Origin of the sequence: Superficieibacter sp. BNK-5 (genome assembly GCF_047456055.1) — a bacterium.
Lineage (GTDB): Bacteria > Pseudomonadota > Gammaproteobacteria > Enterobacterales > Enterobacteriaceae > Superficieibacter.
The window spans coordinates 1-57,671 of record NZ_CP179893.1 but is presented as its reverse complement, the minus strand read 5'-3'; the positions used below and the strand labels follow the sequence as shown (position 1 = coordinate 57,671).

Genomic DNA, 57,671 nt, shown 5'->3' with positions numbered 1-57,671 from the left:
CTGTACCACCGAAGTAATGTCTGGCTGGCTGGGCTTGTCAGGTCTGGGATGCCCCGCCATCGGCGAACAGTTCAATGCCGTTCACATATCCCGATTCATCACCCGCTAAAAATGCCACAGCAGCGGCAATCTCTTCAGGCTCGCCAATACGACCCAGTGGGCTTTTTGCGGTAAGAAAGGCAAGTCCTTCCTCCGCTTTATCGCCAAAAGCGATTCGCAAAGACGAAGTGTTGGTCGGACCCGGGCTGACAATATTGAGGCGAATACCCGAGCCATGCAGTTCGGCCACCCAGCTCCTGACCATGTTGCGCACTGCGGCCTTGGTCGCGCCGTAAATACTCATTGCCGGGCCGGGATCAATCGAAGCGGTAGAACCGATAATGACCACACTGGAACCGTTTTGAAGCAAAGGCAGAGCTTGTTGAACAGTCAGCACCACACCTTTCACATTGGTCGCAAACTGCTCATCAATTTGCTGTTCTGTTATCTGACCGAGAGGCGCATGAACACCGCCACCAGCATTTGCCACCAGGATATCGATATGCCCGGTTTCTGTTTTGATCTGTTGGTAAAGCTCATCAAGACTTGCCTTGTGACTGACATCTGTCTCTATTCCACTCGCGTTTTCGCCCAGCGCTATCACTGCCTGACTGAGCTTTTCTGCGTTTCTGCCAGTGATCACTACCTTCGCACCGTCATTAATCAAGCGTTTTGCTATAGCCAGGCCGATACCGCTACTGCCGCCAGTAACCACAGCAACTTTGCCCTCGAGACGCTTATTCATGTACATACCCTCTGTTTTTTTGTAGTGATCACTATAAACAGAAGTAAGTGGCTTGTCATGAACAAATTGTAGCGATCACTACATTCATGCTGTAAAATAACCATCAGTTTTTAATGACAAGGTAGGGTGATTAGCATATGAGTGAGGCACTACATAAAGTCAGAACACGCCGGCAGACCTTTGATCGTGAGGCAGGAGTCGAGACGGCTCAGGCCCTTTTTCATCAGCGGGGTTATGATGCAGTAGGACTTTCTGAACTCACTAAGGCAATGAATATCAATCCACCCAGTTTTTATGCCGCCTATGGCAGCAAAGCAGGGCTGTTTGATCGATGCCTCGCCCGATATGTTGAGGAAGGTAACCTGCCAGCTGATAAAATCCTTAAACCTGGACGCCCCCTTACCGAAGCGATTGAGGAATTATTTATCACGGCAGCACGGCTGTACGTGAAATCATCCCTGCGGCGCGGCTGCCTGGCCGCCGAGGGGATGCGCGCAAGTGATAACCAGGCGCGGGAACTGGCAAATCAGTACGCAAAACCAGGAATGCAGTTTATAGAGGATTACATTCGTCAGTCAGAACCTGAAAGAGCGAAAGAACTGGGCGATTTCGTCGTCACAACCTTACGCGGGTTTTCAGCTGCGGCTGTAACGGGCTTAACGCGTTCCCGTTTGTTGAAAGTGGCGCGTATGAACGGGCAGGCTTTTGCTGCATTACTGAGTCTGAACTCTGACACATAACGGGAGCTTTTATGTCTGTCATCGACCATCTTGAAATTTCAGTGAAAAATGCGCCGTTATCGCTGCGCTTCTATCAGCAGGCACTTGAGCCATTAGGCTTCAGACTGGTTATTACTCAGGAGCCAGCCAAAACACGTACCGGCGGTTTTCGTTATGGACTTGGGCCGCAGGGCTATCCCCGTCTGTGGCTGCATGACAATGAGGAAACCGGTGCGCCGTTGCATCTGGCTTTTTCTGCTGATGAGCGCAGCATAGTGGATGAATTCTGGAAACGGGCCATTCAGGCGGGTGGAAAAGATAACGGAGCACCGGGAGTTCGTAAGCAATATCATTCACAATACTATGCTGCGTATGTTTTTGATCCTGATGGCAACAATCTGGAAGTCGTCTGTCAGCGAAGCATGTAAGATAATCAGATATGCGTATTGTCTTAAGCAGACGCTTAATTTCAGCGTGAATTACAATCGTAAATTTTTATCTGGATTAGCAGGCTTAGTGGTTAGGCATTTCCGTTGCTTAACGCCACGATGTTCCGCTTTTCGCTCACAGCGGACCTTCAATCCAGTAAGTATGTCCGCTTCGTGCTGTGAGTCCAGCGATTATTGCAAGAATCGAAATACGCTAACCAACTGGGATCGGGGTACGTCGGCAATCGAAGCTGCAGGCAGGTAGCTCCTGCAGCCAGTATTGTTAACATTTTAACAGCAGCACTCTGCTTCTTTTTCACTACATTCTTCACAAATTCTGCAAGAGCAGAAGTCCTCAAGGTTATTGCACTGGCTACATTTTTTGCAGGTACAGTCCGACTCTTTCTCGTCACAGTTCTCACAAGTTCCACAAGTACATGCACTCATCATGTGTGCACACTTATCACAAATTTTACCCATAGCTTCTCTCAACCGTTAAATAAACAATCTCAACATAACACGTGATTATTTTATCATTTCTATATGGTCAACTAAAACTGGCCATTGCGCTCATTATTCGGAAGTGCCTGGACTAATTGGTGGAAATAAAAAGGAAAAAAATAAGCCCTGGCTGCCTCTGGCAGCCAGGTATGTTGTTATGGATGGAAAGCACAACAGTCACTCGTTCGTGCAGTCTGCTAATGTTGGCAGTGCCTTCGTAGCGTTTGTCAGGTCAACGCTGAAGGTCCCTGCTTTGCGGTCATTGACGTAGACTTCGAACTGCTTGGCCTTGCGGATATCCATGATGAAACTAAACCAGGCATTATCCCCGTTACGCCAGCCAAGGGTTGAGGGAATGGCATATTGCTTATGGTCCATCACCACTGTGATGTCGGTACTGTCATCATGCGAGCTGATCGTTTTATCCCCTGCGAGGGTCAGAAAAACCGAGTGCTGGTAAATACCGTTCTGGTCCGGATTTTCCGTACAGTTGATGGTAAAAATTTTCCCACTTGCATCCGTCACGCTGTATTCCGCATTGCCCTGACCATAACCCTGCTGCCATAGTCCGGGAACCGCTGAGGCATTAAAGCTGGTAAGCAGCACGCCTGAGAGCACATACCGGCTTAGTGAACGTACTTTCATTTCCGTCTCCTTTGTCTTTGTATTTATTCCCGGTTATCAGGATTTGAGGGGATCAGCAGCCGTCCCATCAGTTTGCCGTCATGGGAATATTCAAGGAAACGCTCCCGGGTGCGCGGGTCAGTTTTCTCGTGGTATTGCAGGCTGATGTTGTCGGCAATACACAGCGCATTCATCAGCGGCTGGACGGTTTTCTCCTCCATATCCACCAGATAGTAGTAACTGCCACCCTCGCAACCATCGGGCGACTGGCGGGTGCGTAAGACCTGCAGAGTGGGGCCAGAAAGAGCAATCTGCGACCATTCTTCCCTGACATCATCCTGACGGCTGACCACATCGCTGAAGCGCGGAGGCGTGAGGTCCTTAAATTTACTGATAGCTTTGAGGTCATCACTCCTGTCATCGCAGGCGCTCAGAAACAGAGAGGTGGCAACCAGCGCCAGCAGAGGTAGTGTTTTACGCTTCATTATTTTTTCCCTGAAATCAGACGAACCACTTTGGCAAAGACATAAATTCCCACAAAAATACCCACCGGCACGCCGACGAACGGCGTCAGCGCGACACTGGCAGCACCGGCTGCGCCACCTCCCGTCAGTAGTGCGGCAACGGTTGCAAGTGTCAGGGCCGTGAGGCTGTCGGACACTCCGGTTTTGTTCAGAATGATGACGATGATAACAATGGCGATAATGGCAATAACGGGCATTGGGCTCCTCCCTGTTGCCGGGTTGATAACAACGCCTGCGCTATTCCGGTGGGCTGTCAGCCGGAACAAACGTAAGCAGTGAATGCTGGATAAAGCGAAAATGGGGTAAGGCCTGAATGAAGACCGGGTCTTCAACCAGGCGACACAGACTGTCATTGCGGCGAAAAGTCTCCTGCAAAGGCTGAATCAGATGGATTTCATCAAGTGTGAATACGGCGATATGCCCTTCGTGTTCAGCCACCAGATACCAGGTCTGCTGGTGGATGAGTAACCGGCAGGGAGCCAGGCGCTCACAGCGTCGCCCCTCCGCAATCAGCGTCACCCGCCTGCGCCCGGTAATGGCCTGAATCAGTCTCCAGAAAGACAATGCTACTGAAGGCGAAGGAACCGGATTGGCTAGTGCTATCACGCAGGGAGACTCATCGCACATCAGCAGTGCATTCACCAGACGGCGGTCAAGGCCGGGAAAAAGCCCAGCCAGCCCGCTGCGGTGGGCAAAGATAAGCACGTCGGGCACCATCTGCATCTCACTGCCAGCAGTGCGTAAGCGGCAGTATCCGGACTGATACTCCAGGTCCAGATACATCAGTCGTTCACGAAAATCTCGCCGCAGCGTGCGCACTGACACGCCAAACTCAGCCGCCAGTTTGCGCACGCTCAACGTTTCACCCGCAACCAGACGGCTGATTATCAGTGACAGCCTGACAGCCAGCCGGTCATGGCGGCGTTCTGCCTGTGTCATGAGAGGTTCTCCAGGAAAGTTAACTGACTGAAAATGATGTGATTACTTTAAAGAGGGGGGCGGACAGGGTATGGACAACGCAGAAACTATTTTTTATTTCTGCAAAAGCCAGATGTAACGGGGGTTAAAAGCTATAACCGGGGGATTGAGGCACACGAGCACATAGCGATGCGGACAGGTGGTGTCCGATATTAACAACGTGGCAACATGAAACGTCTACTGCAGTTGCGTGAGCAGTGTTTCTGCCATCACCCACAGCGCACGGTTAAGCTTCACGTCCCCGTCAATGCCACGTACGGCACGGGTATGCATTCGTCCGCCTTTAGCATTACGCCCGCTGAGTCCGCCCTTAATCAGGTTTTCCTGAATCCGCTGATAGGTGGTCCAAAGGTCATTGCTCTCATCCTGCCAGCGGCGCGGGGAGAGTATCTGTGATTCAGTAACCGGCTGGTGATCCTCACCAAAGCGATACGTTAGCGCAGCTTTTGCCAGTGCCTGCTGCGCAGGTGGAGGCAACAGCAATGACTGCATGGCATCCCGCTTTTCTTCCACACGGTCAAAAATCCCCAGCACTTCATACGCCCCCTCAATAACCTGACTCACCACGTCCCCCTTGTGTGGCACCCGTACCTCGCCAAACGACTCACCACAGACGAGGCCGTTCTGACACACAGCTCTGAACAAGCCCGGTAACATCTGGTACGAGCTGGTGCCATCATGGGAGTTGAGCAGGATAATTTCCGGCACCTGCTTACCGGTAATCTGCCCCTCCCTACGCAGACGCAGCATATGCTTCGTATGTTCACGACGGCCAGGATCACGTACCCGGGTCTGACAGGCAAAGAATGGCTGGAAGCCTTCGCGCTGCAGGCTGTCCAGTAGGGATATGGTGGGTATATAGGTATAACGCTCACTACGGGACTCGTGTTTGTCCTCGCTGAACACACTGGGCACCACGCGAAACAGCTCCTCACGGGTTAACGGGCGGTCGCGACGGATAAGATTTGCTGCGCCAAAGCGCGAAGCCAGACGGGTCATAAGCAGACTCCTCATAACGGGAAAACAAATAAAAGGGATCCCCGTCGCATCGGCGACAGGATCAGGGAAATAACAGGGATGGGTTAAATACTTAGAAGAAGAAATCCCAGACGGCGCGGGCCACTGACACCACGGTGGTGCGCACGGCCTGAATGACGGCTCGCACCGGGGCGGGTATCAGGGGAAAGGCACTGATGCTATCGATTACAGCACCGACGGTTGCACCAAAATCGCTACGAGCCTGCTCCCGGACTACCGTCGTACGAAAGGAAGACTGGAGTTGCGACACCACCGGGCTGGTGGCCTCACGTGGCAGGCACTTAATCATTCGCTCGGCCATAACCCGCAGTCCCCACTGAAGACGGACCGACACGGCACACACCGGATGTACGGGCTGGAACAGCTCATGCAGCAGACAGATTTTACGGCTGATATTCTGCTTCTGCGCCGTGGACAAAGGTCCCCCACCGCTGGTGGGTTCGGCCTTATCCGACTGACTGATAACAAACAGCACCTTATGCCGGTATTCCTCTCCAATCACCTGATGATAAAAATGTTCATCCACCGCCAGCGCCCGGTCATCGGCTTTAATCAGCCACAGCACCAGGTCGAGGCGAGGAAGCTGTTCGCGGTACAGCGCAGCATACTCGGTATCGCGAGCGCCACTTTCTCCTACGCCGGGCAAATCCACCAGCGTCATAAAGCGCTCGCCCACCTGCAGACGAAATCGTAAAGGTTCACGGGTGCAGGCCGCGACATCGCTGACCGGCGATACTTCGCCGACAAACAGAGCATTGCAAAGGCTACTCTTTCCCGCCCCGGTTTTCCCCATAATGCCGATCACTGGCTCGTAATGAGTTAACTGATTTATCTGCTGCAATATACGTTCAGATACCCACTGAGGTAGATTGGAAAGTATGTTCTGCAGCGGCTGAAGATCTTCAGATTTTCTCATGGCTACTCCTCTGAAAAATATAATAAAAAACGGCAGAACCGCTAGACTCTGCCGTTAATTGGATATGCTCAGTTGAATGATATATATCTGAAGTTTTTTACAATGCTGACCCAATCACTAATCTTTAGCCATAGAAACTTTTATTATGCAACACTGCTGTACTAATCAATGAGGAGCAAGTAACCTCCCCTAACGAAGGATTCATCATTATATATCTCTTAATTTTTGGCAAGTTAAGTGAAATCACTCAACACCTGACTTCTTTGTTCCAGAAATGAGCATTTATAACATGTTACTATTTTAAGAAATGAGCCATAAATTATTAATAAAACATGGATAATCACTTAAACTTGTTACCCGCTACAAATGGAGTAACATAACTAAAATACTCAGATTGAGCAGTTCGATTGATATTCCAACGTCTGGCGTTAGCAGGACGTTCTCGCTGATCGGCATGTGTGAGAATCAACCGTCTTTTCGCTCGTGAAACACCGACGAAAAAAGCGCAACGATTCTCATCCTGATCGCCAAAGAAAATCTCGTTTTCTACTGCCATGATAATGACAGAGTCGAATTCCAACCCTTTACTTTTATGAATGGTCAGAATGCGTACAGCCTGATCATCCGCAAAACGTCCCAACGCTTTTGGCAAATCTGGTTCTGATTTATGCAATTCTTTAATCCGGGCAAAAGTTTCACGGATAACATCATTTAAACGCGAACGAGTTTCATAGTCAGGTGATAAAGCAACCAAAATTTTGGAGCCGATATACTTCAGAAACTCTATTGCTAATTGTACCCAATCCGAAAAAGGTGAGTCTGTATGCCTAGCATCAGATATTTTTTTACGTTGTTTTTTAATTAATTGATCAAGATCCTTTCTCGCACTTGACTGTATTTCTTCATCGGCAAAAGGAATCAATTGATTCATCAATCTAATCCAAGCCTTAGGTTCACGCTTACCGTAGAGACATGATAAATAATCTACGATCAAACGTGCTGCAGGTTCTATAGTGATATCCTGCAATTGTTGTTCGTTACGATATGGAATACCGCGTGCTTCCAACTCGGTCATAAGGAGGTCAGCATAAAGTTCCAACTGTTTAGAAACCAAGACTGCAATTTCTGCAGGTGGTAATTGTTCTGTATTTATCCAACCATTTATTAGATCAGCCAAATAGACGGCTTCTTTACAACTGTCTTCAAAACGCCAGGTATAAACCTCACCTCCATCGCCACCCAATTGTTCATCTGGCATGACAGAGTCAGGATCAAGCGTACGAATAATTTCGTTCTGAACCCGCAGCAATTGTGGTTTAGAACGGAAATTGCGATACATGTTAAGTGGTACGGCATTAAAATCATTGGCAAAGGTTTGGAAAATACCGTCCAGCGCTCCAGCCCAAGCCATAATTTTTTGTTTAGTATCACCTACTGCCGTAAGGCGAAGACTAGTCCCTTGGAAAGCAAGCTTAACTAAGTCATATTGTAAATTCGTGCAATCCTGGAACTCATCCAAGAAAATATCGCTGTAAGTTTGCCGAATTGCATGACGGGCAATTTTTGAGGTTTTCAATATCTGGATTGCCAAAGGGACCAGATCGCCGAATTCAATTTGAGTACGAGAGGGGCCATTTTTCTTGTCTACAATTGTATAACCCGCATCCAGGGCATCTTTCCCCGAGAGCACCGGCCTGAAACGATCGATGATACGTTTGGCAAATGCATGGAAGGTATAGCTATCAAAACGCGAGGCAAGATCGGTCCCGCACCGCCGTTGGACACGCTCTTTTAGGTTTCGGCTGGCATCAACCTTGAAGGAGATCGCTAGAATCCGCTTAGGGTACCGACATGTTCCTGTACGCAAAAGGAAGTCTGCTCGTTGCGCAAGCATTTCCGTTTTACCCGCACCTGGTCCGGCGGTGAGTGCCAAGCAGCGTTTACGCGCTTTTGCTGCTCGTTTTGCATTTGGTTCTAAAGTCAGTCCATCGGCAGGTTGCCATGCTTCAGCAGCAATCATTCTGGCAGCTCTTCGAGTTTGGCAATAATTGCATCTGCCAGCCTGTTTAGCGACTCAGGCATGTTGTCAAGTAATTCAGTATCCCTTAGCTGAGTTAACGCCTCAATGTGTGCTGCTGGTTTGCTGCCAAGCTTAAAGCGCTGATGATAGGTGCTGAACAACATTAATTCGTCTTCACTGTATTGAGATGAATCGTGATGGCTTTTCCCGAGGACAGCCTTGATAGTTGACTCATCAGGTTTTTCTTTATCAACATCATAAGCTTCGGGATAAGCCAGTAACATTGAAAAGTCCAAATCCATTGGGGAAGAAAAAAAACGCCACGTTCTTCGAGAAGTTCGAAATAATTATCAAAGTCCCGAACTTTTTGAGCTTTATCTTTCCAACTTGGAATTCCGTGATCTTTGGGGAGTTTCTTATACGGCTCATATGCAGAAAACTGATCATTAACATACTTGATTCGTCCCCATCCTGCCGCATAGCGAGCTACATCAAGATCAAGCAATGTCAGATAGGGAATCTGCAACGCTGAAAGCAACCGCCAAAAATGATTGACATGCCTACCGCCTAACGGCGCAATCGTGATTGCTGACTCATCAACTGACGCGCCTTTGGCCTGAAGTAGACGTGGCAACACAATCTCTTCACTATCACCTTCACCTAGCACGACGAGACGTGAGAAATAAATCTCAGGAAATGCTTGGACGGCTTCACGGACAAACTTGTGTGCATCATCAGCTTTCTCTGGCAATTTGATACAGGTGACCCGTGTTTTTCGAGCCTCAGTTAACCGTAGATAACGTATTAACTCAGGAGCAACGCGACGTAACATTGTAGGGGCATGAGTAGCAATGAGAGCTTGTGCATCCACATTTTTCGTCATGGTATACAAAGCACTGACGATACGTCCCAGGTAATGTGGAGAAAGACTATTTTCTGGCTCCTCCAAGGCGACCAGCGTAAAGACCGGTGGACGTAACTTATCGGGATCAAAAGATACATCTTCCTCGGCGAGCACAGCTCTCCCAATCGCTTGAGATGATAATACTAGGGAAAGATAAAGCATTGACTTTTGGCCATCACTCAACCGCGAGAAATCGACAAGTGAACCGTCGTGCCCGGGGGTAAAAGAAACCGACAAATGTCGCAACAGTGCTTCAATCTCCGAAGCCACAAATGTGATTTTTGGATCAGCGAAAAATTTGCCCTTGTGTAGAGTGGCCCAGGTTGTTTTCAAACTCTTACTAAATGCTTTCACTGAAGGGTTGGCTGCAAGGCTGTCGCTTATTTGATCGGTCAGACCTTTGATCGTATCGCGCTCAGCATCCCAACGTACGGCACGGAGCAAACGGCCTAGTAATGCATTCGCACCGTAAGTAATGTGATCAGCAGGGTCACGTCTGGCTGGTAAATAATGAACCTGGATGTGATTACGCTCTGCTCGTGGTACTTGAGCTGTGTTTTGAGGTGAACCATCAGCATTGACATCCAGTACATACACTAAGTTTTCGTCGATATCACCATCCAGTCCCATAGTAGCCGTGAGGCGAAAACGCACACGTGGGAGGCCTCCCGGATCATCAAGTCGCATATGACTAAAATGAGGTGCTACGGTACTGTTATCATCTTCCTCATCAAGTTCAGGAAATAAAAAGTCAGCTTCTATCCACAATTGGCGCTCTTCCGGAACTTCTTCTTCATCATAAGGGACATGGAAATCAGAACGATGAATCCGACGCAATGCAGGATCAAAGGCAAATAGTTTGCATAAAGCCTGAAGTGCCGCGGTTTTACCCGAGCCATTAGGACCGATTAAGTAAGTGATATTTTCAAGGCTTACCTCTGTCGGTTCTGGGCCAAAAGATTGGAAACCAGATACCCGAATTACTTCAAGCTTCATGTTGATTACGCCCCCAGCTCACTTTACCCATTGAATAAATTAGCTAATAGTTTTCATGCCACTAATGAGTCCATGACTTTTAAATTCTCGCACATTAAGCTCAAAAATATTTGATCTCGTTATCGATTCAAAGACTTAAATACTACAATTCCTCTGGAAGGTAAGCGAACAGCCAGAACCGTATTGACGAACGACGGCTATTCGGAAGACAGTGCTATGCGCCATGGTAGCAGTTCTGCAGCACCGCCAGTTGCGCCGACGTTAGGAACACTTTGCCATCATGGGCCGACGGTTAGCCGAAGCAGCCACGCTCTAGCCGTTTTGTCAGCAGAAACAGTCCGTCGCCGGTGGACCACAGCACTCCTGAGCGCCAAGAGCATATGTTGCTAAAACCATTCTGTACTTACCAATGGTGGGACAGGTCAGGGGAATTACGGGGGAATACCACTACATTTTTCCGAGCCCCTCATGGTATTTTGGTAGCATTGGTTGATATCTAGTATCTCGGCAAGAATGCGGCGAACAAGGAATATTAAAGATTACTATTCAGAAACATGTCCGCTGGCTATAAATAAAAAAACCGCTAGAAACTCCTTCTAGCGGCTCTAAGCATGAGCAGTTTTCCTGTTCACACCAGACGGAGCGAGGCCCTTGATAGTGAGGATCCGCCATTGCCACCGCTGATTGCCGCCACACCGTAAAGTAGACTGCTCAGTTCATCAACAGGCACGTTAAGCGCATCACTCAGTTGAGTCAGATGAATGCCGTTACCTGCTAAAGCGGCCATCATTTTTTCAATAATGAGCGATCTTTCACGCTCAATTCCTCCCGGCTCACCGGTTCGATATCCCTTTGCCGTCGCATCGCGCATCAGGCTGTTATATTGCCATTCCGTCAGCACGTTCAGATTGCGCATTCTGACAATCAGAGCCATCGCCGAAACTTTCCAGAGCGACTTCAGTTGCACGATTTTGTCAAACGTCGGGAATGCCATCTTAACGGCCATCACGTTTTCCGGGGGCATCAGAAATGCTGACGCAAAAGCATCCGCTTCACGCTCAGCATCCTGCCCCTTGACATCTCCATGACGGTGAAGTACCAGATGAGCCAGCTCATGTGCTGCATCGAAACGGCTGCGTTCACCTGACTTACGTGTGTTGAGGAAAATGTAAGGAACATCATCTTTCCAGAAGGAAAAAGCGTCGATACTCGCCGTTTCCTCTGAGAGCCAGAACACCTTAACGCCGTGCTTCTCCAGAAGATGAACAACGTTGGTGATACTCTTCTTACCTATTCCCCAAGCTTCGCGCACCGCCTGAGCGGCGACCTCAGACTCACTTCCACGAAGATTCGGCAGTTCAGGCTGAGGCAAAGTGAAGCGCGTACTGAAATACTCGCTCAGCATAACCCCCAACCCACCAGCTCCAATTGCCGCATGCTGGTCGACGGCTTTTGTCGTACGCAAAGAACGAAATGAAACCGTCAGTGGATCGATTGCTTCAACGTCATCCCCAAAGAAAAAGGACTCTGGATATTTTAGAGCGCTGGCGTACGCCTGGACTGTCTCTGGCGTGGGTTCATACAAGCAATAGGGTTTTTCGTACTCAATTACAATACGACTAGATAGCCCCATTTTCTCTGCTAATTCCTTCAGGGTCAGTTTGCGTCTAATCCGCGCCAGCTTGAGCCGGGACGGATTAAAAAGGCGTTTGCCGTCATCAACAGGGTTACTCATTTGCTTTCAACAGTAATAGATATGTCATCATCAAAATCCTCATCAGGGAAAATATCAGCACCTTCAAACGGCAGAGGACCCAAGATGATACGCTCACTCCATGCGCTTACACGGGCAAATCCGTCCTGATTCACCATTCCTACCGGATATGACACCTCGCAGCGAACCTCTTTGTTAGCCGCATCATAATAATACAGGACGATATAAGTACGGGTGCTGTCTATCGGCGTGATCTCAGATTTGCCTGAATACAACGCATCCGTCTGGAACATATCAGCTGTGCCGGGATTGTTGTGAACAATCGAGCGCGTTGCCTCGCCCTTGGCATTTTTGGTTTTCGGCAATCCATCAGGACGTCCGGTGTGCCTATCGCCCGAGGTGATAATCAGATTAACCCCTTTGGCTGAGTTAACGACCATTTCCATTCGCTTGACCACTTCAGGAGACCAGCCGTTACCCTTACCAATCAGCACACGGCGGGTCGCGGCGACCATCTCACTCCAGAAACGGAACCCTGCATCTACTGCGGGGTGAAGCTTGCTAGATTTGCGGCGCTCGTACAAAGCAGACGTCAAAGCGGCATGAATATCGTTTTCTGAAAAACCCAGTTCGTTAAGTACAAGATCTGAATCAGCTTCGGTATGTAGGATACAATAAGGCATGGTCATGAAAGCATCTCCGTGAGGTTCACTTCATAATTTCAACATAATTATTATGATAAAATCAAGAAGTGATTACCGGAAAGTCGTTACAGGTCCTCACTTAGTTCGTCACACTCCCCCTTCCCATCTGTCCCTTCCTTCTATCAGGATTCTTAAAAATTTTATTAAATTTCATAATGTTAAATATAACTTTATGCTGTAACTTTATAGTTTAAAAAGTGAGGAAGCGGTACATTCCCTGCGTATGGCCTGCAGCCAGTTCACTGACATACCGCGATGCTTATAAAGCCTTACTGGTTGCTTTTATATAACTATGAAAAAATGGCGTTTCGAGTTTCAGGTTAACAGAGGGGTGTTTATGTCGGTTTTTCATAACTGGCTGCTTGAGATCGCTGGCGGAAATTATCTTGTCTATATCAAACGCCTTTCCGCCAACGATACAGGCGCAACAGGTGGTCATCAGGTCGGACTTTATATCCCTTCCGGCATCGTAGAAAAGCTGTTTCCGTCCATTAACCATACCCGCGAGATGAATCCTTCAGTCTTTCTCACTGCGCATGTGTCATCACATGATTGTCCCGACAGCGAAGCCCGGGCTATTTATTATAACAGCCGTCATTTTGGTAAAACCCGGAATGAAAAAAGGATCACGCGCTGGGGAAGAGGCAGCCCACTTCAGGATCCTGAAAATACAGGTGCTCTGACGCTTCTGGCCTTCAGGCTTGATGAGCAAGGCGGGGACTGTAAGACAGTGAACATCTGGGTATGCGCCAGCCCTGATGAAGAGGACGTTATCGAGACCGCTATCGGCGAAGTTATTCCGGGAACACTTATCTCTGGGCCCGCTTCGCAAATCCTAGGGGGCCTGTCTCTTCAGCATGCACCTGTAAATCATAAATACGTTATTCCTGAAGACTGGAAGCATCGCTTTCCGTCTGGAAATGAAATTATTCAGTATGCCGCCGGTCATTATGCGAAAAACTCCCATGACCCAGATGTGCAGCTGATTGACCGCCGGCGCGTTGAGTACGACATCTTTCTGCTGGTTGAGGAATTACATGTTCTTGACATCATCCAGAGAGGATTTGAATCTGTGGATGAGTTTATTGCGTTGGCCAACTCTGTCAGTAATCGACGTAAATCAAGAGCCGGAAAGTCACTTGAGCTGCACCTAGAGCATCTTTTCATTGAGCACGAGCTGCGGCACTTCGCCACACAGGCAGTCACTGAAGGCAATAAAAAACCAGATTTCCTATTCCCCTCCGCAGAGGCATACCACAATGTTGAGTTTCCCAGAGAAAATTTACGCATGCTGGCGGTCAAGACCACCTGTAAAGATCGCTGGCGCCAAATACTGAATGAAGCAGATAAAATCCATCAAGTGCATCTGTTTACACTGCAAGAGGGGGTGTCTCAGGCACAGTACAGGGAAATGCGTGAAGCAGGTGTCAGGCTCGTTGTGCCGTCATCGCTACACAGAAAATACCCGGAAGTGGTCAGAGAGGAATTAATGACGTTAGGTGCGTTCATTGCAGAGCTTACAGGCCTTTACGCTAAACTTCCTTAAGTAAACTCCCGGTATCATAGGCCGGGAGCATTACTCAGACCTGTTCAGCGTTATCAACATCGGCAGAAACAGCTTTGAGGATATAAGGTTGCAGCAGTCTGGCAACAGCTTCGAATACCGGTACCACAACAGAGTTACCGAACTGTCGGTATGACTGCGTATCAGAAACCGGAATACGGAAAGACTTGCCGTCTGGCTTTTCAAAGCCCATGAGGCGGGCACACTCGCGGGGAGTCAGCCTGCGCGGTCGACGCGCTTGATTTTCTTTGTTCATAAAGTCTGCTTCACCTATATCCATATCCCAGCCGCGGTCTATCAGAATTTCAGACCCGTCTTTGTGATAGCGGGCAGAAAGCGTTCTGGCAACACTTTCCTTATTTTTAGGATTGACGAGACCAAAACCGAAACCATTCCCCTTCGCCGCATGCTTTTTAGCATAGTTGTAGAGGTACTCCCAGAGCTTCGGAGTCAGGATATATTTACTGTCAACCACGGGTTCCAATAGCTCGCCAAATGACGGACGTTGTTCCGGGTAAAAATGGCTGACGTCGCGCAGGGTAAACCCCTTGTGAATATTCAAGTCGCGGCGGAATCCGACTAAGACGATACGTTCACGGTGCTGAGGCAGGAAATATTTTCCATCGATGACTTTAGGATCGCTTTTTCCCACATCAGCAGCATCCGCAACTTCATAACCCAGCTCGTCAAGGGTCTCCATGATGACTTTAAAGGTTTTACCCTTATCATGACTCTTCAGGTTTTTGACATTCTCCAGCACAAAGATGGCCGGCTTTTTTGCCCGTATAATGCGCGCCACGTCAAAGAAAAGCGTTCCCTGCGCCTCACATTCAAAACCATGCGCACGACCTAATGAGTTTTTCTTGCTCACACCAGCAAGACTAAATGGCTGGCAGGGAAAACCTGCGAGAAGCACATCATGATCAGGCACGTGCTCATCAATGTAGGCATAGGCATCGGTTTCTGACACTTCAGGTTTGTCACTGAGAGTGACTTCCCGGATATCGAGATTGAATTTGTGTACGTGCTCATCATTAAACCAGTTGGCTTTATAAGTGCGTACTGCCTCTTTATTCCATTCGCTAGTAAAAACGCACTGACCACCAATGGCCTCAAAGCCTTTTCGTATACCTCCAATACCTGCAAATAGGTCAATGAACCGGAAAGAATAGTCCGGGTGGTATGCAGGCGGTTCTGGCAGCATTTTCCGGAGAAGTGCTTCTTCAACTGACGTCAGTGATTTTGGTGGGCACTTACCATTAACCCAGCGGTTAAGGGTTTCGCGACTCCACTCGTTTTTCCCGACTTTTCTAAGTAACTCAGCCACGTACTTCTGATCATAGATTTCCAGTACCTGCTCGATCAGCTTTTTATCATTTTCCTGTCGCAGCTTTTCTTCCTTCCCTGCTTTCTCAAGCAGATCCTGTGCCAGTAATTCAAATTCAGACATAATGCCTCCATAGGGTCTTATGGGTGAAACTCTATCACTCATCTGACCCAGAGTGAAACTTTTTATCTGGATATTTAAACAGTAGCAGTTGTTGGAACATGTTAGCTCCAAAAAGCTAACCACAATGATGCTTTTGAGTAGTTAGTCAGTTAAAAAAGCAGCTTTGTTTTGTGAAATGGAAATTAAGAAGATATTGGCCTATTTACACGGACCTAAATCACATGTCTCGCTCGAAGTGAACTGTCAGATTTAATTACGTACTGACAAATTTTGGCCTTTCTCGTATAAAAAAGGCCATTGCTGTAAAAAAATAAAATGACGAAGGCATGCATGCCAGAAAGCGAACATATTACCTGACAGCGGTAACCGATCACGGAGAGGCGTACCCTAAATCTGATTTGCATTCAAACAAAGCCGGTTCAACGACCCAAACAAGTTTGATACTACCTTAGCAATAATGTTGCTAATAACTGACGTGACTGTCGATGTTGACCTTGAGCGTTTTTATGACAACCTCTCGATAGGGATGCATTGGCAGTGGTCCCAGTTCAGGGCGGCCCAACAGCTAAACCTGCCACACCGTTAATTGTGTTAAGTAACGGTGAGGAATAAAGTCATCGGCCTTGGCATGGTCTTCCATCAGCCGTTCGGTCAAGGCACAGTCAGCTTTTGTATCAACCACCACTGTGAAGTCACATAGAAAAACGGGGCGACTCACTATTTCGCAAGACGTGCATTTTTTCCGACAATTATTCTCCTTTAAACTGGCTCGAACACCGGAACATGATTGCGATGAAATTGCTCGACGCCATACTGGCGCAAGGTCTCCAACCAGCGTTCGACCACTGTGCGGCCTACCTTAAGCTCAAACGCAGCCTCACGCAGCAGCAAGAACTCGGTGCGTAATGTGGTCGGCATGATGCCGGGGTCATCGGTGTTCACTAGCACACGCACCGGTCCTCGGCGCAATCCGTAAAGGTTAGCCGAAGCGCCGCTCTCCAGCACCGATTCGTCAGGCGGATACCAACGGAAAATTGGATGTTCGGCATGTGATTTCAGGCGCGCGATATAGACATTGGATGTCGGGTTAGCTTCGATGATCAACCCCAACTTGTCATATTCGGTTAGCAGCCAGTCTTGCAGCGCGTGCATGAAATCCAGTTCGGCCGGGGTATCGACGTCTTCCAGAATATTTTCATCAGCCTTGCGGCTAAGCCTGGGGTGAAACTCTCCATGCGTCCCCGCTTCGTCCCTCATGCGCACAATCACTAGCGGCGCTTCTGTCAGCGAAGCCAGCCAATCATGCCGAGCCTGATACAGCTGGCTCGCCAACGTATGTTGTTTGCTCAATTCTTGATGGTCAGGCAAAGCGCATTGCTCTTGCGAAGTAACTTGCCAGCCATCGCCAACCATTCCCAGCCGATAATGACAATTACGACGCAGCCACCATGCCTGATACAGATCGTCCGGTGTCGCATGACGCAAATGCGCATCTTTGTAATCAGCAACCGGATCTACATAGACTTCGCCATTGTAGCTGCAGTCATCACCAGCCATAAAATCCGGTACTTGCCACCAGCGTGACAGACGCCAGAAACGGGCAATTCGTCGTTCGAACAGCGGCAAAACCTGTTGTGCCAGTGGCAGTAAACCGCTCAACATACTAGCGTGATGCCACAGCCACACCAGATTATCCAAATGTTCGTCCAGCGGCAGCATCATCTCGCCCTGCCGTGCAGCCCACTGTTTCGGCACTATACCCAGTGCAAGTGCATGCCCGAGCCGGTCGCCCTCACGCATTTCACAAAAACGTACCGTCTCGTCGATATGGCGCATGCCCGATGCCGGATGGGCATAATCCTCGCCGGCATGAATACTCAGGTGAAAGCCGGTGCTGGCACGTTCGCCATCCGGCAGTGGCTTGAAGCCGCTACGCAGCCAACGCAGCACCGGCGCAAACCACTCGATCTTCAGCGCGTTTTCATCCCCCGCCACATCCAATCCACGAAACCATCTAGCTGGTTGGAAATGGAAATTTTGATTCTGTTTGCCGCCTAAAAACTCGGGTGCGTTCCAGCCGGAAGCACTTTGCAGATTGCGTATCAGCTTTTCAGCCTCTTTCCACAACTTCCTAACATCCGGCCTGGAGCGCTGATTTTGCTTGTGAGTTTGTGAGCGAAAAAAGTGGCCACAGAATTGCCAGCGTTCCAGCGCCTGCATGGCGGCCAAAGCTTGCATATCCAGCAGGATATCAGATTCACCAAAAATGTAGGGGGGGCTTGGCAAGGACAAACTGGCATTAGCAAGCAGGCCGCGAGCGATCTTGCCGACAAACGCCGGCTTAAATGCCAACGGCCCTGACTTGATCTCTGCCACATCAGCACGACCTGCCCACAATCGGCGCATATTCCCTTGATAGTCGCCACCCCTGCCGAGCGCTGATTGATAGTAGCGCTCGGCAAAGCGTGTGAGCCCTTGCCCATCCATTATCAGATTACTACGCAGCTGGTTCACGGTCTGCCAGAAACACAAGATGGCCGCGCGTTGCAGTGGATGGGTATCAGGTTGGCAATAGCGGCGACAAAGATAGACATACAGCCACAACCAGCGATTGGCATCGCCACGCTTCATTGCCAATGCAAACTCGTTCAGTAGCCAATCCGCACTACCAACGTTGGTAGCATGTAGGCTAGCGGCAAGCAAATCCCAGTCTGGCTTGAGGGTAGGGGAGTGCATGGCTAGATTGAGCCGCGCCAGATGCTGCGGCCAACCTTCCGAACGATATGGCTGATTGTCCTTAGTATTTTGGGGGCGCTTGGTCTGCTCGTCGGATTCCAGCAACAACACCAGCAGTTGCCGCGCGCGCTGCAACAGAGGCTCCAAGTTGTCGTGCTGTTCTCTCTGCCACTGAATCGCATTGTCGTCGAGTCTTAATTCATCACCCGCCAGCAGATAATCGTCGAGAATCGCGCTATCGGTTGTGATGCCCCAGAAATGCACATGTCCCTCGGCAAACGGTAGTGATGGGTTTCCAGATGGGGCGAAAAATGCAGTCTGCGCGGACACCACGCGGCGGATGTCGTGTATCAGTGGCAGAGGCATGTCATTAAGCCACTGTGCTAAATGCCAGCCGGCCAATAACGTAGGGTCCAGCCCTGTTGCAAGGCGCACATACGCCTGCACCTCACTCTCAAGGTAGCACAACAAGTCGCCATTGCGCTGCAATAGCCTCTGTTGTAGCTCGTCCAGCCACGGCAGTTTTGGCGTCAGCAACAAATCACCATCAAGCATGCGCCCCATCAACTGGCGCACATCGGTCAGCCGGTGCTCGCGAGGATGGTGCGCCTCCACACCCTCTACCAGCAAATGATAGAAATCATCCTGCAGTCGATGCCAATGGTCAGACTCCAGACCGTCAGCTGACTTTAGCAAGTGCTGCCACAATCGTGCGGCTAATCTTTTATCGCCAAAAAAACACTCGGCGGCGTGTTCAGTCAAGGTGCGCTGGAGCATTACTCTGGTTCCTTGTCCTGACCTTGTCCTGACGGCTGTACATTAGGTTGCGGATGATTTGACGAATTTGGCGCTGGATCTTTAGATAATTCATCAATAACCTCTTTTAGAAGTTTTGTGTACTTGCTATCACCTCCGAAATTAGCTGCCATATGATCATATATCGAACCTAATTTTTCTATTTGTTTTCTGGCTTGTGTTTTTACTGTCGTTTTATTTGTATTCCTGGCGGTGATGCCAAGCTCTTCTCTCAAATATTTTTCAGCTTTAGCCTCAAGATTTTCCTCAGACTTAGGCCAATCCAAGTTGATTACCTCATCAATCCACTTCTTCAACGGGTGCTCTGCAAGCACAATGCTGACTGCCCTCAAAGAATTATTTTTATCAAAAGCTTCCAGTATTGGCTTGATGTTGACATTAAACTGGTCATTGCTTTTGTAATTTTTTAGATTTTCAGGATTAATGTTGGTCGTTGCTATCACATTAGGCAAGCCAAACAGCTCACCCTTTTCAAAACTACCAAAGGCAAACCAGGTTGCGTAGAAACTGTGAGCCACCATATTTAATGCCGTTCTGATACGTTTCATGCCATTTGGCACATACTCATCACTCGCCACCTGGCTATAAACTTTATTGAACACCTTGTAAACCAACCATGGCGCAAGATCAATTTGATTAACATGACAGGTCTGCCGCCACATTTCTATTTCTTGATGTAGTTGCTCTGCTATCAAATTTATATCGTACTCTGCGTTTTGAGGCTCTTCCAACCCTTCATCACCACCACCATTGGACTTATTTTCTTTTTCGTTAAAAGTGATTGTTTTAGTAGGTGCCAGTGCTGCCGTAGAAAAGAAAGGAGCCCGCCCCATGATTGCATGTATTTCTTCGACCGATAGCGGACCGACAATGCTGGAAATTAACAACTCAAACACCCGGCCTATATTCAGCAGCATGGTTTTCTTGGCGTTGGTGTAAAAATTATTCTGTGCCAGCAAGGAAATCAAAAAGCTTGCCTTTTTCCTTTGATCGACTTGCAAACCTTGTATTGAAAGGCTCTGAATCTCCTTGATGTAATCCCACCCTTTGCTTGAATTTACCCCAACTTCTGCCACTGGATACGGCAGAATAGTTTTCTGCGATTTGATACCGGCCAGCCACTCTTCAGGCAACCGTCCATTCAATACAATCGGCCAAGCAGAAAGGTCTTCCGCCTTGTCGAAAAGCTCAAAGTTGGCAGTAGCATGTGTAAGGGGCTGGAACAAGGGTGTGTCAAGAAGGCTGCGATGCTGTGAGGATGAGGATTCGTACCAGTCTTGCCAATGCAGTTTGGCAAGCAATATCAGATAGGCTGCACCGGCTTTAGGTTCAAAGCAGAAGTAATTCACCAGATTATGTGCAAACTCATTTCTTTTCTGCTTCGCTGCTTTATCAGCTTCATCCTGAAGCTCCATTGTTTTATCAGCTTCATCCTGAAGCTCCGTTGTTTTATCAGCTTCATCCTGAAGCTTAGGAGGCATTTGCCAACTAATCCGCACATTCAGCTCATCCTTAGCAGTACGAATTTCAGCTGGCAATTCCAGAATAAGATCATGGCAATGCCTGATTAACTGCGACAATGCACGGATAGAAGGTATTGGCAACGAGGGACGACTACTTTCAAATCCATTAACCGGGCCAGTCAAAAAGATCTCCAGCCAAGAAATGAAGTTAGCCAAAGGCATTGCATCATTTGCATTGCCGAGAGTAACTCTAGTGTCAGCCGCCTCTTCTCCAACTGGCCCCCACTGCCAATAACTGCTGACTTCCGGCATGGTCAAACGGCGAGTGAAAGGCAGGATCTTGCGTTGATACTCTGCTGCCAATTCTACGGCCCTTTCATAGGCTACTTTGCGACGGTAGCTGGAATCCTTGGTCAGGCGGCCATGAAAATCGCGCCAGGTTACCTCATCGTAAAGCGATCGATCGCCACAGACGATGGGCAACACATGAGGTGTAGCTAGATAACGGCGTACGATTTCGAGGTTTTCAAAGGCACGATTCAACGAGGTATCGACATCGTCGATCGGCAGGATCAACAGCTGTTTGTCCAGCAAGCACAACACTTCGCGGAAAAAATCTTGCACGCAGTCGGCTAGCTGCTTGTTGCTGTACATGGCACGTACCTTGTCCATGCCGTGACGTTCTTGTTGTGTCTCGACCGATTCCAGCGACTGGGCGAGTTTCTCCAGCGTCTGGTTCAGGCTACGGGCCTTATTCGGTGTAATCCGCTGCTGTTCTTTGACATCATTATCGTGAAGCACGGCGGCGACGATGATGTGTAGGAATAACGAGTCGCCATTTTCCAGCAGAGTCGGATCTACCGGGTCAAGAATGTGGACATCTTTCAAGACGTCCCAATCTTTTAGATAGCTTTTCAAATTGACCAATACAGCAGTTTTACCAGTCCCACGTGCGCCATCTATCGAGATGGCATTATGTTCGCGCAGCTCATTCAGCGACCTGCCTGCGGCGGCTTTTGCCTTGTCCACTGCTTCAATAATCATCCGCGCCAGCGGTTCGTACACTTCACCGCGTGGCAGCAGGGTGTTAGCGTCGGGCAAGACGGCGGATTCGCCTGCATTGAGGGGGATATATCGCTTGTTCTGGCTCATGATCGGCACCTGGCTAGCGGATTTTTATAGGGCAAAATTGGGACCCCATTCTATCACGACAAATGCAAAAGACATTTACTGAACTGCACCATTACCCCTTGAAACTACAATCTTTTAGAGGGGTAACCAGGATGACAAAACATAACCGATTTCCCTCTGAAGTTCGTCAACGCGCCGTTGGAATAGTTCTTGTGAACCAGAATATCTACAACTCAAAATGGGCTGCTATGTGCGCCATTGCCCCAAAGATTGGCTGCACTCCCGATGCATTACGTATCTGGCTCAGCCAGCAGGAACCCGAGGATGATGGACAGGATATGGCAGGCATTGCACGATATGATAACCCGTATTCATCAATGCCGCTCGATGTGGCAACTGCTAAAAAGAGTTCGCCACTTTATGGAAACAGCCAGTCCTTTCCCGAAAGAAAACATGGTCAGGCAAAAGTGTAGCGGTATTAGGTGTAGCTATTTAGATAAAACTAACAATTGTGATAACTGGCGTGCATTAACAGTATCTTCTGCCTAATAATTTTATCTCGAATGCTGGAAATCTGGCCTTTCAATAAGAAAGGCCATTGACTCAAAAAATAAATCAACCTCGACTACAACCGAAGTTCCGATCTCCATCGCCAAATACTTTAGTATCAAGTTTTGCTAAATAATCTAAACGATTCAGTAGGCTGTTGTACTGTGCTTCAAAATTAAAATCATTGCTATCTAGAATATAGCGACAGTTTTCAGGGTAGTGAACCAATCCCAGATAATCCTCCAACTCTAAACCTAAAGCACTGTACCACGCCCTTATAATCATCATCCGTAGGTTGCTTTCAATCTTATAATCACCTAAATGATAATAGGCATCTTTATTAAAAAAAAGACCAAGATGAAAGTGGCATTTTCCTTCTTCAGAAAACTCCCGCACCCAAACATGACGAACTCGGTTTGGATATATTCTTTTGCCGTTAGCTGCTCTGGCTTTCTCATTGGCCTCCAGTATAGCATTTAATGAGTTACGGAAGCGGGATATCACTCCTGGCTCCAGATTAGGGAAGCAACATACAGTATCACCTCTATCTAGAATAGGTGGATAATGAACATCAACACGTAATGCCATAGTCCTTGGAAATTCGTTGATAGCATTATTAATTACTTGTTCAATATGCTTTCTATAGGCGAGTACATGCTCACCATGGGAACCATTGTATAATTTCATGATTTATTTCTCGTATGATTTTAGGAGTTGTTTATATTAATAGATCACGTATGTGTTACTCGTTGTAGAAATATGGTTTTCAAGTTATATCTAACTGTATAGATAAGTCTGAGTGATATCACTGTTATGATTTTGTATATGTTAGTATATATTACCTATCCAACATAAAAACACTTTAAAATTAACTTAAAGCCAAGTGTTACATCATTTTATAATGAAAAAACAACTCTGTAATTATTTGCCTATTGTACTGGTTGTATATAGAGAGTTTTACCGAAATGCGTTACTACTATTCTTTTGTTAATAAGTAAGATATTAAGCAATTCATCCATTTTAATTTTATTTCTGAATCGATAAGGTCCGTATTGAAGAATCTTCGTTTTACTTATATGTGGTGGGAAAGTACTAGCGCAATAATTTTTTATCCAGGAGTATAATTCGTCACTTTCATTATTAACAAGAGTAAATCCTGAAGCTTTAGAGAACAATCTTTTGTACTCATCAACATACCAGGCACTTATCTTAATTGCAGCTTCCACAGCTTTAATTGATATATCTTCGTTACGACCTTCGAAATAATGGAGTAATGCAGCAATCCTTGCCATGTTCTCTGCCATTTTTGAAGCATAATCCTTCATGTTGGATAAATAACCAATTTCGCTCATTTCCGATTCAGTTCTGTTATAAAATGAGATCCATAGTTGCTCTGCCTGCGGAGAGAGTCGTAGGATTATTCGCTCACCTTTGCCATTTCTTATAATGCTATCATTAACTATCTCAAGCAGTCGGCTATGGAACACTGGTAAGTGTTCACTGGATATCACTGGACTTGTAATCTGCCGGAATCCTTGTCTTGAATCGGGCTGGCAAATCAAGCAACGGGCAAAAAAACCAATCCCTTTAGCCATCTCACCTTTACGCTCAATATACTTATGAAATACTGTAGGTTGTATCATCATAGATAAAGTCATTCTGGCGTCATGAATTAAACGTTCAGGAGAGTTTTTTCTATCAACGGAAAAATTTGAACCATCCCACATCTTGTTTATGAAAGGAAGTTCATTCAATGTATGCCCATTAAATATGGTCCCTGCTTCATCCGACATAATACCCACGGACTTCCATTCTCCACAAAGATAATCTTTAATTGCGGCTGGCGTTGCATCATTAAACATCAGCCTATATCTAACAGGTTCTTTAGGTTTGGTTTCAAATAGAAACCTCAATTGTTCATTCGTTATACTGCAATCTTTATTACGACGAGTATCAGATTTTAGTTTTGACTCCAGTGCTTTTGTTTTGATAATAAAAGCTGCTTTGTCATTCATCCATAATTGTAAATCTTGGCTATGTTTTTCAAACCAAATTTTTTCCTGTTGATACAGCGATTTCATGAAAATGCTATCAACAGTACTTTTTCTTTCTCCTGATTCAGCAAGCGTCAGCAAAAAAAGTGAAACGGGGCTACATAGACCATTTAGCCTACAAACGTCAATTCTATTTTGACACACTAATGAAATTGCTCCAAGCGCCGATGCTGATATCAACGATAGAGGAGCTTGTGTTTGTCGCTCTACTTCATAAATTGCATTTCTGATTAGCGACGGAAAAACATGGACAGGAAATGGATGGGTGCTCAACTTTAAATCCTCTAAATTTTTTTGGGGAATATCGATAACTGCTATTTTTGCTACAAATAGCAAAAATAGCAGTGTATTATTAGTTTTGTACGCTTTTATTGTGTACATCATGGATCTGTATATTCAGATAAGTTTGCTACGCCGTGTTAACCATTCATCAATCTCTGATTCAACCCATCCAACCGATTTGACTCCGAGCATTCGCTTTTTGGGAAAAGTTGAGTCGTAACGTGGTGATTTGGGGTTCAACCAGTCATAAATTGTGGCTCGTGCCATACCAGTTTTTTGGATAACCGCAGGTAAGCGGAGTATCCTAACGGTTGATGGATTGTTCATGCTTGATTGCCTCTCATTAGTTCGTTTTGGTTGTAGAGAGATTAGCGGCAAGTACTAATGCAAAAAATCCGCGTACCAAAAAAACATTTTTTACAACACTTAACTAATTGATATTTGGTGTTTTTATGTTGACAGCGATTGAGTTTTGCGAAGAAATTAGTCAAAAATCGGTTTGGCTTTCTGGGCAGATGGTTGAATGTGATTGGGACATATACGTTGATGTGCTCAGCGAAAGTTATCCCGTGATACGAAAGGAACTCAGCGAGATGCGAGATCAATTCTGGAATTCTGATAAGGTAGGAACTCGTGTGATTTTGTACAGTGATCCATCTCGTAAGGAGTATAAATATTGTACTGTTGACGGAGTGGAGCAATTAAAAGAGGAATATACAGAATTATATGATCCAGCTCAGGAATGCTGGAAACAGTTAAAATCACGTATTTTCAGGGAAACATTTGTTCATCTTATTCATGATCCTTTTTTAATTAATGATGTGTTTAAATCACATCTATTTTTTGCCTCAATGTCTTATCAATGGGGAAAGTCAGTTATGTCGGAGAATGAATGTGTTGCTATTAAAGCGTTCATTAAGTCAGCTGAATTATTTGATAGATGTATTGGTATGTCATGGTTTCATGTTTCTGTATGTACCCAAAAAAAATTATCACATGTTAGAGCTAAGGCCGGAAAAGAAGGTGGGAACAGTAAATCAGAAGTGTATCGAATAATTCAGGATAAGCTTGTTTATTTAATCAATAGCTCCGTACCTGAAGGTGGGTGGAAAAGTAAAGCAGCTGCAGTGAATGACCTCATTGACCCCTTATGGAAATTTGTCGAAGAGTCAAATTTTGAAATTAATAATCAAAGTAAAAAATACCGGATATCAACAATGAGCCCTGATGCGTTGGCAGATACCATTATAAAAAACTGGTCAAGAAATATTGAAAGTATCAAATTGGCTTTAGATAATACGGTTACTAGAAAAAAGAAAACCAAAGGGTAAAATTCTGTACTACCTATAGGCGAGTTATCAGCACCCATAATGGGTGCTGATAAAGGATTCATCCTACAAGACGTATTCCCCTAACCCCACTATTCACAATGCTGCCGCTATCTGCTGCTTTAACAAAATCAGCCCACCACTGCATCATCGGTCGTCGTTGCTCAAGATAGTCACTTCGATTGTAAGCGCGACGAACCTCATTCTTATCCACATGAGCAAGTGCAGCCTCAATAACATCAGGCGGAAATCCTTCCTCATTGAGCGCCGTACTAGCGATAGAACGTAAACCATGTGATACGAGAACGCCTCCTAAGCCAGCACGCTTAAGGGCTGCATTAACTGTTTGGCTGTTCATTGGCTGGGTCGGCTTAATGCGGCTGGGAAAAATAAATTCTCGGCCACCACTAAGTGACTTCATCATTTCCAGTAAAGAGAGAGCCTCATCGGATAGTGGAACCGTATGGTCTCGGTTCATCTTCATTCGGGCTGCAGGAATTTTCCATTCGTTAGCATCAAAATCGATCTCATCCCATCGAGCCTCAGCAGCTTCGGCAGGACGGGTGATGGTGAGAAGTTGCCACATGAATAGACATCTTGTGGACAAGCTGATACTTGCCGTACGCATAGTCTGCATTAGCTGTGGAAGTTGATCCGGGCGTATGCTTGGCATGTTTTTCTTTTGCGGTTTCTCAAACGCTTTTCCGATATTTACACTGGGAACTGCATCAATCAAGCCTGTGTTCTGCGCATAAATCATGACTTCGTTAATACGCTGACAAAGGCGTCGGACTGTCTCTAATGCACCTCTGGCCTGAACCGGCTGCACTGCTTTAACCAGAGTATGAGCCTTAATCTCAGTGACACTGATATCACCGATTGCTGGGAAAACATCTCTCTCAAGCGAGCGCCAGATATCGTCGGCATAGTCCTCTGTTACGCTGGTTTTCTTCACATTCCACCAACGCTCGGCAACTAACAGGAAAGTGTTGGTTTTAGCCTCTTGAGAATTTCTTACCTGTTCTTTCTGATGATCCTGAGGATCAATGTCTTTCGCCAACAAAACTCGAGATTCAGCTCTGAGTTTACGCGCATCAGAAAGGGAGACTGCAGGGTAGGCACCGAAGCTCTGTTTGGTTCGCTGTTTTGTCAGCGGTCGATAGTAACGGAACTGCCAGAGCTTACTACCACTGGCCTTGATTAATAGAGTAAGCCCGTCCCCATCATACAGCTGGTAATCGGCATCTTTAGGTTTGGCGGCTTTGATTTCCGTATCGGTTAACGGCTTGGTTTTTCTTGCCATGGGGAATCTCCATGCGTTTAGGCCCAACGAAAACAATAGAGCTTTTCGTTGGGCCTATCAATGGGCCTAAAAGGTTCGGATTTAATTAGTTCTCTTCGGACTTCGCGGGACAAATTGAGGGCACAAAAAAGCCCGCAGGGCTTGCGCCGTGCGGGCTCTTAGGACTTCATCGGATGACTCTGGTAATCACCGATGGAGAATTTTGGTGGAGCTGGCGGGAGTTGAACCCGCGTCCGAAATTCCTACATCCTCGGTACTACATGCTTAGTCAGTCTTTACATTCGCCTGGCACCTGCGGACAGACACGCCACTACCAGACTAGCCTGATTAGTTTTAACGCTTCAACCCCAGGCAAGGTATCCACGCGATCTCTTTTGGGTTTGACCTCTCTTTGATCCCCGTCTTAAGAGCGGAAGCTAGGGAGAGAGGGCTCTTAGCAGGTTATTAAGCTGCTAAAGCGTAGTTTTCGTCGTTTGCGACTATTTTTTTGCGGCTTTTTACGAGGCAAACCGCCCCTCGGCATGCACCTTGGGTTTCGCAAATCCCGTCGAATCCAGAATCAGCCCCAATGTGTTACGTTGAGTATAACAGATTTGTGACGTTTGATACCAGTCTCTGTCACGTGGTTTGTCAGGATTTATTTTTGCTTAATAAGTGTACTAATAGTAGCGGTTACAAAGAGATAAGCGCAGAGGTGTCAACGATAAGGGGGATTAACTGAAGAGAAAACAGCCCGGTCGTACAGTCCTGACGACCGGGTGACGGACTTAACGTCCTGCATGTTTCATAATGCGGGCTTTATCGACCTGCCATTCACGCTCTTTGATATCCGAACGCTTATCATGCTGTTTCTTACCTTTCGCCACGCCGATTTTGACTTTGCACCAGGCATTTTTCCAGTATAACGAGAGCGCAACGACCGTGTGACCTTCCCGGTTAACCCGGCCATACAGCGTATCCAGTTCGCGCTGGTTGAGCAGCAGTTTACGGGTACGAGTCGGATCGCAAACGACGTGTGATGAGGCAACCATCAACGGGGTAAAGTTCGCGCCAAACAGGTACGCTTCGCCCTCTTTTAAAATAACATAGCTATCGCTGATGTTAGCCTTGCCGGCACGCAGGGATTTTACTTCCCAGCCTTGTAGCGCCAGGCCCGCTTCAAATTCATCTTCGATAAAATATTCGTGACGGGCGCGTTTATTCAGCGCAATGGTGGCTGATCCAGGTTTGTGGGATTTTTTCTTGGTCATAGTATTCTGAACATCGCTAATCTGATCTTAATCGGCCTCAACTCTCCTTCGAGGCGTAATGAGGTATCTTAGCACGAGTTGCGGCAGAGCGTTTTTTTTAACGTGTGATAAATGTTATTATTCTGGTGTGTAAGTTCCTGGGAATCGCTATGCCACAGATTAATCGTACTGCTCTGGTCCCTTTCAGCGCGGAGCAGATGTACCAGTTAGTGAATGACGTGGACTCTTACCCTGAGTTTATTCCGGGGTGTACCGGCAGCCGGGTGCTTGAGTCCGGGCCAACGCAAATGACGGCGGCTGTCGATGTCTCGAAAGCCGGGATCAGCAAAACCTTTACCACCCGTAATACGCTTAACAGCAATCAAAGCATTCTGATGCATCTGGTTGATGGGCCGTTCAAAAAACTTATCGGTGGCTGGAAGTTCACGCCGCTCGGTCAGAATGCCTGCAAAATCGAGTTTCAGCTCGATTTTGAGTTTACCAATATGCTGATTGAACTGGCGTTTGGCCGCATTTTCAAAGAGCTGGCGGCCAGTATGGTGCAGGCTTTTACGACGCGCGCGAAAGAGGTTTACAGTGCCGGGTAAGATTGAGGTCTCAGTTGCCTACGGATTTCCTGAGAAGCAGTATTTGCTGAAGGTGACGCTGGAAGAGGGCGCTACGGTAGAAGACGCTATCCGCGCCTCTGGTTTGCTGGCGCTGCGTACTGAGATCGACCTCAGTCAGAGTAAAGTGGGGATATACAGTCGTCCGGTAAAATTACAGGACCTTGTCCACGATGGCGATCGCGTAGAGATTTATCGTCCGCTGATTGCCGATCCTAAAGAACTGCGTCGTCAGCGTGCGGAAAAGTCGGCGGCGAATAAATAGCGTCAGAGGCAGGTGCCAACTGTTTTAACAAAAAGGTGCCGGGAGGCACCTTTTTTTCACTTTATTTCTCGCCCGTCAGCGCGGGTTTGTTGTCGATATTCGTCAACGTGCCGCTGCTGTTAAAGGTCAGGGTCAGCGTTTGCTGGGTAACATCTTCATGCCCTGGCTGCTGGCGGAATACGTAGAACCAGGTATTAGTGCCAAATGGATCGGACATCATCGGCGTACCCAGTGCATAAGCAACCTGCTGTTGCGTCATACCGACACGAATTTTTGATACATCGTTAGGTGCCAGATAGTTTCCCTGGTTGATGTCAGGGCGGTAAACCACTCGCTCCAGAGTGGAACAGCCTGCGGTCAACATCAGAAGAACCGCTGCGGCAGCAGTCAGCGTTTTACAGCGCATAGTGATTTGATTCCTTTTCGGGCCCGAGCAGTACGCGGCTCATATGTAATATGCCGATGATAATAGACCTTTAACCACTTTAAAACCTTTGATACCTGGTCATACGGCGATTTTATCGTGAACTCAGACTCTCAGATATCAAAAAAGTTTACGCTGCCAGCAGTTCTTTCGCATTTGCCAGCGTATTACGCGTGACTTCGCTCCCCCCCAGCAGACGCGCCAGTTCCTGTAAGCGGGCGCGTTTATCCAGTGGCTGCATATGAGTTTCGGTCATTTCGCCATCGGTTTCTTTGCTGACGACGAAGTGGTGATGTCCACAGCCCGCGACCTGCGGCAGGTGAGTCACGCACATCACCTGGGTAGATTCGCCCAACTGGCGCAGAAGTTTACCGACCACGGCTGCGGTAGGACCGCTGATACCGACATCAACTTCATCGAAAATCAGCGCCGGGGTTTCCATTTTACGCGCGGTGATGACCTGGATCGCTAAGGCGATACGTGACAATTCGCCGCCGGAGGCCACTTTGGCAATAGATTGCAGTGGCTGACCGGGGTTGGTGGTGACCCGGAATTCAATCCGATCCGCGCCTTCAGCCGTCAGGTGATGCTCATCAAAACTCACGTCAATAGTAAACTGTCCGTGCGGCATTGAAAGGGTATGCATACTGTCCGTAATAAGCGTTGCCAGTTCCTGAGCGCTGGACATTCTGCGCTGATGGAGCTGCCGGGCGGTTTCCAGTGCTAGTTGATGATGCTTATTAACTGCCAGGCTTAATGTTTCCAGCGAGTCGGCCTGATCGTCGAGCTGTTGCTGTTCGTCGAGCAGTGACTGGTGAAATGCGGGCAGTTCTTCCGGGCTGACGTGATGTTTACGTGCCAGGTTAATTTGCCGTGAGAGACGTTGTTCCAGTTCAAACAGACGATTAGGATCGAGATCCAGACGATCGCTGTAGTGACGCAATTCTTCGCTGGCTTCACCAATCTGGATGCTGGCTTCTTCGAGCATATCCAGTACGCCTGAGAGTTTGTTATCCATGCTGACCAGTTCGCTAACCAACTGCTTTGCCGTGTACAGCTGGCTTTGCAGATTGGCATCTTCACCGTCTGCCAGCAAATTCAGGGCCTGCTGGCTGGTACTAAGCAGTTGACCGCTGTTGGCGAGACGTTTGTACTCTTCATCGATCTGTTCAAACTCACCGGCCTGCGGATGAAATTCGTTAAGCTCTTTAAGCTGATACTGAAGCAGTTCCGCACGCGCGGCGCGATCCTGGCTTTGTTGCTGGTGCTGGGCCAGCTCGCGGCAGCTTTGGTGCCACTGACGATAATGCTCTGTCATCCGCTGGGTTAGCTCGACCTCGCCTGCATAACCATCCAGCAGATTTTTTTGATGATCGGGCTTTATCAGGAGCTGATGGGCGTGCTGCCCGTGGATTTGAATCAGGAGTTGACCCAGTTCACGCAACTGTGACAGGGGAACGGCGGTACCGTTAATGAAACCACGAGAGCGTCCGTCGCTACTGATAACGCGGCGCAGTAAGCACTCGCGGCCCTCTTCAAGCTGGTTTGCTTCAAGCCAGCGCAGCGCAGCCGGGGTGTCTTTCAGGGAAAACCGGGCGCAGAGGTCGGCGCGGCTGGCACCGGCGCGGACCATATCGGCCTCGGCGCGGCCACCAAGGCACAATCCTAACGCATCAATCGCAATAGATTTACCCGCGCCGGTCTCACCGGTGATAGCGGTCATCCCGCTGTGAAAATCGATTTCAAGCTCACGAACGATGGCAAAATTGCTGATGGTAAGTTGTGCCAACATAGCTGCCTTCCTGTATGAAAAACCATAACTGTGTTTACGTACAGTATAAACTGGTTTTTTATCCAGTAAAGATCCGCGACGCGAAATCAGAATAATTTTTTTGACCAGCCGAGTTTGGTGCTTAGCGTATTGAAATAATTGTAATCTTTAGGATGGATTAGGTTGAGATGGTAATCGCTACGGCGGATTAACACATCTTCATCTTCCTGAATCGGCAGCGCGATTTGGCTATCGCAGCTGATTTCAAGATCGCTGCCATGCTGTGAAAAGCGCAGGCGAATAGTGCTACTGCTGTTAATAACCAGCGGGCGGGCGGAAAGCGTATGGGGAAACATCGGCACCAGCGTTATCGCGTCCAGTGACGGGGTTAAAATGGGGCCTCCGGCGGAAAGTGAGTAGGCCGTGGAACCGGTAGGCGTAGAAATAATCAGACCGTCCGAGCGTTGCGAGAAGGCAAACACTTCATCAATATACACTTCGAACTCAATCATATGGGCAACCTTACCAGGGTGCAGGACCACCTCATTAATCGCCGTGCTGATCCGCTTCTGGCACGCTTTCTGGCATACCTGCGCTTCGAGCAGAAAGCGTTTTTCGGTAATGTAATCGCCTTCCAGCACATCGGCCAGCTGCTGATGGGCGTTATCCGGGTCAAGATCGGTAAGAAATCCCAGATTGCCACGGTTGATACCGATGACCTTGATGTCGTAACGGGCCAGCGTGCGCGCCGCGCCCAGCATATTGCCATCGCCGCCGACCACCACCGCCAGGTCCGCCTGTTGACCGATTTCCGCCAGCGTTCCCGTGCGTACTTCACTTAATTTAAGTTCACGGGCAATTTGCTGCTCGATAATGACCTCATAGCCCCGGGAGCAAAGCCAGCGATAGAGCATTTCATGTGTGGTGAGCGCGGTAGGGTGACGCGGATGTCCGACAATACCAATGCACTTGAAATGAGTGTTCATTTTCTGGTGGTCCTTGTGCCAATGATTGATGACAATGTGAGTGCTTCCCTTGAAACCGGGAAACCGATCCCCATAATAAGCGAAGTTAGCGAGATGAATGCGAAAAAAACGCGGAGAAATTCATGAGTAGTAAAGAACAGAAAACGCCTGAGGGGCAAGCCCCGGAAGAAATTATCATGGATCAGCACGAAGACGTTGAGGCCGTTGAACCAGAGGCTTCTGCTGAGCAGGTGGATCCGCGCGATGAAAAAATTGCGAGCCTTGAAGCGCAGTTAGCAGAAGCGCAGACGCGCGAACGCGAAAGTTTGCTGCGCAGCAAAGCGGAAATGGAAAACCTGCGTCGTCGTACTGAACTGGACATTGAGAAAGCGCACAAATTCGCGCTGGAAAAATTTGTCAACGAACTGCTGCCGGTGGTGGATAGTCTGGATCGCGCGCTGGAAGTGGCAGACAAAGCGAACCCGGATCTGGCTCCGATGGTTGAAGGTATTGAGCTGACGCTGAAGTCGATGCTGGATGTCGTGCGTAAGTTCGGCGTTGAAGTTATCGCTGATACTAACGTACCGCTGGACCCGAACGTACACCAGGCGATTGCGATGGTAGAATCTGAAGAAGTTGCTGCCGGTAACGTGCTGATGGTGATGCAGAAAGGTTATACGCTGAACGGTCGTACAATTCGTGCAGCGATGGTGACGGTCGCGAAAGCGAAAGCGTAACCTTGCGGGCCGGGTTTACCCGGCCCATTTATTCACACTATTCTTTCACACTCTCGCGCAGCGGCTTCACCGGGATCACCCGCACCTGCTTAATCATATTGTCCTGCACGTCCAGAATATCAATATCGTACTGACCAATGCGCACTCGCGTTTCAGCCGCCGGGATCTCCTCCAGCGCTTCAAGCAGCATGCCGTTTACGGTACGCGCATCCTCTTCCGGCAGATGCCAGTTAAAGGCTTTATTGATTTCGCGCACGTTGGCGCTACCGTCGATGATCACTGAACCGTCGTTTTGTGGGGTGACTTCTTCCGCCAGCGTCGGCGACATCGAGGTGGTGAAATCGCCGACGATCTCTTCAAGAATATCTTCAACCGTCACCAGCCCCTGAATATCGCCGTATTCATCTACCACCAGGCCGACTTTCTTTTTATTGCGCTGGAATTTCACCAGTTGCGTGCTGAGCGGGGTACCTTCCGGCACGTAGTAGATTTCATCTGCCGCGCGCAGCATGACCTCTTTGGTGAACTCTTTCTTTTCCTGCATCAGCCGCCAGGCCTCGCGTACCCGCAGCATGCTGATGGTGTCATCCAGTGAATCGCGATACAGCACGATTCGCCCGTGAGGAGAGTGGGTAAGCTGACGGACGATGGATTTCCAGTCGTCGTTAATGTCGATGCCAACGATCTCGTTGCGCGGGACCATAATGTCGTCCACGCTGATCTTCTCCAGATCCAGTATCGACAGCAGCATGTCCTGATTACGCCGTGAGATCTGCGAGCGAGATTCGTTAACCAGCGTGCGCAGTTCATCTTTGCTGAGCGAACCGCTGATCACCACATCCGTTTTGATACCCATCATGCGCATCAGTAGGCGGGTAATGGTGTTGAGAAGCCAGACCAATGGCATCATCAGGATCTGTAAGGGGGCCAGCAGGACGCTACTCGGGTAAGCCACTTTTTCAGGGTAGAGCGCGGCGATGGTTTTAGGCAGCACCTCAGCAAATACCAGCACCACGAACGTGAGGATACCGGTGGCAATTGCTACGCCTGCGTCACCATAAAGACGCATCCCGACAATGGTTCCCAGTGCAGAGGCCAGGATATTGACCAAATTGTTACCAATCAACACCAGGCTTATCAGTCGGTCAGGTTTGCGTAAAAGGGCTTCCACGCGCTTTGCCGGGCGATAACCTTTTTTCGCCAGATGCCTCAGACGATAGCGGTTCAGCGTCATCATGCCGGTTTCAGAACCGGAGAAATAAGCGGAGATGACCACCATGACGATCAGGGTAACGATCAGCGTGGTGGTAGAGATGTGTTCCAGAAGGGACTCCTTAGCTTACGAACTGCTGCACGACACGGCTACCAAAGTAGGCCAGGGTCAGAATGCACGCGCCCGCAACGTTAAACCAGACAACGCGACGGCCGCGCCATCCTTTATGATAGTGGCCCCACAACAGAACGATATAAACAAACCACGCAATAATGGAAAGCACCGCTTTGTCGATATTCTCCACGCTGAAAAGGTTATGCATATAGAACAACCCTGTACACAGCGTCAGGGTGAGCAGCACGACGCCAATCTGCGTAATGTGGAACATTTTGCGCTCAATACTCATCAGCGGCGGCATTTCACTGTTGAAGACCAGCTTCTTATTTTTTAACTGGTAATCGATCCAGGCCAGCTGTAGTGCATAAAGCGCGGCAATAATCAGCGTGGCGTAGGAAAACAGCGACATCCCAATGTGGATCATCATCCCCGGGGTCGTCTCCAGATGGGTGATGAATTCGTTCGGTACGAAGGTGGCGAAAGCGAGGTTGATAAACGCAAACGCATACACAATGGGCAGCAGCAGCCAGCCGCGATTACGCGAGGCGACAATGGTCATCACCGTACAAATCATCAGGCTGACCAACGACCCCACGTTTAGCAGGCTAAGATTCTGGCCACCGTTTCCATCAGGGAAAATGCGCGCTTCCAGAGCAAAAGCGTGACAAACTAGCGCGATAACCGCTGAAAGCATCGCCATGCGCCGCCAGCCGCTATTTTTCTGAAGCAGGCCGGGGATAATCAGCGCCAGGCTGAATGAATAGGCAACAAGAGCGAGCAGCGCAAAAACAGGCATAGGTGTATTGACGGTTCACTGGGAAGAAAGAACGTCAGTATAACGTTACGTGACCTCCGCTCCAACCGTTGCATAACAACAAAGGCGGCTTCATGTTATACTGCGGCAAAATTCTGTAGACGTGTCGCGTGAGCGACCGACCGTTTCCACCTCAGGCGAGAGACAATGTTTGATAATTTAACCGATCGTTTGTCGCGCACGCTGCGCAATATCAGTGGCCGTGGACGCCTTACTGAAGAGAACGTTAAAGAGACGCTGCGTGAAGTGCGTATGGCGCTGCTGGAGGCTGACGTTGCGCTGCCGGTAGTGCGTGAGTTCATCAATCGCGTAAAAGAGAAAGCGGTTGGTCATGAAGTCAATAAAAGCCTGACGCCGGGTCAGGAGTTCGTCAAGATCGTGCGCAACGAGCTGGTTGCGGCGATGGGCGAAGAAAACCAGGTGCTGAATCTGGCCGCGCAGCCGCCCGCCGTGGTGCTGATGGCTGGTCTGCAAGGGGCTGGTAAAACCACCAGCGTCGGTAAGCTGGGTAAGTTTCTGCGCGAGAAGCACAAGAAGAAAGTGCTGGTCGTTTCTGCCGACGTTTATCGTCCGGCGGCCATCAAACAGCTGGAAACGCTGGCCCAGCAGGTCGGCGTCGATTTCTTCCCGTCTGACGTCGGGCAGAAGCCTGTCGATATCGTCAATGCCGCGCTGAAAGAAGCGAAGCTGAAATTCTACGATGTACTGCTGGTGGATACCGCTGGTCGTCTGCACGTAGACGAAGCGATGATGGATGAGATCAAGCAGGTTCACGCTTCTATCAATCCGGTAGAAACGCTGTTTGTCGTCGACGCCATGACCGGTCAGGATGCGGCCAATACCGCGAAAGCGTTTAATGAAGCGCTGCCGTTAACCGGCGTGGTGCTGACCAAAGTCGACGGTGATGCCCGTGGCGGTGCGGCGCTTTCGATTCGTCATATCACCGGCAAGCCAATTAAATTCCTCGGCGTCGGCGAGAAGACCGAAGCGCTGGAGCCGTTCCATCCGGATCGTATCGCCTCCCGTATTCTTGGTATGGGCGACATGCTGTCGCTGATCGAAGATATCGAAAGCAAAGTCGACCGTGCGCAAGCCGAGAAATTAGCCAGCAAGCTGAAGAAAGGTGACGGTTTCGACCTGAACGACTTCCTTGAACAGCTTAAGCAGATGAAAAACATGGGCGGCATGGCAAGCCTGATGGGCAAGCTGCCGGGCATGGGGCAAATTCCGGACAACGTTAAGTCGCAGATGGACGATAAAGTCCTGGTGCGTATGGAAGCCATCATTAACTCAATGACCCTGAAAGAGCGTGCGAAGCCGGAGATCATTAAAGGTTCCCGTAAACGCCGTATCGCTCAGGGCTGCGGTATGCAGGTGCAGGACGTTAACCGCCTTCTGAAACAGTTCGACGATATGCAGCGCATGATGAAGAAGATGAAGAAGGGTGGGATGAAAGGGATGATGCGCGGAATGAAAGGGATGATGCCGCCAGGTTTCCCGGGTCGTTAACCGGCCTGGCTTGTTTGTCATATTGGTTCCGGGGTGTGCTCGTCACCCTCACGTACTTCGTGTACGCCCCGGTAGCTGCGCGCACGCCTGCACCGCAGACGGCCTTCTGCAATAGAGTTTCAACTGTTGATTGCAATTTCCCCAAAAATCAGTAAAATTTTCGGGCTTTTAATATAACACCGGGTCCCTTCCCTCGATGGGACCCGGTGTTTTATTCACACAAGAGGATGTTATGGTAACTATTCGTTTAGCTCGTCACGGCGCTAAAAAGCGTCCGTTCTACCAGGTTGTTGTCACCGACAGCCGTAATGCACGCAACGGTCGCTTCATCGAGCGCGTTGGCTTCTTCAACCCGATCGCCAGCGAAAAAGAAGAAGGCACTCGCCTGGATCTGGATCGCATCGCTCACTGGGTTGGTCTGGGCGCGACCCTTTCCGATCGCGTTGCTGCGCTGATCAAAGAAGCAAAAAAAGCAGCTTAATCTGTCACGGTGGTCATGATGAGCAAACAACTTGCCGCACAAGTTCCCGTTGAACCGGTTGTACTGGGAAAAATGGGTTCTCCCTACGGAATTCGTGGTTGGCTCAGAGTGTTTTCTTCCACCGAAGAGGCCGAAAGCATTTTTGACTATCAGCCCTGGTTTATCCAGAAGGCGGGTCAGTGGCAGCAAATACAGCTGGAAAGCTGGAAGCACCACAATCAGGATTTGATCATCAAGCTGCAAGGCATTGACGATCGTGATGCCGCGAATGTACTGACTAATTGTGAAATTGTCGTAGATTCCTCGCAGTTGCCTGCGCTTGAAGACGGTAGCTACTACTGGAAAGACCTTATGGGTTGCCAGGTAGTCACCACTGAAGGCTACGAGCTGGGTAAAGTCGTCGATATGATGGAAACCGGCTCAAATGACGTGATCGTCATTAAGGCAAACCTGAAAGATGCGTTTGGTATCAAGGAACGTCTCGTACCGTTCCTCGATGGACAGGTTATCAAGAAAGTCGATCTCGCTACTCGTACTATTGAAGTAGATTGGGATCCTGGTTTTTAAACCACCGGATAAACGGTAAATGACGGCGTAGTGGGGATAGGCTTGTGTTTATAGGTATTGTTAGCCTGTTTCCTGAAATGTTTCGCGCAATTACCGATTACGGGGTAACTGGCCGGGCTGTAAAAAATGGCCTGCTGAACATCCAGAGCTGGAGTCCTCGCGATTTCGCGCATGACCGGCACCGTACCGTGGACGAACGTCCTTACGGCGGCGGACCGGGGATGTTAATGATGGTGCAACCTTTACGGGATGCCATTCATGCAGCAAAAGAAGCGGCAGGGGAAGGCGCTAAGGTGATTTATCTGTCACCTCAGGGACGCAAGCTTGATCAAGCGGGCGTCAGCGAACTGGCAACGAATCAGAAACTGATTCTGGTGTGTGGTCGCTACGAAGGCGTAGATGAGCGCGTAATTCAAACCGAGATTGACGAAGAATGGTCTATCGGCGATTACGTTCTCAGCGGTGGTGAGTTACCCGCAATGACGCTGATTGATTCGGTCGCCCGGTTTATTCCGGGGGTTCTGGGTCATGAAGCATCAGCAACGGAAGATTCCTTTGCTGACGGGTTGCTGGATTGCCCCCACTACACGCGTCCTGAAGTGTTAGAAGGGATGGAAGTACCGCCGGTTTTACTGTCGGGAAACCATGCTGAGATACGTCGCTGGCGTTTGAAACAGTCGCTGGGCCGCACCTGGCTTAGAAGACCTGAACTTCTGGAAAACCTGGCTCTGACTGAAGAGCAAGCAAGGTTGCTGGCGGAGTTCAAAAAAGAGCACGCGTAACGGCAACATAGACATGATGGGCAGGCGTAAGCCCCCAAATATCAGTTTACCCAGGATAAGAGATTAAATTATGAGCAACATTATTAAGCAACTTGAACAAGAGCAGATGAAGCAGGACGTACCTTCCTTCCGTCCGGGTGATACCGTGGAAGTGAAAGTATGGGTTGTTGAAGGTTCCAAAAAACGTCTGCAGGCATTTGAGGGCGTGGTTATCGCTATTCGTAGCCGCGGTCTGCACTCTGCATTCACTGTTCGCAAAATCTCCAACGGCGAAGGCGTTGAGCGTGTCTTCCAGACTCACTCTCCGGTAGTTGACAGCATTGCTGTTAAACGTCGTGGTGCTGTACGTAAAGCTAAACTGTACTACCTGCGTGAGCGTACTGGTAAGTCTGCTCGTATCAAAGAGCGTCTTAACTAAGATATCGCTTTCGCGACATCCATATAAAAGGGCTGGCCAGTGGGCTGGCCCTTTTTTCATCCATTGAGAACGCATTGCGTTAACTGTTTCGACATAAATCATTTACAATGTCCGCTCGCAGCGGGAGGGTAAGTGATTAACAACGCACTACGTCAGCCAGGTAAGACACGCACAGCGGCATGGCTCGCGCTGTTTGCGATCCTGCTGATCGTCGTCGCTCCGCTGATTTCCGTCTCTCTGCAACAGGATCCCATGAGTGCCATGCCAGGAATGCATCATGATATGAGCATGATGGCCGACCATGGTGAGCATAATGCGCCGACAACGATGCCTGTCGATCATGGCGAAGCCTGCGGCTACTGTGTGCTGCTGGCGCACGTTCCTGGGCTGCTTCTGGCGCTGACCATCCTGCTGTGCGCTGTGCTGCTCAGACAGAAGACGCAACCGCCGCGCCCGACCGTTAAACACTGGTATTTCTTTCCCTGGTTGTATCCCGATACCCGCGCGCCGCCGCGTGCGTCTGCTTTACCCCAATTCTGATCTGACGTTTATGCGCGCCTGCGTATAGCGCTTTTTGACTTTATCTGAGGAAAAGTATGACAACCTGCACCCCACGCGCGGTATGGATCACCCTGCTGCGGCGTCTTCATTTCTATATTGGCCTGTTTGTCGGCCCCTTTATTTTTGTTGCGGCCTTAACCGGAACGCTCTACGTCGCCACGCCTCAGCTTGAGGCGTGGATCTATGCCGATGCGCTACACGGGACTGTGCAGGGCGACAAACAGTCGCTTGCGCAGCAGATTGCGATTGCAGAGCAGGTGACAGGCGGACATTTGCCCATCCAGGCAGTGCGACCCGGGCTGGAGGCGGGCGAAACGACCCGGGTGATGTATGTCGATCCTGCATCAGGCGTGTCTGAAAGCCGGGCGATTTTTATCGATCCGGTGACGCTTGCGGTGAAAGGGGATATGACGGTTTACGGCACCAGCGGCATTTTACCGTTCCGTCAGTGGATCGACTACGCGCACCGCTCGTTGCTGCTCGGCGATATCGGCAGAAACTACAGCGAGCTGGCCGCATCGTGGATGTGGATTGCAGCGCTGGGAGGGATCACGCTGTGGTTTTTTACCCGTCCTAAACGTCGACTCAACAATCGGGTCCAGAACACTCGCCGCCTGCATGTCACGCTTGGCTGGTTGCTACTGGCGGGCATGCTGCTGTTCTCTGCGACTGGCCTGACATGGTCGCAGTGGGCGGGAGCAAACGTCGATAAAATGCGTGCTGCGTTTAACTGGCTGACGCCGCAGGTGAATACTCAGCTTCAGGGAAAGGCCGACGTTCACGATCCGCATGCGGAACACCATATGCATCACGGTGGAATGGTCATGGCGGATGATAAACCTTCTCTGGCTAATTTTGATGCGGTACTGCATGTCGCGCAGTCCGCCGGGATCGAGGCTAATAACGTCGAAATTCGTCCGGCCCGTAGCGCCGATCGTGCGTGGACCGTCACCGAAATTGACCGTCGCTGGCCGACGCAGGTAGACGCCGTCGCGGTGGACAGTGGAACCATGCAGATCGTCGACAGTACCCATTTTTCTGACTTCCCGCTGATGGCGAAGCTGACGCGCTGGGGCGTGGCTTTCATATGGGTATTTTATTTGGTCTGCCTAACCAGCTGCTGCTGATCGCCTTTGGCATCGCGCTGTGCGTGAGCATTGTTGTTGGCTACCGCTTATGGTGGATCCGCCGTCCGGCTGCTGGTGCATTAACCCCACTATGGCAAAGCGTGGCGCAGCTATCCATAGCGGGGCGGGTGTGTATGCTGATCGGCGCGCTTGCGCTGGGAACGGCGATGCCGGTAATGGGCGCCAGTTTGCTGATTTTTGTGTTGATTGACTATCTGCGCTGGAGAAAAAGCAGTCAACGGATAGCCAGTCAAAGCGTATAAGACTTCTGATGTGCGAAGCCTGAGAGACCGGCTCAGGCTTTTGCACATTAATGATGTAAAGTATTGGTTACAGTATTGATAGCCTGAAAAGGAGATTATTTTACTTGTGTAAACTAAAGTGTACGTATTTTGTATTGAATTCTTTACCGTTTGTGGTATCGTGAATTTCTCCTCTGCTGAGGATCCTTTTATCGCAAACGAGCCAGACAGGATTGCCATCATGCAAAAAGACGCGCTGAACAACGTACATATCGCCGACGAACAGATTTTAATTACCCCGGATCAGCTGAAAGCCGAGTTCCCGCTCAGCGCAGCGCAGGAAGCGCAGATCGCGCAATCGCGTAAAACCATCTCCGACATCATTGCCGGACGCGATCCTCGTTTACTGGTAGTGTGCGGCCCCTGTTCTATTCACGATCCGGAAACGGCACTGGAATACGCTCGTCGATTTAAAACCCTTGCCGCAGAGGTCAGCGATAGCCTCTACCTGGTAATGCGCGTCTATTTTGAGAAACCCCGTACCACCGTCGGCTGGAAAGGATTGATTAACGATCCACACATGGATGGTTCGTTTGATGTTGAAGCCGGTCTGAAAATTGCGCGTCACCTGCTCGTAGACCTGGTCAATATGGGGCTGCCGCTGGCAACCGAAGCGCTGGATCCTAATAGCCCGCAGTACCTGGGCGATCTGTTTAGCTGGTCAGCCATCGGCGCACGCACGACCGAATCGCAAACTCATCGCGAAATGGCGTCTGGTTTATCCATGCCGGTGGGCTTTAAGAACGGCACCGACGGCAGTCTGGCAACTGCCATTAACGCGATGCGTGCTGCGGCGCAATCCCACCGCTTTGTCGGGATTAACCAGGCGGGCCAGGTCTGTCTGCTGCAAACCCAGGGCAACCCGGATGGTCACGTGATCCTGCGCGGCGGCAAAGCGCCGAACTACAGTCCGGCAGACGTGGCGCAGTGTGAAAAAGAGATGGCTCAGGCGGGACTCAAGCCCTCTCTGATGATAGATTGCAGCCATGGGAATTCTAATAAGGACTACCGCCGTCAGCCCGCAGTTGCGGAATCCGCGGTTGCACAAATCAAAGATGGTAACCGTTCCATCATCGGCCTGATGATTGAAAGTAATATTCATGAAGGGAACCAGTCTTCTGAGCAGCCGCGTAGCGCAATGCAATACGGCGTTTCCGTCACCGATGCCTGCATCAGTTGGGAAACGACCGATGCGTTACTGCGCGAAATCGATCGCGATTTGAAGGGCCACATGGCGGCGCGTCTGGCATAAGAGGTTAGTTATGGTTGCTGAGTTGACCGCGTTACGCGATCAAATTGATGAAGTGGATAAGGCGCTGCTGGGGCTGCTGGCTAAGCGTCTGGCGCTGGTGGCCGAAGTGGGTGAAGTAAAAAGCCAGTTCGGCCTGCCGATTTATGTTCCTGAGCGTGAGTCCTCCATGCTGGCGTCTCGGCGTAAAGAAGCTGAGACGCTGGGCGTGCCGCCGGATTTGATCGAAGATGTGCTGCGCCGCGTGATGCGGGAATCCTATTCCAGCGAAAACGACAAAGGCTTCAAAACGCTCTGTCCGACGCTGCGGCCGGTAGTCATCGTCGGCGGCGCGGGTCAAATGGGACGCCTGTTTGAAAAAATGCTCACCCTCTCCGGCTACCGGGTAAAAATCCTTGAAAAAGAGGACTGGGCGCGGGCGGAGGAGATTGTCGCCGATGCGGGAATGGTGATTGTCAGCGTACCGATCCATGCGACGGAGCAGATTATTCACCAACTGCCGACGCTGCCGGAGGACTGTATCCTGGTAGATCTGGCCTCGGTGAAAAACGGGCCGTTGCAGGCGATGCTCGCCGCGCATAAAGGCCCGGTACTCGGGCTGCACCCGATGTTCGGCCCGGACAGCGGTAGCCTTGCCAAGCAGGTGGTGGTATGGTGCGATGGCCGTCAGCCGGAAGCCTACCAGTGGTTACTTGAGCAAATCCAGGTCTGGGGCGCGCGGTTGCACCGCATCAGCGCGGTGGAACACGATCAGAACATGGCGTTTATCCAGGCGCTGCGCCACTTTGCGACGTTCGCCTATGGGCTGCATCTGGCGGAAGAAAACGTGCAGCTGGAGCAGCTTCTCGCACTCTCTTCGCCGATTTATCGTCTGGAACTGGCTATGGTGGGACGCCTGTTTGCCCAGGACCCGCAGCTTTACGCCGACATTATTATGGCGTCAGGCGATAACCTTGCGCTCATCAAGCGTTACTACCAGCGCTTTGGCGATGCCATTCAGCTTCTGGAACATGGCGACAAGCAAGCCTTTATCGATAGCTTCCGTAAAGTAGAGCACTGGTTTGGCGATTACGCGCAGCGTTTCCAGAGCGAAAGCCGGGGTCTACTGCGCCAGGCGAATGATAGCCGTCAGTAATTAAAAATCCTGTATATACTCAAAAGCCAGAGGGGAGACCCGCTGGCTTTTTTATTAGGGAGAAGACATGGCTGTACTGCAACCACTGTTTGAATATACCGGGCATCTGCCGGAATGCCCGACCTGGAGCGAAGAGGAACAGGCGCTCTACTGGGCCGATATTATTGAAGGCGAAATTCATCGTTTTCACCCGCAAAGTGGTGATCATCAGGTGCTTTGCTTTCCTGAAGAGGTGGGCTGTTTTGCGCTCAGGGAGAAGGGTGGTTTCATCGTTGCGTTACGCAATGCTATCTGGCTGACGGATGCGCGCGGCCTGCTGACGCACAAGGTGTGTGATAACCCATCCAACCCCCAACTGGCGCGTTTCAATGACGGTGGCACCGATCGGAACGGGCGTTTTTATGCGGGCACGTTCTGGTCTCCCGGCGATTATAACGGTGCGCTGCTGGTGAGAGTGGATAACGATCTCACCCCGCATGTGATCCAGAGCGATATTCGGGGTGCCAACGGACTTGCTTTTAGCGAAGATGAAAAGTGGATGTACAGCTCCGATACGCCCAATAACGTTATTTACCGTACGCCGCTGGACCACCAGGGTAGGCCGGGGCAGCGTGAAATCTTCCGTCAGTTCGCGGAGGGGGAGGGGAGTCCGGACGGCGCGGCGGTAGATGTTGAGGGTTGCTACTGGAGTGCGATGTTTGACGGCTGGCGCATTGCCCGCTTTTCACCGCAGGGCGAACAGCTGGAGGAGTACCGGCTACCTGTGCGCTGTCCGACGATGATCTGCTTTGGCGGTCCGGAGATGAAAACGCTGTTTATTACCACCACGCGGGAAAATATGGACGCGCAGGAAGTGGCGCAATATCCGCTCTCCGGCGCGATCTTCACCCTGCCTGTGAATGTGGCAGGGGTGAAGAAACGGCCGTTTATTGAAGGTTAAACCGGATCGACCGGCACCACGTTTTCACTCGGATAGCAGCCTAACACTTTCATAGAACGGGTGATTGCAGCCAGCTCTTTAAGCGCGTCCTGCATCGCCCGTGATTCGAGATTGGCCTGGATATCCAGATAAAACATCTCTTCCCACGGGTTACCGTAAATCGGCCGCGATTCCAGTTTGGTCATGATCAAATTGTGGTTGCGCAGCACCAGTAACGCCTCCACCAGCGCGCCAGCCTGCTGGCCGGTGGCAATCAGCAGCGTGGTTTTCGCCGGCACCTGCTCTGAAACGTCGATGGCCTTGCGCGCCAGTACCACGAAGCGGGTGAAATTCTGGCTCTGATTAGCCTGGATACGCTCCAGTACCTGCAGACCGTAAAGCGCGCCGCCCGCTTCGCTACCGAGTGCGGCCGCCTCACCGGATGCCGCCTGCGCCACTTTCTCCATTGCTGCCGACGTGCTTTCGGTATATTCAATCTTCCAGTGTGGATAGCGATTAATAAATTGACTGCACTGCTGGAACGGCTGCGGATGGCTGTAAACCGTCTTGATTTTATTAACGTCAGTGGTGGCCGAAACCAGCAGGCAGTGATCGATAGTCACCGTCATTTCCCCGACAATAGAGAGCGAGGTGTGCTGGAGCAGATCGTAAACATCGTTAATTGAGCCAGAGCTGGTGTTCTCAATCGGCACCACCGCGTAATCGGCCTGCCCGGTTTCGACCTGATTAAAAATGTCGGCGAATTTCGCACAGCCGCTTTCAATAAACTGAGCAAAGTGGCGCGCGGCATACTGACGCGCCGCCAGATGAGAATAAGAGCCTTTGGGACCCAGAAAGGCAACACGTGCCGAATGCGGATTGGTTTTATTCAGGTGCTGCTGAAGGAGAGCCTGCTGAGTCAGGACGGAATCTTCAATAATCAGATGGAACAGACGGGTAATGTAATGGGCGTCAAGTTGGTGGGTTTTTCCAAGCTGAATGAGCCTCTCCAGCAACGCACGCTCGCGGTCGATATCACGCACCGGGCGATGGGAAGTAAGCTTCGCTTTGCCCACTTCCACGGCCAGCCCACGGCGCTCGGCCAGTAATGCCAGTAATTGTTCATCCAGCGCGCTGATTTTATCGCGCAGGGTCAGTAACGGGTTTTCCTCAGTCATAATCTCGCCTGTCTCATGTCCATAAAAAAGGCCCCCCGGAGTGGGAGGCCTTATTGTTCGTCTTCGCATTCTTTATCATACGACGAAACGCCTCCCGTTCAGGGGAAGGTAAAAAAGAATGCGAAGAAAAACGGGATGATTTTCATAGTGAATTCCTGATGTCGGTTTACGTAAAGTACCCGCTCTGTTTTCACTCTGTCAACAAAAAACGCGCCCGGAGGCGCGTTGGCGATACACTCAATATAAGGGATTACTTCTCTTCTTCTTCAACTTCTTCTTCAACGAAGTTGGCGTCTCTCACCGACGTGGTGGCACGGCGCGCTTCGCCTTTGTGCTGCACTTTATTGAGCTGCCGTTCCAGCTTGTTGATCAATTCGTTAATGGCGGCGTACATATCTTCATGTTTGGCGCTGGCAACAAGGTGTCCATTAGGCGTATTCATTGTTGCATCAGCAGTAAACCCCTGCGGTTCTTTTGACAGAATAATGTGCGGGTTTATCAGGTGAGTTTGCCATTTATCAAGTTTGGCGAGACGGTCGGCGACATGTTGGCGTATTGCCGGGGTGATTTCCATTTGCTTGCTGGTAATGTTCACTGTCATAAATTTTACCTCTTGTCTTTCCGTCTTGGTAACTTCAGCATAACGCGCCCAATGGCAATTTGCGTGATTAAAATCACATTTTTTTGTCACTTTTTGTCAGCAAAGACTTTTTGTGAGGCAGAACATGAAGAGGCGTTTTTTTGCTTGAAGTAAGCGAAATTACCCGCCATATTCGATGGGATGATCTGAGTCGAATCACTCAGCAAGCGGTAAAAAAACGGCAGCCCGCAGGCTGCCGTTTTGTCTTTCCAGGGAAAATCAGGTGTTGCTGCTGTTGGCGGCAATGATTTTCGCTACTTTCTCAGCCTGAGTATTCATCTGCATTTCACGGTAAGCGTTTTCCATCAGCGGCAGAGCGTCGCGAGTGGCCTGCGTATCAGGGTAGTCGCGCAACATACCTTCAACACGGTTAACCACCGCTACCCACGCGCCACGCTGGGTATAATATTCCGCAACGGAGTACTCATACTTAGACAGACGATCTTTCAGGAATACCAGACGCTTAGTAGCATCGGTCACATACTGGCTGTTCGGATAACCCCGTACCAGTTTAGAGAAATCGTTAAACGCATCGCGGGCATGCAGCGGATCGCGATCGCTACGATCGACGCCGAAGAAGCCCTGAAGTGCGCTATCGTCCAGCGCCATGTTGGTCAACCCACGCATGTACATCACATAGTCGATGTTAGGATGGGTTGGATTCAGGCGCATAAAGCGATCGATAGAGGCCTGGGCCAGCGGCAGATCGGCATTCTTATAATATGCGTAGATCAGATCCAGCTGTACTTGCTGAGAGTAAGGGCCAAATGGATAACGATTATCCAGCGCTTCCAGTTGCGTTATTGCTTGTTTCCAGTTACCGTCCTGCAGTTTTTGCTGAGCAGTCGCGTAGATTTCCGCAGGCGGATTATCAGGTACCTCTTCCTTTGAGCCGGAGCATCCCACCAAAGCCAGGCTCAGTGTGGCTGCTGCCACCAGATATTTCATGCGCGTCATGACGTTTTGACTTCCTCAGAATGTTTATGCGGGAGATTAACTGTTCCTGCTCCCGATTAAGACCAGCTACAATAGCACACTATATTATACGGCAAAGCCGTAAAACCCAACGTTAAACGAAGAAGCTGTCTATGGCACAACTAGTACAACTCACCGCAACGGTGTCCGAAACTCAACTCGGTCAACGCTTAGATCAGGCTTTGGCCGAATTGTTCCCTGATTATTCGCGATCGCGAATAAAAGATTGGATCCTCGGTCAACAAGTGCAGGTCAACGGCAAAATTTGCGACAAACCGAAAGAAAAAGTGTTGGGTGGAGAAAGCGTCGCCATCAATGCTGAAATCGAAGAGGAAGCCCGCTTCGAGCCGCAGGACATCCCGCTGAATATCGTCTACGAAGACGACGATATCCTCGTCATTAATAAACCGCGCGATTTCGTGGTCCACCCTGGCGCGGGCAACCCGGATGGGACAGTGCTGAATGCGCTGCTGCATTACTATCCGCCGATTGTCGATGTTCCGCGTGCGGGTATCGTTCACCGTCTGGATAAAGACACTACCGGTCTGATGGTGGTGGCAAAAACCGTCCCGGCGCAGACCCGGCTGGTGGAATCGCTGCAGCTACGCGAAATAACCCGCGAATATGAAGCGGTGGCGATCGGCCATATGACGGCGGGCGGAACGGTAAGCGAGCCGATCAGCCGTCATCCGACCAAACGCACGCATATGTCCGTTCATCCGATGGGTAAACCGGCGGTCACGCACTATCGCATCATGGAGCATTTCCGTATTCATACGCGCCTGCGTTTGCGTCTGGAAACCGGGCGTACTCACCAGATCCGCGTGCATATGTCACACATCACGCACCCGCTGGTCGGCGATCAGCTCTACGGTGGTCGTCCGCGTCCGCCGAAAGGCGCCTCGGAAGAATTTATTAGCGAACTGCGCAAATTTGATCGTCAGGCGCTGCACGCGACCATGTTGCGTCTGTATCATCCCATCAGCGGGATTGAGATGGAATGGCATGCGCCAATCCCACAGGACATGGTCGATCTTATTGCCGCCATGCGTGCCGATTTTGAAGAACATAAGGATGATGTTGCCTGGCTATGACAAATGTGATCGTCCCGCAATGGCCCGCGCCGGAAGGCGTAGGGGCCTGTAGCTCTACGCGTATCGGCGGCGTCAGCCTGCCGCCGTATGACTCTCTGAACCTGGGAGCACACTGTGGCGATAACCCGGAACATGTCGAGGAGAACCGCACACGACTGTTTGCTGCGGGCGGTCTGCCTTCAAAGCCTGTCTGGCTTGAACAGGTCCACGGTACAGCGGTGTTGCCGCTTACCGGCGGGCCATACCTCTCTAAACGGGCTGACGCATCCTATAGCGCGACGCCCGGCACCGTGTGTGCGGTCATGACCGCGGATTGTTTGCCTGTTTTATTCTGTAACCGGGCCGGAACCGAAGTGGCCGCGGCGCATGCAGGATGGCGCGGGTTATGTGAAGGCATGCTGGAAGAGACCCTCGCGTGCTTTAATGACAAACCTGAAAATATTCTGGCTTGGCTTGGGCCGGCGATCGGTCCTGAGGCATTTGAAGTCGGCGCGGAAGTGCGCGAGGCTTTTATGGCAAAAGCGGCTGAAGCCGTCAGTGCATTTCGTCCCGCCGGTGAAAAATACTTCGCCGATATTTACCTGCTGGCCCGTCAGCGGCTGGCCAGCGCCGGGGTGACTAATATCTACGGCGGGGACCGCTGCACGTTTAGCGAAAAGCAGCAATTTTTCTCTTATCGACGCGACAAAACAACGGGCCGTATGGCAAGTTTCGTTTGGCTGAGATAACCTATAGAATCAAGACGATCCAGACGTAACTTTTTTTTCACATACTCAGGTCTTTAACCTTGAATAATTGAGGGATGACCTCATTTAATCTCCAGTAGCAAATTTGACCTGTTATGGGAGGAATCATGCGTCTGGATCGTCTTACCAACAAATTCCAGCTTGCTCTTGCCGATGCCCAGTCTCTTGCACTTGGGCAAGACAACCAGTTTATCGAACCCCTGCACTTAATGAGCGCCTTGCTGAATCAGGAAGGGGGATCGGTGCGTCCTTTACTCACCTCGGCTGGCGTGAATGCCGGTCAGCTTCGCACGGCTATCGATCAGGCGTTAAGCCGTTTACCGCAGGTGGAAGGCACCGGCGGCGACGTGCAACCGTCTCAGGATCTGGTGCGCGTGCTGAATCTTTGCGACAAGCTGGCGCAAAAACGGGGCGACAACTTTATCTCGTCGGAACTGTTTGTTCTGGCGGCGCTTGAATCACGCGGTACGCTGACCGACCTGCTGAAATCAGCCGGGGCGACGACGGCGAATGTGACACAGGCGATTGAACATATGCGCGGAGGTGACAGCGTGAACGATCAGGGGGCCGAAGACCAGCGTCAGGCCCTGAAAAAATATACCGTCGATCTGACCGAGCGCGCCGAGCAGGGTAAACTTGACCCGGTCATTGGCCGCGACGAAGAAATCCGCCGTACGATCCAGGTTCTGCAACGGCGTACCAAAAATAACCCGGTGCTGATTGGTGAGCCTGGGGTCGGTAAGACCGCCATTGTCGAAGGGCTGGCGCAGCGTATCGTTAATGGCGAGGTGCCGGAGGGCTTAAAAGGCCGTCGGGTGCTGGCGCTGGATATGGGCGCGCTGGTGGCGGGGGCGAAATACCGCGGTGAATTTGAAGAGCGGCTGAAAGGCGTGCTTAACGATCTGTCAAAACAGGAAGGCAATGTGATCCTGTTTATCGACGAACTACACACGATGGTTGGCGCGGGTAAAGCGGACGGCGCGATGGATGCCGGCAACATGCTGAAACCGGCGCTGGCCCGCGGCGAGCTGCACTGCGTAGGTGCCACGACACTGGACGAATATCGTCAGTACATCGAAAAAGATGCGGCGCTGGAACGTCGTTTCCAGAAAGTGTTCGTTGCCGAGCCGTCAGTGGAAGATACCATCGCGATCCTGCGCGGCCTGAAAGAACGCTATGAACTGCATCATCACGTGCAGATCACCGACCCGGCGATTGTTGCGGCGGCCACGTTATCGCATCGCTATATTGCGGATCGTCAACTGCCGGATAAAGCCATCGACCTGATTGACGAAGCCGCATCCAGCATTCGTATGCAGATCGACTCGAAGCCGGAAGAGCTGGACCGCCTGGATCGCCGTATCATTCAGTTGAAACTGGAACAGCAGGCGCTGAAAAAAGAATCGGATGAAGCCAGTCTGAAGCGTCTGGATATGCTTAACGAAGAGTTAAGTGAAAAAGAGCGTCAGTATTCTGAACTGGAAGAAGAGTGGAAAGCGGAGAAAGCGTCTCTCTCCGGGACTCAGACGATTAAAGCCGAGCTGGAGCAGGCGAAAATCGCCATTGAGCAGGCGCGGCGTGTAGGCGATTTGGGCCGAATGTCTGAACTTCAGTACGGCAAAATTCCCGAGCTGGAAAAACAGCTGGCGGCGGCAACGCAGTCTGAAGGCAAAACCATGCGCCTGCTGCGTAATAAAGTCACCGATGCGGAAATTGCAGAGGTGCTGGCGCGCTGGACGGGGATCCCCGTCGCCAGAATGCTTGAAGGCGAGCGTGAGAAACTGCTGCGTATGGAGCAGGAGCTGCATAGCCGTGTGATTGGGCAGAATGAAGCCGTTGAGGCGGTATCGAATGCGATTCGCCGTAGCCGTGCGGGCCTGTCCGATCCAAACCGTCCGATTGGTTCGTTCCTGTTTCTGGGGCCGACCGGCGTGGGTAAAACGGAACTGTGTAAAGCGCTGGCTAACTTTATGTTCGACAGCGATGACGCGATGGTGCGTATCGATATGTCCGAGTTTATGGAGAAACATTCCGTCTCACGTCTGGTCGGTGCGCCTCCGGGATATGTCGGCTATGAAGAGGGTGGGTACCTGACGGAAGCGGTGCGTCGTCGTCCCTATTCCGTCATCTTGCTGGATGAAGTAGAGAAGGCGCATCCGGATGTATTCAACATTCTGCTACAGGTGCTTGACGATGGACGTCTGACCGACGGACAGGGGAGAACGGTCGACTTCCGTAATACGGTAGTGATCATGACTTCAAACCTGGGGTCGGACCTGATTCAGGAACGCTTTGGCGATCTGGACTATGGCAGTATGAAGGAACTGGTGCTCGGCGTAGTCAGTCATAGCTTCCGGCCGGAGTTCATTAACCGTATTGATGAAGTGGTTGTGTTCCATCCATTAGGTGAAAAACATATTGCTTCAATTGCGCAGATCCAGTTGCAACGTCTGTATAAACGTCTGGAAGAACGTGGCTATGAAGTTCACATTTCCGATGAGGCACTGCAATTGCTCAGCCAGAATGGTTACGATCCGGTTTATGGTGCACGACCTCTGAAACGAGCCATCCAGCAACAGATCGAAAACCCGCTGGCGCAGCAGATCCTTTCCGGGGCGTTAATTCCGGGAAAAGCAATCAAGCTGATCGTACAGGATGAGCGCATCGCTGCCGTACAGTAAGTGAGTGGTAATGCTAAACGGACCCTGCGGGGTCCGTTTTTGTTTAAATAATGAGCTAAAAAGAGACCTTTTTACCGGGTTTGGATGAAAAATAAGCGAACGATAGGTTTTTTTAAATTTATACTTGTCAGCCCGGAATAACCCCCTATAATGCGCCTCCACTGACACGGAACAACGGCAAACAAGCCGACCGGTTAGCGAGGCTCCTCCGGGAACCTCAGCAGAGAAAAGCGAAATTAACGCTTGACTCTGAAAGAGGAAAGCGTAATATACGCCACCTCGCGACGGTGAGCTGTAAGCCGCGTCGCAACTGCTCTTTAACAATTTATCAGACAATCTGTGTGGGCACTCGAAGATACGGATTCTTAAACGTCGAAAGACGAAAAAGAAATACCAAGTCTCAGAGTGAACACGTAATTCATTACGAAGTTTAATTCTTTGAGCATCAAACTTAAATTGAAGAGTTTGATCATGGCTCAGATTGAACGCTGGCGGCAGGCCTAACACATGCAAGTCGAACGGTAACAGGAAGCAGCTTGCTGCTTCGCTGACGAGTGGCGGACGGGTGAGTAATGTCTGGGAAACTGCCTGATGGAGGGGGATAACTACTGGAAACGGTAGCTAATACCGCATAACGTCTTCGGACCAAAGAGGGGGACCTTCGGGCCTCTTGCCATCGGATGTGCCCAGATGGGATTAGCTAGTTGGTGGGGTAACGGCTCACCAAGGCGACGATCCCTAGCTGGTCTGAGAGGATGACCAGCCACACTGGAACTGAGACACGGTCCAGACTCCTACGGGAGGCAGCAGTGGGGAATATTGCACAATGGGCGCAAGCCTGATGCAGCCATGCCGCGTGTATGAAGAAGGCCTTCGGGTTGTAAAGTACTTTCAGCGGGGAGGAAGGCGATAAGGTTAATAACCTTGTCGATTGACGTTACCCGCAGAAGAAGCACCGGCTAACTCCGTGCCAGCAGCCGCGGTAATACGGAGGGTGCAAGCGTTAATCGGAATTACTGGGCGTAAAGCGCACGCAGGCGGCGTGTCAAGTCGGATGTGAAATCCCCGGGCTCAACCCGGGAACTGCATTCGAAACTGGCATGCTAGAGTCTTGTAGAGGGGGGTAGAATTCCAGGTGTAGCGGTGAAATGCGTAGAGATCTGGAGGAATACCGGTGGCGAAGGCGGCCCCCTGGACAAAGACTGACGCTCAGGTGCGAAAGCGTGGGGAGCAAACAGGATTAGATACCCTGGTAGTCCACGCCGTAAACGATGTCGACTTGGAGGTTGTGCCCTTGAGGCGTGGCTTCCGGAGCTAACGCGTTAAGTCGACCGCCTGGGGAGTACGGCCGCAAGGTTAAAACTCAAATGAATTGACGGGGGCCCGCACAAGCGGTGGAGCATGTGGTTTAATTCGATGCAACGCGAAGAACCTTACCTGGTCTTGACATCCACAGAACCTGGCAGAGATGCCGGGGTGCCTTCGGGAACTGTGAGACAGGTGCTGCATGGCTGTCGTCAGCTCGTGTTGTGAAATGTTGGGTTAAGTCCCGCAACGAGCGCAACCCTTATCCTTTGTTGCCAGCGGTCCGGCCGGGAACTCAAAGGAGACTGCCAGTGATAAACTGGAGGAAGGTGGGGATGACGTCAAGTCATCATGGCCCTTACGACCAGGGCTACACACGTGCTACAATGGCATATACAAAGAGAAGCGACCTCGCGAGAGCAAGCGGACCTCATAAAGTATGTCGTAGTCCGGATCGGAGTCTGCAACTCGACTCCGTGAAGTCGGAATCGCTAGTAATCGTGGATCAGAATGCCACGGTGAATACGTTCCCGGGCCTTGTACACACCGCCCGTCACACCATGGGAGTGGGTTGCAAAAGAAGTAGGTAGCTTAACCTTCGGGAGGGCGCTTACCACTTTGTGATTCATGACTGGGGTGAAGTCGTAACAAGGTAACCGTAGGGGAACCTGCGGTTGGATCACCTCCTTACCTTAAAGAACCGCCTTTGTAGTGCTCACACAGATTGTCTGATGAAAAACGGGCAGTAAAAAATCTCTGCAGGCTTGTAGCTCAGGTGGTTAGAGCGCACCCCTGATAAGGGTGAGGTCGGTGGTTCAAGTCCACTCAGGCCTACCAAATTTTCCCTGAATGCTGCGTTGTGGCAACGCTCACATACATAAGTATGCTTCGCGTCACCACGCCTTGCCTCAGGAAAAATTCCGGTGAGCGAGATTTACGATGGGGCTATAGCTCAGCTGGGAGAGCGCCTGCTTTGCACGCAGGAGGTCTGCGGTTCGATCCCGCATAGCTCCACCATCCTTTACTGTCCGAAACAAGAAAACTTCAGAGTGTACCTGAGAAGGTTCACTGCGAAGTTTTGCTCTTTAAAAATCTGGATCAAGCTGAAAATTGAAAAACACTGAACAACGTGAGTTGTTCGTGGGTCTCTCAAATTTTCGCAACGCGAAGTGAAACCGCTTCGGGTTGTGAGGTTAAGCGACTAAGCGTACACGGTGGATGCCCTGGCAGTCAGAGGCGATGAAGGGCGTGCTAATCTGCGATAAGCGCCGGTAAGGTGATATGAACCGTTATAACCGGCGATACCCGAATGGGGAAACCCAGTGTGACTCGTCACACTATCATGTCATGAATACATAGTGGCATGAGGCGAACCGGGGGAACTGAAACATCTAAGTACCCCGAGGAAAAGAAATCAACCGAGATTCCCCCAGTAGCGGCGAGCGAACGGGGAGGAGCCCGGAGTCTGAATCAGCATGCGTGTTAGTGGAACGGTCTGGAAAGTCCGGCGGTACAGGGTGATAGTCCCGTACACCAAAATGCACATGCTGTGAACTCGAAGAGTAGGGCGGGACACGTGGTATCCTGTCTGAATATGGGGGGACCATCCTCCAAGGCTAAATACTCCTGACTGACCGATAGTGAACCAGTACCGTGAGGGAAAGGCGAAAAGAACCCCGGCGAGGGGAGTGAAAAAGAACCTGAAACCGTGTACGTACAAGCAGTGGGAGCCTCTTTTATGGGGTGACTGCGTACCTTTTGTATAATGGGTCAGCGACTTATATTCTGTAGCAAGGTTAACCGTATAGGGGAGCCGGAGGGAAACCGAGTCTTAATTGGGCGTTAAGTTGCAGGGTATAGACCCGAAACCCGGTGATCTAGCCATGGGCAGGTTGAAGGTTGGGTAACACTAACTGGAGGACCGAACCGACTAATGTTGAAAAATTAGCGGATGACCTGTGGCTGGGGGTGAAAGGCCAATCAAACCGGGAGATAGCTGGTTCTCCCCGAAAGCTATTTAGGTAGCGCCTCGTGAATTCATCTTCGGGGGTAGAGCACTGTTTCGGCCAGGGGGTCATCCCGACTTACCGATCCGATGCAAACTGCGAATACCGAAGAATGTTATCACGGGAGACACACGGCGGGTGCTAACGTCCGTCGTGAAGAGGGAAACAACCCAGACCGCCAGCTAAGGTCCCAAAGTCATGGTTAAGTGGGAAACGATGTGGGAAGGCCCAGACAGCCAGGATGTTGGCTTAGAAGCAGCCATCATTTAAAGAAAGCGTAATAGCTCACTGGTCGAGTCGGCCTGCGCGGAAGATGTAACGGGGCTAAACCATGCACCGAAGCTGCGGCAGCGACGCTTATGCGTCGTTGGGTAGGGGAGCGTTCTGTAAGCCGTTGAAGGTGGCCTGTGAGGGCTGCTGGAGGTATCAGAAGTGCGAATGCTGACATAAGTAACGATAATGCGGGTGAAAAACCCGCACGCCGGAAGACCAAGGGTTCCTGTCCAACGTTAATCGGGGCAGGGTGAGTCGACCCCTAAGGCGAGGCCGAAAGGCGTAGTCGATGGGAAACGGGTTAATATTCCCGTACTTGGTGTTACTGCGAAGGGGGGACGGAGAAGGCTATGTCGGCCGGGCGACGGTTGTCCCGGTTTAAGCGTGAAGGTGGGTGTTCCAGGTAAATCCGGAACGCTGTTAACACTGAGGCGTGATGACGAGGCACCACGGTGCTGAAGTGACAAATGCCCTGCTTCCAGGAAAAGCCTCTAAGCATCAGGTAACACGAAATCGTACCCCAAACCGACACAGGTGGTCAGGTAGAGAATACCAAGGCGCTTGAGAGAACCCGGGTGAAGGAACTAGGCAAAATGGTGCCGTAACTTCGGGAGAAGGCACGCTGGTGCGTAGGTGAAGTCACTTGCTGATGGAGCTGAAACCAGTCGAAGATACCAGCTGGCTGCAACTGTTTATTAAAAACACAGCACTGTGCAAACACGAAAGTGGACGTATACGGTGTGACGCCTGCCCGGTGCCGGAAGGTTAATTGATGGGGTTATCGCAAGAGAAGCTCCTGATCGAAGCCCCGGTAAACGGCGGCCGTAACTATAACGGTCCTAAGGTAGCGAAATTCCTTGTCGGGTAAGTTCCGACCTGCACGAATGGCGTAATGATGGCCAGGCTGTCTCCACCCGGGACTCAGTGAAATTGAACTCGCTGTGAAGATGCAGTGTACCCGCGGCAAGACGGAAAGACCCCGTGAACCTTTACTATAGCTTGACACTGAACATTGAGCCTTGATGTGTAGGATAGGTGGGAGGCTTTGAAGCGTGGACGCCAGTCTGCGTGGAGCCGACCTTGAAATACCACCCTTTAATGTTTGATGTTCTAACCTGGCGCCATAATCTGGCGTGGGGACAGTGTCTGGTGGGTAGTTTGACTGGGGCGGTCTCCTCCTAAAGCGTAACGGAGGAGCACGAAGGTCAGCTAATCCTGGTCGGACATCAGGAGGTTAGTGCAATGGCATAAGCTGGCTTGACTGCGAGCGTGACGGCGCGAGCAGGTGCGAAAGCAGGTCATAGTGATCCGGTGGTTCTGAATGGAAGGGCCATCGCTCAACGGATAAAAGGTACTCCGGGGATAACAGGCTGATACCGCCCAAGAGTTCATATCGACGGCGGTGTTTGGCACCTCGATGTCGGCTCATCACATCCTGGGGCTGAAGTAGGTCCCAAGGGTATGGCTGTTCGCCATTTAAAGTGGTACGCGAGCTGGGTTTAGAACGTCGTGAGACAGTTCGGTCCCTATCTGCCGTGGGCGCTGGAGAACTGAGGGGGGCTGCTCCTAGTACGAGAGGACCGGAGTGGACGCATCACTGGTGTTCGGGTTGTCATGCCAATGGCACTGCCCGGTAGCTAAATGCGGAAGAGATAAGTGCTGAAAGCATCTAAGCACGAAACTTGCCCCGAGATGAGTTCTCCCTGAGACTTAAAGTCTCCTGAAGGAACGTTAAAGACGATGACGTTGATAGGCCGGGTGTGTAAGCGCAGCGATGCGTTGAGCTAACCGGTACTAATGAACCGTGAGGCTTAACCTTACAACGCCGAAGCTGTTTTGGCGGATTTGAGAGAATATTTTCAGCCTGATTACAGATTAATCAGTGTGCGGAATGCACCCTGATAAACAGAATTTGCCTGGCGGCACTAGCGCGGTGGTCCCACCTGACCCCATGCCGAACTCAGAAGTGAAACGCCGTAGCGCCGATGGTAGTGTGGGGTCTCCCCATGCGAGAGTAGGGAACTGCCAGGCATCAA

General features: G+C 50.3%; 48 protein-coding genes, 2 tRNA genes, 3 rRNA genes, 1 other RNA gene, 2 pseudogenes and 1 other annotated feature. Of the genes and pseudogenes, 26 read left to right on the top strand and 30 right to left on the bottom strand.

What is annotated here, in order from left to right:
* Positions 1 to 37: 37 nt before the first annotated feature.
* The gene (locus ACMGGS_RS00280; protein WP_144812409.1) at positions 38 to 784 is read right to left on the bottom strand and encodes an SDR family NAD(P)-dependent oxidoreductase; all 747 of its coding nucleotides are present in this window, start codon (positions 782 to 784) and stop codon (positions 38 to 40) included.
* Between the two features lie 137 nt (positions 785 to 921).
* Here ACMGGS_RS00280 and ACMGGS_RS00275 point away from each other — a divergent pair, with 137 nt between their 5' ends.
* The gene (locus ACMGGS_RS00275) at positions 922 to 1,524 is read left to right on the top strand and encodes a TetR/AcrR family transcriptional regulator (protein WP_180256371.1); all 603 of its coding nucleotides are present in this window, start codon (positions 922 to 924) and stop codon (positions 1,522 to 1,524) included.
* 11 nt (positions 1,525 to 1,535) lie between these two features.
* Positions 1,536 to 1,931, top strand: coding sequence for a VOC family protein (locus tag ACMGGS_RS00270; RefSeq protein WP_144812415.1), 396 nt, complete (start codon positions 1,536 to 1,538; stop codon positions 1,929 to 1,931).
* Between the two features lie 678 nt (positions 1,932 to 2,609).
* Here ACMGGS_RS00270 and yfjT read toward each other — a convergent pair.
* The 11 genes from yfjT to ACMGGS_RS00215 form a co-directional block, all read right to left on the bottom strand.
* Positions 2,610 to 3,077 (bottom strand): protein YfjT, encoded by a 468-nt coding sequence (yfjT, locus tag ACMGGS_RS00265; RefSeq protein ID WP_343178833.1) that lies wholly within the window; start codon positions 3,075 to 3,077, stop codon positions 2,610 to 2,612.
* Positions 3,078 to 3,100: 23 nt separating this feature from the next.
* Positions 3,101 to 3,541, bottom strand: a complete 441-nt coding sequence (locus ACMGGS_RS00260; protein WP_032230808.1) for a YfjS/YafY family lipoprotein — start codon at positions 3,539 to 3,541, stop codon at positions 3,101 to 3,103.
* Positions 3,541 to 3,777: a protein YpjK gene (gene ypjK / locus ACMGGS_RS00255; protein WP_001144029.1), complete on the bottom strand. Its 237-nt coding sequence runs from the start codon at positions 3,775 to 3,777 to the stop codon at positions 3,541 to 3,543. Before ypjK ends, ACMGGS_RS00260 begins: the two co-directional genes overlap by 1 nt.
* Positions 3,778 to 3,817: 40 nt before the next feature.
* Complete coding sequence (locus ACMGGS_RS00250; protein WP_414164566.1) at positions 3,818 to 4,519, bottom strand: WYL domain-containing protein; 702 nt, start codon at positions 4,517 to 4,519, stop codon at positions 3,818 to 3,820.
* A 216-nt stretch (positions 4,520 to 4,735) separates the two neighbouring features.
* Entirely contained in the window at positions 4,736 to 5,557 is an 822-nt protein-coding gene (locus ACMGGS_RS00245) for a DUF932 domain-containing protein (RefSeq protein ID WP_343178835.1), read from the bottom strand.
* 91 nt (positions 5,558 to 5,648) lie between these two features.
* Complete coding sequence (locus ACMGGS_RS00240; protein ID WP_343178836.1) at positions 5,649 to 6,512, bottom strand: GTPase family protein; 864 nt, start codon at positions 6,510 to 6,512, stop codon at positions 5,649 to 5,651.
* A 340-nt stretch (positions 6,513 to 6,852) separates the two neighbouring features.
* Positions 6,853 to 8,532, bottom strand: a complete 1,680-nt coding sequence (locus tag ACMGGS_RS00235) for a UvrD-helicase domain-containing protein (RefSeq protein WP_414164565.1) — start codon at positions 8,530 to 8,532, stop codon at positions 6,853 to 6,855.
* A complete protein-coding gene (locus ACMGGS_RS00230; RefSeq protein WP_414164564.1) occupies positions 8,529 to 8,696 on the bottom strand; it encodes a hypothetical protein in 168 nt (55 codons plus the stop codon). The genes ACMGGS_RS00235 and ACMGGS_RS00230 overlap by 4 nt, the downstream gene beginning before the upstream one ends.
* Complete coding sequence (locus tag ACMGGS_RS00225; RefSeq protein WP_414164563.1) at positions 8,696 to 10,432, bottom strand: ATP-dependent nuclease; 1,737 nt, start codon at positions 10,430 to 10,432, stop codon at positions 8,696 to 8,698. The genes ACMGGS_RS00230 and ACMGGS_RS00225 overlap by 1 nt, the downstream gene beginning before the upstream one ends.
* 628 nt (positions 10,433 to 11,060) lie before the next feature.
* Entirely contained in the window at positions 11,061 to 12,167 is a 1,107-nt protein-coding gene (locus tag ACMGGS_RS00220; protein ID WP_414164562.1) for a helix-turn-helix domain-containing protein, read from the bottom strand.
* Positions 12,164 to 12,835 (bottom strand): hypothetical protein, encoded by a 672-nt coding sequence (locus ACMGGS_RS00215; protein WP_023326116.1) that lies wholly within the window; start codon positions 12,833 to 12,835, stop codon positions 12,164 to 12,166. Before ACMGGS_RS00215 ends, ACMGGS_RS00220 begins: the two co-directional genes overlap by 4 nt.
* A 352-nt stretch (positions 12,836 to 13,187) precedes the next feature.
* On the opposite strand from ACMGGS_RS00215, the gene ACMGGS_RS00210 reads away from it, so the two are divergent.
* Positions 13,188 to 14,396 carry a type II restriction endonuclease gene (locus ACMGGS_RS00210; RefSeq protein ID WP_395034116.1) on the top strand — a complete coding sequence of 403 codons (1,209 nt, stop codon included), beginning with the start codon at positions 13,188 to 13,190 and terminating at the stop codon, positions 14,394 to 14,396.
* Between the two features lie 34 nt (positions 14,397 to 14,430).
* Here ACMGGS_RS00210 and ACMGGS_RS00205 read toward each other — a convergent pair whose 3' ends face one another.
* The 3 genes from ACMGGS_RS00205 to rdrA all read right to left on the bottom strand — a co-directional run bounded on the left by ACMGGS_RS00205 (position 14,431) and on the right by rdrA (position 22,031).
* Positions 14,431 to 15,864, bottom strand: a complete 1,434-nt coding sequence (locus tag ACMGGS_RS00205; protein WP_343178840.1) for a DNA cytosine methyltransferase — start codon at positions 15,862 to 15,864, stop codon at positions 14,431 to 14,433.
* Positions 15,865 to 16,623: 759 nt separating this feature from the next.
* Positions 16,624 to 19,377, bottom strand: a complete 2,754-nt coding sequence (gene rdrB, locus ACMGGS_RS00200; RefSeq protein ID WP_343178841.1) for an antiviral RADAR system adenosine deaminase RdrB — start codon at positions 19,375 to 19,377, stop codon at positions 16,624 to 16,626.
* Positions 19,377 to 22,031: an antiviral RADAR system adenosine triphosphatase RdrA gene (gene rdrA / locus ACMGGS_RS00195; protein ID WP_414164561.1), complete on the bottom strand. Its 2,655-nt coding sequence runs from the start codon at positions 22,029 to 22,031 to the stop codon at positions 19,377 to 19,379. The genes rdrB and rdrA overlap by 1 nt, the downstream gene beginning before the upstream one ends.
* A 306-nt stretch (positions 22,032 to 22,337) precedes the next feature.
* On the opposite strand from rdrA, the pseudogene ACMGGS_RS00190 reads away from it, so the two are divergent.
* Positions 22,338 to 22,483, top strand: a pseudogene (locus ACMGGS_RS00190) (IS630 family transposase); the annotation flags it as partial.
* A 142-nt stretch (positions 22,484 to 22,625) separates the two neighbouring features.
* Here ACMGGS_RS00190 and ACMGGS_RS00185 read toward each other — a convergent pair.
* The 3 genes from ACMGGS_RS00185 to ACMGGS_RS00175 form a co-directional block, all read right to left on the bottom strand.
* Positions 22,626 to 23,246, bottom strand: coding sequence for an inovirus Gp2 family protein (locus ACMGGS_RS00185; protein WP_343178843.1), 621 nt, complete (start codon positions 23,244 to 23,246; stop codon positions 22,626 to 22,628).
* A 242-nt stretch (positions 23,247 to 23,488) separates the two neighbouring features.
* On the bottom strand, positions 23,489 to 24,997 hold the full coding sequence (locus ACMGGS_RS00180; RefSeq protein WP_414164560.1) for a YfjI family protein: 1,509 nt from the start codon (positions 24,995 to 24,997) through the stop codon (positions 23,489 to 23,491).
* Between the two features lie 12 nt (positions 24,998 to 25,009).
* The gene (locus ACMGGS_RS00175) at positions 25,010 to 25,222 is read right to left on the bottom strand and encodes an AlpA family transcriptional regulator (protein ID WP_343178845.1); all 213 of its coding nucleotides are present in this window, start codon (positions 25,220 to 25,222) and stop codon (positions 25,010 to 25,012) included.
* 125 nt (positions 25,223 to 25,347) lie between these two features.
* On the opposite strand from ACMGGS_RS00175, the gene ACMGGS_RS00170 reads away from it, so the two are divergent.
* Positions 25,348 to 26,226 (top strand): hypothetical protein, encoded by an 879-nt coding sequence (locus ACMGGS_RS00170; protein WP_343178846.1) that lies wholly within the window; start codon positions 25,348 to 25,350, stop codon positions 26,224 to 26,226.
* A 58-nt stretch (positions 26,227 to 26,284) separates the two neighbouring features.
* On the opposite strand, the gene ACMGGS_RS00165 is transcribed toward ACMGGS_RS00170, so the two are convergent.
* The 3 genes from ACMGGS_RS00165 to smpB form a co-directional block, all read right to left on the bottom strand.
* Positions 26,285 to 27,526, bottom strand: coding sequence for an integrase (locus tag ACMGGS_RS00165; protein ID WP_343178847.1), 1,242 nt, complete (start codon positions 27,524 to 27,526; stop codon positions 26,285 to 26,287).
* A 203-nt stretch (positions 27,527 to 27,729) separates the two neighbouring features.
* Positions 27,730 to 28,093: a transfer-messenger RNA gene (gene ssrA / locus ACMGGS_RS00160) on the bottom strand.
* Positions 28,094 to 28,293: 200 nt separating this feature from the next.
* The gene (gene smpB, locus ACMGGS_RS00155) at positions 28,294 to 28,776 is read right to left on the bottom strand and encodes an SsrA-binding protein SmpB (protein ID WP_276158183.1); all 483 of its coding nucleotides are present in this window, start codon (positions 28,774 to 28,776) and stop codon (positions 28,294 to 28,296) included.
* Between the two features lie 149 nt (positions 28,777 to 28,925).
* On the opposite strand from smpB, the gene ACMGGS_RS00150 reads away from it, so the two are divergent.
* Both ACMGGS_RS00150 and ACMGGS_RS00145 read left to right on the top strand, forming a co-directional pair.
* Positions 28,926 to 29,363 (top strand): type II toxin-antitoxin system RatA family toxin, encoded by a 438-nt coding sequence (locus tag ACMGGS_RS00150; protein ID WP_228066370.1) that lies wholly within the window; start codon positions 28,926 to 28,928, stop codon positions 29,361 to 29,363.
* On the top strand, positions 29,353 to 29,646 hold the full coding sequence (locus ACMGGS_RS00145) for an RnfH family protein (RefSeq protein ID WP_414164559.1): 294 nt from the start codon (positions 29,353 to 29,355) through the stop codon (positions 29,644 to 29,646). The genes ACMGGS_RS00150 and ACMGGS_RS00145 overlap by 11 nt, the downstream gene beginning before the upstream one ends.
* Positions 29,647 to 29,707: 61 nt before the next feature.
* Here the strand turns inward: ACMGGS_RS00145 and bamE are convergent, their stop codons facing one another.
* From bamE to nadK, 3 genes are all read right to left on the bottom strand, one after another.
* The gene (gene bamE / locus ACMGGS_RS00140) at positions 29,708 to 30,052 is read right to left on the bottom strand and encodes an outer membrane protein assembly factor BamE (protein WP_176916914.1); all 345 of its coding nucleotides are present in this window, start codon (positions 30,050 to 30,052) and stop codon (positions 29,708 to 29,710) included.
* A gap of 148 nt (positions 30,053 to 30,200) precedes the next feature.
* Positions 30,201 to 31,862 carry a DNA repair protein RecN gene (recN, locus tag ACMGGS_RS00135; protein WP_414164558.1) on the bottom strand — a complete coding sequence of 554 codons (1,662 nt, stop codon included), beginning with the start codon at positions 31,860 to 31,862 and terminating at the stop codon, positions 30,201 to 30,203.
* An 86-nt stretch (positions 31,863 to 31,948) separates the two neighbouring features.
* Positions 31,949 to 32,827, bottom strand: a complete 879-nt coding sequence (nadK, locus tag ACMGGS_RS00130) for an NAD(+) kinase (RefSeq protein WP_176916912.1) — start codon at positions 32,825 to 32,827, stop codon at positions 31,949 to 31,951.
* Between the two features lie 122 nt (positions 32,828 to 32,949).
* On the opposite strand from nadK, the gene grpE reads away from it, so the two are divergent.
* On the top strand, positions 32,950 to 33,543 hold the full coding sequence (gene grpE / locus ACMGGS_RS00125) for a nucleotide exchange factor GrpE (protein WP_194208108.1): 594 nt from the start codon (positions 32,950 to 32,952) through the stop codon (positions 33,541 to 33,543).
* Between the two features lie 37 nt (positions 33,544 to 33,580).
* Here grpE and ACMGGS_RS00120 read toward each other — a convergent pair whose 3' ends face one another.
* Positions 33,581 to 34,867 (bottom strand): HlyC/CorC family transporter, encoded by a 1,287-nt coding sequence (locus tag ACMGGS_RS00120; RefSeq protein ID WP_414166172.1) that lies wholly within the window; start codon positions 34,865 to 34,867, stop codon positions 33,581 to 33,583.
* A gap of 10 nt (positions 34,868 to 34,877) precedes the next feature.
* Entirely contained in the window at positions 34,878 to 35,669 is a 792-nt protein-coding gene (locus ACMGGS_RS00115) for an inner membrane protein YpjD (RefSeq protein ID WP_276158174.1), read from the bottom strand.
* A 165-nt stretch (positions 35,670 to 35,834) separates the two neighbouring features.
* Here ACMGGS_RS00115 and ffh point away from each other — a divergent pair, with 165 nt between their 5' ends.
* The 10 genes and pseudogenes from ffh to ACMGGS_RS00065 all read left to right on the top strand — a co-directional run bounded on the left by ffh (position 35,835) and on the right by ACMGGS_RS00065 (position 44,758).
* Positions 35,835 to 37,196, top strand: coding sequence for a signal recognition particle protein (gene ffh, locus ACMGGS_RS00110; protein ID WP_414164557.1), 1,362 nt, complete (start codon positions 35,835 to 35,837; stop codon positions 37,194 to 37,196).
* A gap of 232 nt (positions 37,197 to 37,428) precedes the next feature.
* Positions 37,429 to 37,677, top strand: a complete 249-nt coding sequence (gene rpsP, locus ACMGGS_RS00105; protein ID WP_176916907.1) for a 30S ribosomal protein S16 — start codon at positions 37,429 to 37,431, stop codon at positions 37,675 to 37,677.
* Positions 37,678 to 37,695: 18 nt separating this feature from the next.
* Positions 37,696 to 38,244: a ribosome maturation factor RimM gene (gene rimM / locus ACMGGS_RS00100; RefSeq protein WP_176916918.1), complete on the top strand. Its 549-nt coding sequence runs from the start codon at positions 37,696 to 37,698 to the stop codon at positions 38,242 to 38,244.
* Positions 38,245 to 38,288: 44 nt separating this feature from the next.
* A complete protein-coding gene (trmD, locus tag ACMGGS_RS00095) occupies positions 38,289 to 39,026 on the top strand; it encodes a tRNA (guanosine(37)-N1)-methyltransferase TrmD (protein WP_176916906.1) in 738 nt (245 codons plus the stop codon).
* A 70-nt stretch (positions 39,027 to 39,096) separates the two neighbouring features.
* Positions 39,097 to 39,444 (top strand): 50S ribosomal protein L19, encoded by a 348-nt coding sequence (gene rplS, locus ACMGGS_RS00090; protein ID WP_006687325.1) that lies wholly within the window; start codon positions 39,097 to 39,099, stop codon positions 39,442 to 39,444.
* A gap of 135 nt (positions 39,445 to 39,579) precedes the next feature.
* Positions 39,580 to 39,984: a DUF2946 domain-containing protein gene (locus ACMGGS_RS00085; RefSeq protein ID WP_276165155.1), complete on the top strand. Its 405-nt coding sequence runs from the start codon at positions 39,580 to 39,582 to the stop codon at positions 39,982 to 39,984.
* Between the two features lie 56 nt (positions 39,985 to 40,040).
* Positions 40,041 to 41,395, top strand: a pseudogene (locus tag ACMGGS_RS00080) (PepSY-associated TM helix domain-containing protein).
* Positions 41,396 to 41,615: 220 nt separating this feature from the next.
* Positions 41,616 to 42,686, top strand: coding sequence for a 3-deoxy-7-phosphoheptulonate synthase AroF (gene aroF / locus ACMGGS_RS00075; protein ID WP_194208105.1), 1,071 nt, complete (start codon positions 41,616 to 41,618; stop codon positions 42,684 to 42,686).
* A gap of 10 nt (positions 42,687 to 42,696) precedes the next feature.
* Entirely contained in the window at positions 42,697 to 43,818 is a 1,122-nt protein-coding gene (tyrA, locus tag ACMGGS_RS00070; RefSeq protein ID WP_414164556.1) for a bifunctional chorismate mutase/prephenate dehydrogenase, read from the top strand.
* Positions 43,819 to 43,885: 67 nt separating this feature from the next.
* On the top strand, positions 43,886 to 44,758 hold the full coding sequence (locus ACMGGS_RS00065; RefSeq protein ID WP_276158153.1) for an SMP-30/gluconolactonase/LRE family protein: 873 nt from the start codon (positions 43,886 to 43,888) through the stop codon (positions 44,756 to 44,758).
* On the opposite strand, the gene pheA is transcribed toward ACMGGS_RS00065, so the two are convergent.
* The 4 genes from pheA to bamD form a co-directional block, all read right to left on the bottom strand.
* Positions 44,755 to 45,915, bottom strand: a complete 1,161-nt coding sequence (gene pheA, locus ACMGGS_RS00060) for a bifunctional chorismate mutase/prephenate dehydratase (protein ID WP_414164555.1) — start codon at positions 45,913 to 45,915, stop codon at positions 44,755 to 44,757. The two genes, ACMGGS_RS00065 and pheA, sit on opposite strands and share 4 nt — an antisense overlap.
* A 21-nt stretch (positions 45,916 to 45,936) precedes the next feature.
* Positions 45,937 to 46,062: a sequence feature (Phe leader region), on the bottom strand.
* Positions 46,014 to 46,061, bottom strand: coding sequence for a pheA operon leader peptide PheL (gene pheL, locus ACMGGS_RS00055; RefSeq protein ID WP_103678196.1), 48 nt, complete (start codon positions 46,059 to 46,061; stop codon positions 46,014 to 46,016). Its footprint overlaps the feature before it by 48 nt.
* 103 nt (positions 46,063 to 46,165) lie before the next feature.
* A complete protein-coding gene (gene raiA / locus ACMGGS_RS00050; protein ID WP_414164554.1) occupies positions 46,166 to 46,516 on the bottom strand; it encodes a ribosome-associated translation inhibitor RaiA in 351 nt (116 codons plus the stop codon).
* Between the two features lie 258 nt (positions 46,517 to 46,774).
* Positions 46,775 to 47,512 carry an outer membrane protein assembly factor BamD gene (gene bamD, locus ACMGGS_RS00045; RefSeq protein ID WP_276158147.1) on the bottom strand — a complete coding sequence of 246 codons (738 nt, stop codon included), beginning with the start codon at positions 47,510 to 47,512 and terminating at the stop codon, positions 46,775 to 46,777.
* A 131-nt stretch (positions 47,513 to 47,643) separates the two neighbouring features.
* On the opposite strand from bamD, the gene rluD reads away from it, so the two are divergent.
* From rluD to rrf, 8 genes are all read left to right on the top strand, one after another.
* Positions 47,644 to 48,624 (top strand): 23S rRNA pseudouridine(1911/1915/1917) synthase RluD, encoded by a 981-nt coding sequence (gene rluD / locus ACMGGS_RS00040; RefSeq protein WP_414164553.1) that lies wholly within the window; start codon positions 47,644 to 47,646, stop codon positions 48,622 to 48,624.
* Entirely contained in the window at positions 48,621 to 49,352 is a 732-nt protein-coding gene (gene yfiH / locus ACMGGS_RS00035; RefSeq protein WP_414164552.1) for a purine nucleoside phosphorylase YfiH, read from the top strand. The genes rluD and yfiH overlap by 4 nt, the downstream gene beginning before the upstream one ends.
* A 125-nt stretch (positions 49,353 to 49,477) precedes the next feature.
* Positions 49,478 to 52,051: an ATP-dependent chaperone ClpB gene (gene clpB, locus ACMGGS_RS00030; RefSeq protein ID WP_176916897.1), complete on the top strand. Its 2,574-nt coding sequence runs from the start codon at positions 49,478 to 49,480 to the stop codon at positions 52,049 to 52,051.
* A gap of 453 nt (positions 52,052 to 52,504) precedes the next feature.
* A 16S ribosomal RNA gene (locus tag ACMGGS_RS00025) occupies positions 52,505 to 54,046 on the top strand.
* Positions 54,047 to 54,116: 70 nt separating this feature from the next.
* Positions 54,117 to 54,193 (top strand) — tRNA-Ile (locus ACMGGS_RS00020).
* 104 nt (positions 54,194 to 54,297) lie between these two features.
* Positions 54,298 to 54,373, top strand: a tRNA-Ala gene (locus ACMGGS_RS00015).
* Between the two features lie 174 nt (positions 54,374 to 54,547).
* Positions 54,548 to 57,454 (top strand): 23S ribosomal RNA (locus tag ACMGGS_RS00010).
* 96 nt (positions 57,455 to 57,550) lie between these two features.
* Positions 57,551 to 57,666: ribosomal RNA gene (gene rrf, locus ACMGGS_RS00005) — 5S ribosomal RNA — on the top strand.
* The 16S, 23S and 5S rRNA genes sit together here with 2 tRNA genes alongside, the layout of an rRNA operon.
* Positions 57,667 to 57,671 lie beyond the last annotated feature (5 nt).

Excerpts from the sequence above, each read along its gene's own strand:
- ACMGGS_RS00280 (WP_144812409.1), bottom strand. The coding sequence starts at position 784 with ATGAATAAGCGTCTCGAGGGCAAAGTTGCTGTGGTTACTGGCGGCAGT.
- ACMGGS_RS00275 (WP_180256371.1), top strand. The coding sequence starts at position 922 with ATGAGTGAGGCACTACATAAAGTCAGAACACGCCGGCAGACCTTTGAT.
- ACMGGS_RS00270 (WP_144812415.1), top strand. The coding sequence starts at position 1,536 with ATGTCTGTCATCGACCATCTTGAAATTTCAGTGAAAAATGCGCCGTTA.
- yfjT (WP_343178833.1), bottom strand. The coding sequence starts at position 3,077 with ATGAAAGTACGTTCACTAAGCCGGTATGTGCTCTCAGGCGTGCTGCTT.
- ACMGGS_RS00260 (WP_032230808.1), bottom strand. The coding sequence starts at position 3,541 with ATGAAGCGTAAAACACTACCTCTGCTGGCGCTGGTTGCCACCTCTCTG.
- ypjK (WP_001144029.1), bottom strand. The coding sequence starts at position 3,777 with ATGCCCGTTATTGCCATTATCGCCATTGTTATCATCGTCATCATTCTG.
- ACMGGS_RS00250 (WP_414164566.1), bottom strand. The coding sequence starts at position 4,519 with ATGACACAGGCAGAACGCCGCCATGACCGGCTGGCTGTCAGGCTGTCA.
- ACMGGS_RS00245 (WP_343178835.1), bottom strand. The coding sequence starts at position 5,557 with ATGACCCGTCTGGCTTCGCGCTTTGGCGCAGCAAATCTTATCCGTCGC.
- ACMGGS_RS00240 (WP_343178836.1), bottom strand. The coding sequence starts at position 6,512 with ATGAGAAAATCTGAAGATCTTCAGCCGCTGCAGAACATACTTTCCAAT.
- ACMGGS_RS00235 (WP_414164565.1), bottom strand. The coding sequence starts at position 8,532 with ATGATTGCTGCTGAAGCATGGCAACCTGCCGATGGACTGACTTTAGAA.
- ACMGGS_RS00230 (WP_414164564.1), bottom strand. The coding sequence starts at position 8,696 with ATGTTGTTCAGCACCTATCATCAGCGCTTTAAGCTTGGCAGCAAACCA.
- ACMGGS_RS00225 (WP_414164563.1), bottom strand. The coding sequence starts at position 10,432 with ATGAAGCTTGAAGTAATTCGGGTATCTGGTTTCCAATCTTTTGGCCCA.
- ACMGGS_RS00220 (WP_414164562.1), bottom strand. The coding sequence starts at position 12,167 with ATGAGTAACCCTGTTGATGACGGCAAACGCCTTTTTAATCCGTCCCGG.
- ACMGGS_RS00215 (WP_023326116.1), bottom strand. The coding sequence starts at position 12,835 with ATGACCATGCCTTATTGTATCCTACATACCGAAGCTGATTCAGATCTT.
- ACMGGS_RS00210 (WP_395034116.1), top strand. The coding sequence starts at position 13,188 with ATGTCGGTTTTTCATAACTGGCTGCTTGAGATCGCTGGCGGAAATTAT.
- ACMGGS_RS00205 (WP_343178840.1), bottom strand. The coding sequence starts at position 15,864 with ATGTCTGAATTTGAATTACTGGCACAGGATCTGCTTGAGAAAGCAGGG.
- rdrB (WP_343178841.1), bottom strand. The coding sequence starts at position 19,377 with ATGCTCCAGCGCACCTTGACTGAACACGCCGCCGAGTGTTTTTTTGGC.
- rdrA (WP_414164561.1), bottom strand. The coding sequence starts at position 22,031 with ATGAGCCAGAACAAGCGATATATCCCCCTCAATGCAGGCGAATCCGCC.
- ACMGGS_RS00185 (WP_343178843.1), bottom strand. The coding sequence starts at position 23,246 with ATGAAATTATACAATGGTTCCCATGGTGAGCATGTACTCGCCTATAGA.
- ACMGGS_RS00180 (WP_414164560.1), bottom strand. The coding sequence starts at position 24,997 with ATGATGTACACAATAAAAGCGTACAAAACTAATAATACACTGCTATTT.
- ACMGGS_RS00175 (WP_343178845.1), bottom strand. The coding sequence starts at position 25,222 with ATGAACAATCCATCAACCGTTAGGATACTCCGCTTACCTGCGGTTATC.
- ACMGGS_RS00170 (WP_343178846.1), top strand. The coding sequence starts at position 25,348 with ATGTTGACAGCGATTGAGTTTTGCGAAGAAATTAGTCAAAAATCGGTT.
- ACMGGS_RS00165 (WP_343178847.1), bottom strand. The coding sequence starts at position 27,526 with ATGGCAAGAAAAACCAAGCCGTTAACCGATACGGAAATCAAAGCCGCC.
- smpB (WP_276158183.1), bottom strand. The coding sequence starts at position 28,776 with ATGACCAAGAAAAAATCCCACAAACCTGGATCAGCCACCATTGCGCTG.
- ACMGGS_RS00150 (WP_228066370.1), top strand. The coding sequence starts at position 28,926 with ATGCCACAGATTAATCGTACTGCTCTGGTCCCTTTCAGCGCGGAGCAG.
- bamE (WP_176916914.1), bottom strand. The coding sequence starts at position 30,052 with ATGCGCTGTAAAACGCTGACTGCTGCCGCAGCGGTTCTTCTGATGTTG.
- recN (WP_414164558.1), bottom strand. The coding sequence starts at position 31,862 with ATGTTGGCACAACTTACCATCAGCAATTTTGCCATCGTTCGTGAGCTT.
- nadK (WP_176916912.1), bottom strand. The coding sequence starts at position 32,827 with ATGAACACTCATTTCAAGTGCATTGGTATTGTCGGACATCCGCGTCAC.
- grpE (WP_194208108.1), top strand. The coding sequence starts at position 32,950 with ATGAGTAGTAAAGAACAGAAAACGCCTGAGGGGCAAGCCCCGGAAGAA.
- ACMGGS_RS00115 (WP_276158174.1), bottom strand. The coding sequence starts at position 35,669 with ATGCCTGTTTTTGCGCTGCTCGCTCTTGTTGCCTATTCATTCAGCCTG.
- ffh (WP_414164557.1), top strand. The coding sequence starts at position 35,835 with ATGTTTGATAATTTAACCGATCGTTTGTCGCGCACGCTGCGCAATATC.
- rpsP (WP_176916907.1), top strand. The coding sequence starts at position 37,429 with ATGGTAACTATTCGTTTAGCTCGTCACGGCGCTAAAAAGCGTCCGTTC.
- rimM (WP_176916918.1), top strand. The coding sequence starts at position 37,696 with ATGAGCAAACAACTTGCCGCACAAGTTCCCGTTGAACCGGTTGTACTG.
- rplS (WP_006687325.1), top strand. The coding sequence starts at position 39,097 with ATGAGCAACATTATTAAGCAACTTGAACAAGAGCAGATGAAGCAGGAC.
- aroF (WP_194208105.1), top strand. The coding sequence starts at position 41,616 with ATGCAAAAAGACGCGCTGAACAACGTACATATCGCCGACGAACAGATT.
- tyrA (WP_414164556.1), top strand. The coding sequence starts at position 42,697 with ATGGTTGCTGAGTTGACCGCGTTACGCGATCAAATTGATGAAGTGGAT.
- ACMGGS_RS00065 (WP_276158153.1), top strand. The coding sequence starts at position 43,886 with ATGGCTGTACTGCAACCACTGTTTGAATATACCGGGCATCTGCCGGAA.
- pheA (WP_414164555.1), bottom strand. The coding sequence starts at position 45,915 with ATGACTGAGGAAAACCCGTTACTGACCCTGCGCGATAAAATCAGCGCG.
- raiA (WP_414164554.1), bottom strand. The coding sequence starts at position 46,516 with ATGACAGTGAACATTACCAGCAAGCAAATGGAAATCACCCCGGCAATA.
- bamD (WP_276158147.1), bottom strand. The coding sequence starts at position 47,512 with ATGACGCGCATGAAATATCTGGTGGCAGCAGCCACACTGAGCCTGGCT.
- rluD (WP_414164553.1), top strand. The coding sequence starts at position 47,644 with ATGGCACAACTAGTACAACTCACCGCAACGGTGTCCGAAACTCAACTC.
- yfiH (WP_414164552.1), top strand. The coding sequence starts at position 48,621 with ATGACAAATGTGATCGTCCCGCAATGGCCCGCGCCGGAAGGCGTAGGG.
- clpB (WP_176916897.1), top strand. The coding sequence starts at position 49,478 with ATGCGTCTGGATCGTCTTACCAACAAATTCCAGCTTGCTCTTGCCGAT.